The following is a 55,758-nucleotide window of genomic DNA, read 5'->3' on the forward strand; positions in this document are numbered from 1 at the left end:
CTGCGCCCGGATGGCGGGCCGCTGGTGGGCGCCATCCGTGTGCCGGAAGTGCTGGAAAATGTCGACGAGGCCCTCTTCGGCGGCATAACCGGCTCGGTCGATTTCGAGACCAGCGGCGGCGCGCGTGACCAGTTCTGGCGGGCCTATTCCGCACCCCTGCCGATGGAACATGCCGCTGATGGTCAGCGTCTGGCTTTGCTGGTGATCCGTGACGAAACCGACGCCCGCCGCATGGAGCGGATGCGCGCCGATTTCCTGGCCAATGCGTCGCACGAACTGCGCACACCACTGGCCTCGATCACCGGCTTTATCGAGACTCTGCGCGGTCCGGCGCGCGATGACGACCAGGCGCGTGACAGATTTTTGACAATCATGGCCGCCCAGGCCGATCGCATGGGGCGCCTGATCGCTGATCTGCTGTCCTTGTCACGCATCGAAATGAGCGAGCACGTGCCGCCCTCAGGCGAGGCCGACCTGGCTCTGGCCGTGCGCGATGTCGTCGACAGCCTGAGCGTACTGGCCCAGCAGAAGGGCGTCCGCCTGCGTATCGATGCGCCGCGGCCGGGTCTTTTCCCGATCATCGGCGACCGCGACCAGATCCTTCAGGTGGTGCAGAACCTCACCGACAATGCGCTGAAATACGCGCCGCAGGACTCAGAGGTCAGCATCACGGTGTGCTTCGATGTCACCCTGCCGCAGGCGATGTCGCTGAGCGATAAACAGGCCGCCAAACTGGTTCTCCTGCGCCCTGACCGAAATGTGCATGAATATTATGCCCGCGTCACGGTACGCGACGAAGGCCCTGGAATCAAAAGGGAATTCCTGCCGCGTCTGGCCGAGCGCTTCTACCGCGTAGAAGGCCAGAAGAGCGGCGACAAGCTGGGCACCGGCTTAGGCCTGGCCATCGTCAAGCACATCATCAACCGCCATCGCGGCGGGCTGGTGGTCGAAAGCCAGGGGGCGGTCTCGGCAAAGGAAGACGATATTCTGGAACGCGACGGTAATGTGGCCAGCCTGCCGCCGGTGCCACCCCAGACCTTTACCGCCTTCAGTGCCTATTTCCCGCAGACTCGTGCCTTTGGGTCTGTCGAGCCGCCGCGTCTGGTGACTGGCACCTCGACAATTCTTAAAGACGCTGGCTGACTGCCAGAAAACCGTTAAGTATCTTTTTCAAACGCACATTATAAAACTGTCACAAAATACGCCTATTGGGGCTATAGTTCCCGGCATCAGGCGTACTGCGTCGGCTATCAGGAACAAGGAATTCAAAAGGTGTCGTTCAAGATGAATACCCACATCGTCAAGACCTATGGCGACGAACTGGACCAGTTGTCCGCCGAAGTGGTGCTCATGGGCGGCCTGGCCGAGGCCCAGGTGGCCGAGGCCGTCGAAGCCGTGGCCCGCCGCGATGTCGCCCTGGCCCAGAGCGTTGTGGCCCGCGACCACAAGCTCGATGAACTGGAAAAGGATGTCGAGCGCAAGTGCATTCGCCTGATCGCCCTGCGCCAGCCGATGGCCGACGACCTGCGCAAGACGGTGGCCGCCATGAAGCTGGCCACCGCACTGGAGCGCACCGGCGACCTGGCCAAGAACATCGCCAAACGTTCGATCGTGATTTCCGAAGCCGAGCCCATGACGCCGCTCACCCGTTCGATCGAGCGCATGGGCAAGCTGGTTTCGTCGCGCCTGCGCGATGTGCTGGATGCCTACAAGTCCGGCAAGGTCGACCTGGCCCAGAGCGTCTGGTCTTCGGATACCGAGGTGGACGAACACTATAACGCGCTGTTCCGCGAACTGCTCACCTACATGATGGGTGATCCGCGCACCATTTCGGCCTGCACGCACCTGCTCTTCATGGCCAAGAACCTGGAGCGCATCGGCGACTACGCCACCAACATGGCCGAACACATCAATTACGAGCTGACCGGCGAGGACTATGTCGAATCCCGCCCGAAGGCCAGTAATCTGGATCAGTAACCCGTAACCGCCGCAGAGACGCATGAAGCCCTACATCATAGTTGCCGAAGACGAAGACGCCCTCAGCACCCTCCTCAGCTATAACCTGGAGAAGGAAGGGTATGATGTCGGGGTTGCCACCGATGGCGACGAAGCCCTGGTGATGGTTAAGGAACGTGCTCCGGACCTGCTGGTTTGCGACTGGATGATGCCCAAGGTTTCGGGCATCGAGGTCTGCCGCCGCCTGCGCCAGCAGGCTTCGACCCGCAATCTGCCGATCGTTATGCTGACGGCGCGCTCGGAAGAAACCGACCGTATCCGCGGTCTCGATACCGGCGCCGATGACTATGTGGTCAAGCCGTTTTCGATGGTGGAGCTGATGGCGCGCATTCGCGCCGTGCTGCGCCGTATTCGTCCGGCGCTTTCCGAAGATCGCGTCGAGTTCGGTGAAATCTCGGTCGATCGCCTGTCGCACCGCGTCCAGCGCGCCGGCCGGGATATCCATCTGGGGCCGACGGAATACAAGCTGCTCGATTACCTGATGCAGTATCCGCGCCGCGTCTTTTCGCGCGAACAACTGCTGGATGCTGTCTGGGGCAATGATGTTTATGTTGAGGCCCGTACGGTCGATGTCCATGTAGGCCGCCTGCGTAAGGCGCTCAATAATGGCGACCAGTTCGATCCGATCCGGACGGTGAGGTCCGCCGGCTATTCACTGGACATGCAGAACTGATAAGACGTTCTGGTGGTCTGCAAGTCGCCGTCTGCCTGCGATACGGTGCTCACGTACTCAAGTACGCTCCGCTCCGTTTCTCGTCAGCCAATGCCTTTCGACTCACCAAAACGTCTTATCTAAGCACGCTTATACTGTGTGGTCGATCTCCACACCGGGGGTTGGCCGGGGCGGTGCCTCGCTCAGCTCAAACAGGATTTCTTTGTATCGGTAATCAATACTGACCGATGCAAATTGACGCAGATAGTCCATGCCGATCAGAAGGGCCGGACGATCTTCCTTAATTTTCCAGATCGAAAAATCGGGTACATCCGCTATGACAAGGGTGCCGTCGGTAAAGGACAAATCGCGCATACGAATGCGATATATATGAATAAGCTCTCCGGTAATGGTGCCGCCGGTAACACCCGTCAGCACTACGTTGGCAAAGCTCTCAAGGCTGTGGTTGCGGCTGATTAGCTTGTTGTACAGTGCCTGACTACCGACTGAAACTTCTGCGCCCGTATCGATGAAGGCAATTGCGCCCACGCTGTTTACCATGCAATCAAAAACACGCAGGCGCCCATTATTACCCCTAGCACGCACATTGGCTTCATCCGCGCCCTCAGCCGATAGATGGCCCAGTGGTTGCTCGATGTTCAGGACGCGACGCCCGAAGTCGAACGTAACGCGCGTACCATTTATGGCATCCAGGCCCAGATAACCATCCGCGAACAGGTTACTGCGCGGCAGGATGGGCAGGTTCAGTCCGTCGCGCCGAAAGGGTCCGAATGAAAGGGTGTCCACATGCACGGTCGGCACCCTGACCCGCCCACCTATGCCTTCGAGTATCACCGATCCGCCTTGCAACAGGCCAAGAGCCGTAGCGACATTTTCGGCAATGACCGAACGCTCGGCACCCGTGTCGACGACAAAACGATATGGGCCCATGCCATTAATACTGACCTCAATCGTCAGGTGTTGATTGACGTCTGTCCGGGCGGCCAGGCTTGCGCTGTCCTGGTCGGCTTCCGGCTTTTGCTGGGAGACGTTGGCTGTGATGGTCTGGGTCCAGCCGGGGCTGCCGGGCAGGAGGGAAGCGGCCAGGGCCAGGCCACCCGTTGTGAAAGTCCGGCGTGAAAAAGGGTCAGGCATGGCTGTTTATCCGTACACCGGGGGTTGGCAGGGGCGGGGCTTCACTCAGTTCGAAGCGGATGGATTTCTGGCGATAATCGATCGTCACCGCCGCGAACTGACGCAGGAAATTCATGCCGATCAGCAGACCGGGGCGGTTATGCACATTCCAGGCGTCGAAGCTCGGCACGTCGGCGATCGCCAGCCTGGAATCGGTGAAGGACAGGTCTTCCAGCTTGATGAGCGAGACCGGGATGACCTCGCTGAGAATTTCGCCGCCGGTCACGCCTTTGAGAATGAGTGGCCCCAGACTGTGCAGGCCGCCGCGCAGGGCCAGCGCCGCCTTCAGCGCCCGATTACCGACCGAAATCTGGGCGCCTGTATCGATGAAGGCCGTGGCCCGGACGCCATCAACCACGCAATCGGAAACGCGCAGGCGGCCTGAGGATCCGCTGGCCCACAGGCGCGTGGAAGTACCCGGCGGGGGATGACGGCGGCTCGGGTCGCGCGGCTGCTCTATTTTCAGAGTTTTGCCGGCGAAATCAAAGGTAACGCGGCTGTCGCTGATGGCATCGAGGCCAAGATAGCCATCGGCCAGCAGATACTGGCGCGGCAGGATAGGCAGGGTCAGGTTTTTGTGCCGGAACGGCCCGAAGGCCAGGCTGTCGACCTGAACCGTCTGGGCCGGGATGCGCCGGGAAAAACCATCTACCAGAACCGAGGCGACCGGCGCCAGACCCAGTGCCTGGGCGACATTGTCGGCCACAACCGAGCTTTCCGCGCCGGTATCGACAACGAAATGATACGGCCCCTGGTCATTGATCATCACCTCGATGCTCAGGTGGTCGGCGTCATCCGTCCGGGCGGTCAGGGTGGCGGCGTCATGATCCTCAGGAGGAATATCTTTGGATGGCGTAGTGACCTGCTGGGAAAGCGCCGGGTGCGCGATAGAGAGGCCCAAAGCCGCTGCCGCACCGCTCATGATATGACGGCGCGACGCACAGGTTTGCGCCCGCGCGGCGATCCGGCTGTTTGGCCGGTTGTCTGGTAGTCCGCTCACGATGTTTCCCCCCCGGACCTGTTATCTCCGGCCGGTGGGATCACAGTAACATCGTTCTTTAAAAGCGCAATCGCCGCTTTGAGAGGATTACAGCCCGACGAAAAACGTCTTCGAGCAGTATTCGCAGGTGATATGCACCTTGCCATCCGCTTCCAGCATTTCCGATTGCTCTTCGTCGGTAAAGGACTGTACCAGCCCCTCAACGCGTTCCTGCGTACAGCGGCAAAGCTTGTGAATCTGCTTGGCCGCGCTCAGGCGCACACCGTCCTCATGGAAAAGGCGGAACAGCAGGCGGTCGGCCGGCAGGTCGAAATCGGTCAGTTCTTCCTCGCCCAAGGTTTCGAACAGGGCACGTATATGCTGGAACGAGTCCTTCGTGTCGCCGCGGGTCGCGTCGCCGGCAATGGCCTGGATCATGGCGCCGGCGGCGCGCCAGTTCGGACCGTCCTCTCCGGCAAACTCGGTGCAGGCCAGCTTGATCTGGGTCGGCACCTGCTCCGACTGGCGAAAATAGGTCTCGGCGCACAGGGCCAGGCTTTCGCCTTCGATCGGCGTGATGCCCTGGTAGCGTTCGCCGTGGTTTTCCGGGTCGAGCGTCATGATGAAGGTGCCCTTACCGAGCAGGGCCTGGGCGCCCAGGCTCTGGAAGCTGCCTTCATTGGCCGCCACCAGCGCCACCAGCTCTTCCGGGTCGAAACGGCAGAAGCCGCGCAGGCCGCCCTTGGTGTCGTAATCGGCCACGACATAGCGCACCACGCCGTCGCCCTGCGCCTGGAGGATCAGCCGGCCCTCGAATTTCAGCGACGCACCCACCAGCACGGCCAGAACGCAGGCTTCGCCCAGCAGATTGGCGATCTGCGGCGGATAGTCATGCGCCTTCAGTATCTGGTCGAGCGTCTCTCCCAGACGGACCAGCCGCCCATGCACGGGATGGGCTTCGATAACGAAGCGGGCGGAATAGTCTTCGGTGGGATCGAGGATGTCGGGCATATATTCGCGCAGAAAAGAAGAGGTTTTGGTTACAGATTTTACGGGTTTGGCAGCTTTATCGGTCATTCGTCTACAGTTTTAAAGAATTAAGCCGCCACATGCCATAATAAATGGCGAAGGCGGTTGTGCGGGGGGCACTTTTGTCTTATTTGCGGCGCATCTTTTGAAGTGGGCGGACGGCCCCTGGCGCCGGATCAGCCCTTAAATGGGCGTGACCGCTATGAATGCAAGCTTTCCTCAACCGAACCTGGCCACTGTCGTTCTCGACTTTGACTCGACCTTCACCTCGGTCGAGGCGCTGGATGTTCTAGCCGAGCTGCTGTCCGCCGCTGATCCCGCGCGCCATGCCGATGTCGCCCAGATCAAGACCCTGACCGACCAGGCCATGTCCGGCGAGATCAGCTTCGCCGAGGCGCTGAACCGTCGCGTCCAGTTGCTCAAGCCGACGCGTGACGATATCGCCGCTCTGATCGAGGTGCTGAAGACCAAGGTCAGCGCTTCGGTGATCCGCAACAAGGCGGTGTTCACTGAGAACCCCGGCAAGTTCCGCATCATCTCCGGCGGCTTCCATGATTTCATCGACGCCGTGGTCGCCGATTACGGCATCGAGCCGGAATACGTCCTGGCCAATCGCCTGATCTGGAACGAAGAGGGCGTGGCTGTGGGCGTCGACCAGGCCAATCCCCTGTCGCAGGATGGCGGCAAGGTCACGGCCCTGTCGGGTCTCGGCGTCGCCGGCGCGGTCGCCATGGTCGGCGACGGCTGGACCGATTTCGAGGTCTATAAGGGCGGCGCCGCCGAACGCTTCTATGCCTTCACCGAAAACGTGGTGCGCCCGAAGGTGGTGGCCGCCGTCAATGGCGATACCAGCCTGACCGCCGCCTCGTTCGATGAGGTGCTGCACGCCGAAGGCTATCAGGGCCGCTATTCCTTCCCGCGCTCCAAGCTGAAGGTGCTGTTGCTGGAAAATATCCACCCCGACGCCGTCCGCGCCTTCCGTGAGGAAGGCTATGATGTCACTACCGTCAAGGGCGCGCTCGATGAAGACGATCTGATCCAGGCCCTGCAGGGCGTCCATATCCTCGGCCTGCGTTCCAAGACCAATCTGACCGCCAAGGCCGTGGAAGCCGCCGACAAACTGATGGCGGTGGCCGCCTTTTGCATCGGCACCAACCAGATCGATCTCAAGGCGTGCTCGCAAAAGGGCATCGCCGTTTTCAACGCCCCCTATTCCAACACCCGATCGGTGGTGGAAATGGTCATCGGCCTGATCGTCATGCTGACCCGCAATATTCCCGATAAGTCGATCGCCATGCACAAGGGCAAGTGGGACAAGTCGGCCACCGGCGCCCATGAGGTGCGCGGCAAGACGCTCGGCATTATCGGCTACGGCGCCATCGGCTCGCAACTGTCGATCCTGGCGGAAGCCTTCGGGATGCGCGTCATCTATTTCGACCTCGCCGAAAAGCTGACCCTCGGCAATGCCAAACGCTACCGCTCGCTCGATGCCCTGCTCGCTGAGGCCGATGTCATATCGCTGCACGTCGATGGCCGGGCCGACAACAAGAACCTGTTCGGCGCCGCTCAGTTCAACCGCATGAAGGACGGCGCCCTGTTCATCAACCTGTCGCGCGGCCATGTCGTCGATATCGACGCCCTGTCGAATGCTCTGAAATCCGGCAAGATCTACGGCGCGGCCATCGATGTCTTCCCGCAGGAGCCGCGCACCAACGACGATCCGTTTGAATCGTCGCTGATGGGCCTCAAAAACCTGATCCTGACCCCGCATATCGGCGGCAGCACGGAAGAAGCGCAGGAAGCCATCGCTGAATTTGCTTCCGAACGCCTCCTGGGCTTCCTCAATCGCGGTGATACCACCTTCTCGGTCAACATGCCGCATGTGGCCCTGTCGGAAGTCTCCGGCCGTCACCGCTTCCTGCACCTGCACAGGAACGTGCCGGGCGTGATGGCGGCGATCAACGCCATCACGGCCAAGTACGATCTGAACGTTCTGGCCCAGCACCTGAAGACCAACGAAACCCTGGGCTATGTCATTGTCGATGTCGACAAGGGTTATCCGAAGGAAGCGTTGGAGGATCTCAAGGCCGTAAACGGCACCCTGAAATTCCGCTCCCTGGTCTAAGCGCGTATCGCTGGGCTGCAAATTGCCGTCTTTCTGTGCGCCCTTGCTCGTGTACAAGCGTACACGTCACTTCGGGTGCTCGAAAGCCAATAATTTTCGCCGCAGCGCTTCGGCTTAGACGGGCCAGCGCTACAAGAATTTGATGGTCGGTTCTGGTTTCTTAATTTCGAACTAGTCGAAATAGAGCACATCGTCATCCGGATCTTCGTCCGGCGTGGCGGCGGGCTGGCTCAGGCGTTTCCATGCCTCGAAAACTTCCGGCGGCACCTTGGCCGGCCGCTTGCCGTCATCCGGCATTTTCTGGATGAAGTTGAATTTCAGCCCCATGCGGTTGGCCATCGACCAGGCGGGCGATCCGCGCTTGACCATGGCGGTATCAAGATCGATCAGCCAGATTTCAGCCGGGATATGATCCAGGTTTTCCATGGCGACACGGGCGCCGCTGGCGCTCTGGTCAAGAATGCGGCAATTGATCACCTGCCGGCTGGAGAGAAACAGCATGGCGCCGCGATCGTCGCACTGGGTCCGGGGTTCGGACCGGCGGTCGGCATATTGATCCGGCGTGATCACCTCTACCGACGGCCGCGCCGGTGCAGGCGGTGCAGCAGTGACGGGCGGGGCGGGACGGCGGATAGGCGGGGTCATGATCAACCTGAAAGCAGAAATGGGCAAAGTGGCATGTGACGGGCACATGGTGCATACGCATACGCGGTACTAAAGGATCACTGGTCACTCACCCGGCCGCCTTTGACGCGGCGGCTTACGGGTTTTTTGCGTATATGCACGCTGCTGGCCAATACTATAGGCGCCTTTGGTTTATAAAAAATGAGTGAGTGCGCAAAAGGGATGCCGGCGGTGCAATAGATTGTGGATATTTGTTTTGCGGCGCAAATGAGTGTCGTAAATTGCAACCCTTGACATTGCATTTGTAAACGGGCATTTAGCGTTTTCGCTTTTGCGAAATAATTTTAATACGTTTTCCGTTTCAGTGGAAGCGTTGCCCATATACCGGGCGCTGGCCGCGTGAGGTATGCTTCTTTACAGGGAAGTACATACCGCCAGTGATTCAAGATCATCCTGTGATGATCTGACATCTATAAAAATGACCGAAGTCCGTGACACGCGAACGCTTCGACCCTCACCCCCCGATCTGTGATGTCACAGATGCGGGAAAGGGCCGTTGCGAAGGCGTGTGCTTTCGTGATGCCCGAAGCATATGAAAGACACACGTGACCAAACTGTTCTCCGACCTCGGCCTCTCCTCCACGCTGCTGATCCAGCTTGAAAAAGCCGGCTATACCACGCCGACCCCGATCCAGGCCCAGGCCATCCCTGTCCTGCTGAACGGCCATGACCTGCTGGGCATCGCCCAGACAGGCACCGGCAAGACGGCGGCCTTCGCCCTGCCGATCCTGCAAAAGATCCTCTCGGACCGCAAGATGCCGGCGCCGAAGCAGACGCGCGTGCTCGTCCTGTCGCCGACCCGTGAACTGGCCTCGCAGATCGCCGAGAGCTTCCAGCAATATTCGCGCGGCACCGGCCTGCAAATCGCCACCATCTATGGCGGCTCGAAATATGGCCCGCAATACAAGGCTCTGAACGGCGGCCTCGATATCCTCGTCGCCACGCCAGGCCGTCTGGTCGATCACATCGAACAGAAGACAATTGACCTCTCCACGGTCGAATTCTTCGTGCTCGATGAAGCCGACCAGATGCTTGACCTGGGCTTCGTCAAGCCGATCCGCCAGATTGCCTCGCGCATCAAGGGCAAGCGTCAGAACCTGTTCTTCTCGGCCACCATGCCGAAGGAAATCGGCATCCTGGCTTCTGAGTTGCTGAACGAACCGAAGAAGGTCGAGATCACGCCGGAAGCCACCACGGCCGAGCGCGTCGAGCAGACCGTCCTCTTCATCGAGGCCGTGCGCAAGCGCGCCCTGCTGACCGAACTCTACGCCGAAGACAAGCTGTCGCGTACGCTCGTTTTCACCCGTACCAAACGTTCGGCCGACAAGGTCGCCGCCTATCTCCAGGCCGGGGGTATCGAATCCGCCGCCATCCACGGCGACAAATCGCAGGGCCAGCGCGAACGCGCTCTGCAAGCCTTCAAGGCCGGCAAACTCCGGGCCCTGGTCGCCACCGATATCGCCGCGCGTGGTATTGACGTCGATAACGTCTCGCACGTCATCAATTACGAACTGCCGAACGTATCAGAGGCCTATGTCCACCGTATCGGCCGTACCGCCCGTGCCGGCAAGAGCGGTATCTCGATCAGCTTCTGTTCGGATGACGAACGCAAGATGCTGAAGGATATCGAACGGATGACACGCCAGCGCATTCCGTCGTTCGATCGCCGCAAGGACCAGGCGCTGAAGCTGCTCGACGAGGCCATGCTGGCTTCGGGTGTGGCCGAAAAGCCGACCACGCCGGAGCGTATCCCCGTCAAGCGTGAAGCCCGTCACATCGATCCGCACGCCGAGAACGTTCATAAGCGCAGTCGTAATCGTCCGGGTAAATCCAATGCCGAAGGTTCGGACCGCGGCGAGCGTTCGTTTGCCGATCGCAAGTTCGGCAAGAAGCCGGGCGGTAAAAAGGATTTCGGCCCGCGCCCGGCGGCCTATGATCCGATGGCTGCCGAGCGTCCGGCGCCGGTCAATACCGATGCCTTCTTCGAGAAGCGCGCCGAAAAGAAGCCATTCGGCAAGAAGAAGCCGTTTGACCGTAACGCCCCGCGCGGGGGCCAATACGGTGAACGCGCCGAACGCAGCTATGATCGTCCGCGTTCGGAGCATGTCCATGCCGAACGCCCGCGCGAATACACCCCGCGTGACGATCGTGGCCCCCAGTCTTCGTTTGCCGATCGCCCCGTCCAGGAACGCAACAAGGCCCGTCCGTCCAGCCGCAAGGACAATGCCAAGGCGGGCGCCTCCAAGGGCGCCTTCAAGCCGGTCAACCCGCATTACAGCGAGGCGCCGAAGGCTCGAACGGAAGGCGCCCAGTTCAAGCGCCGTTCGCGTTCGTAAACCGAGGCCAAACCTCTGAATCGCCAGGAGCCGCGTGTGACCTTTGCACGCGGCTCTTGTGCTATTTTCACGGTTGTGTGAAGACAGCTTTTCCCGTTTAATAGAGGTGTGCCGAACAACGGTGCCAGTTGCCTGAGGATGCCGATCGATGCCCGCCCTTTCGAGGATTGCCAAAGCCGCGACCAAAGCTGCCAGACAACCGATCGGCCTGATCACCTGCCTGATAGCGGCGCTCACCCTCTCTGCCGGCCTGATGATGACCGGCTGCACCCCCAGGGACAATGAAGCCGCCGCCCCTCTGGCCATTGTCGCCAAAACGGTCGATGATCATTCCTATGCCCGCCCGCAGGAGGCGCGCGTCAGCCATGTCGATCTCGACCTGACCGCCGATTTCAACCAGAAGATTCTCAAGGGCACGGCGACACTGACGCTCGTCACCGAGGCCAATGCCAAGCAGGTCATCCTCGATACCCGCGCGCTCGACATCCAGTCTGTCACCGATGCCTCCGGCGCCCCGCTGAAATTTACCCTTGGCAAGGGCAATGATATGATGGGCAAGCCGCTGACCATCGAACTGCCGCAAGGGGCGCAGAAGATCGTCGTCCATTATGCCACGACGAAGGACGGCACTGCCCTGCAGTGGCTCTCGCCCGAACAGACGGCCGGCAAGAAGCTGCCCTTCGTCTTCAGCCAGGGTGAAGAAATCCACACCCGCACCTGGATTCCGACCCAGGACAGCCCGGCCATCCGCCAGACCTACAGCGCGCGCATTGTCGTGCCGTCCAATCTGGTGGCGGTGATGAGCGCCGATCGCCTGACGCCGGAGGGCGAAAAGGTGCCCGGTCATGCGGCCCAGCGCGCTTTCCGCTTCGATATGAAGAAGCCGATCGCCCCCTACCTGATCGCCATAGCCATCGGCGATATCGGTTTCAAGGCCGAGGGCTCGCGCACCGGCGTCTATGCCGAAAAGGCGACGCTGGCCGCCGCCGCCAGTGAATTCAGCGACATGCAGTCCATGCTGGAAGCCGCCGAAAAGCTCTACGGCCCCTATCAGTGGGGCCGCTATGACGTGCTGGTCCTGCCGCCCTCCTTCCCCTTCGGCGGCATGGAAAACCCGACCCTGACCTTCGCCACCCCCACCGTCATCGCCGGCGACAAGTCGCTGGTTTCACTGGTAGCGCACGAACTGGCGCATAGCTGGTCTGGTAACCTGGTGACCAACGCCACCTGGGAGGATTTCTGGCTCAATGAAGGCTTCACGGTCTATTTCGAGGGCCGGATCATGGAAGAGGTTTACGGCAAGGATCGCGCCGACATGCTGCGCGTCCTCGGCTGGCAGGATTTGCAGGGCACGCTGAAAGACCTGACCGAACCGGGCAGCAAGACGGCCAATCCCGATTTCACCCGCCTGCATCCGGACCTCAAGGGCATTAATCCGGACGATTATTTCAGCGACGTGCCCTATGAAAAGGGCGCCGCCTTCCTGCGGATGCTGGAAGCCCATTTCGGTCGCAAGAAGCTGGACGCCTATCTCAAGGGTTATTTCCAGCGCTATGCCTTCCAGAGCATGACGACGGACGCCTTCGTCATCGACCTGCGCACCCACCTGCTGCACAATGACGCCGACCTGGAAAAGAGCCTGAAGATCCATCAGTGGCTTTATGACAAGGGGATGCCGGATAATGCCGTGGCCCCGACCTCGGCCCTGCTGGACGAGGTGTCGGCCCAGGTGCTGGCCTTTACCGAAGGTACGCCCGCTAAGGATCTGAAGGTCGCGGATTACAGCTCGCCGCAATGGCAGTATTTCCTGACGCACCTGCCCGATACCCTGACGGTCGAACAGATGGCACAGCTTGACGATGCCTATGGCTTCTCGAAGACGCACAATTCCGAAATCCTGTTTGCCTGGCTACAACTGGCGATCCAGCATCATTACCAGCCTGCGATGCCGGCACTGGAAAGCTTCCTGACCGGGCAGGGCCGCCGCAAGTTCGTGGTGCCGCTGTTCAGGAGCCTGATGGCGCAGGAAGGCTGGGGCGTCGATATGGCCAAGGCCGTTTATGCGAAGGCGCGTCCCGGCTATCATGACGTCACCCGCCATACGGTCGATGACATCGTAAAGTAGTGCTGGCTACCAGGGCTTGAAATGCTTGCTCAGCTTCAGGCCCTGCTTCTGGTAATTCGAGCCCAGTTGGCCGTAGAGCTTGTCCGGTCGTGCGGTCAGGGGTTCATAGACCAGCCGCGCCACGGTCTGGCCGTCTTCCAGCAGGAAGGGCGTCTCGTGGCAACGCACTTCCAGCACGCCTTTCGAGCCTGTACCGGCCGCTTCCGCCGTGCCGAAACCGGGATCGAAAAAGCCGGCATAATGCACACGAAACTCGCCGACGCCCGGATCGATCGGCAGCATTTCCGCCGCTTCCATGGCCGGGATTTCGACATCGGTCTTCGAGGCCAGGATATAGAACTCGCCCGGATCGAGCAGCAGTTCGCCGCCGGCATAATAAAGCGGTTCCCAGAACTTCTTCGGATCGTGGCCGTCAATATGATCGAGATCGATAATGCCGGCGTGGCGGCGGGCACGAAAACCGACCAGCTCACCCGTCAGGTCGACGCCGCAATCGGATGTCCGCAATTTCGGCGACACGCCACGCTTGAGGCGCAACTGGTTCAGGCGCGTACCGGAACGGGCCAGTACTGAAAAGGTCTGCGGCGCAATCTCGATATAGAGCGGCCCGCAATAGCCCTCGGCCACGTCATCGAAGGCCACGCCGTAATCGGTCAGCAGGCGCACGAAGACATCGACCCGACCGGTGGAGGATTTCGGATTGGCGCGCGCCGAAATGCCCTTCGGCAGGTTCAGGCTTTCCTTCAGCTCGGCGATATAGACGCAGCCCGATTCAAACACGGCGCCGCGCGTCAGGTCCATTTCGTGCATCTGCACGTCGCGCAGACGCCCGGCCACCGTGCGGGCGCGCGGCAGATAGGAGGCGCGGACCCGCCAGGCGCGATCGCCCAGGCGCAGATCGATGCTGGCCGGCTGGATCTGGTTGTCATCGAATGGCGACGTGCTCGTCACCGCGCCCTGTTCGGCAAGCGCCGCCAGGCTCTGCATCGGCAATATGCCTTGCGCTTCGGGCTGTTCGGCGGGAACGGGTTTCAGGGACATCAGAGCGCTATTCTCTTTTCATGATCGGGCGCACCATTTAAGAGAGCTTATCGGAGTGAGCAAGCTTTAAACATGTTTTACCAGCACACCAGCCACGATATCACCGTCCGCGTCGAGGTCGAATATGTGCCGCCCGAGGCCCACAGGCGCGGGGCGGACATGCGTCACGTCTGGGCCTATCACATCAGCCTGATGAATGGCGGCAATCAAACCGTACAGCTCAAAACCCGTCACTGGACGATAATGGATGCGCGCGGCCATGTCGAATATGTCAATGGTCCCGGCGTGGTCGGCGAAACGCCGGTGCTGAAGCCCGGCGAGACGTTCAGCTATTCTTCCGGCTGTCCGTTAAGCACCGCCTCCGGTTCCATGAGCGGTTACTATATGTTTGAGAATGAAGACGGCCGGCCCCTGAAGGTCATTATCCCGACCTTCTCGCTCGACCTGCCGAACGCCAGACGCACTCTGAACTAGATACAAAAAGCCCCGCGGTTCAAAACCACGGGGCTTTTAATTTCAAAGATCGGGCCTTTTACAGGTAACGACGCAGGTTGCGCGATAAGTCCGCGCCGTTGTCGCGTTTCTTGGCCTTTTGCGACGGCTGGTAGGCGACGCGGCCGTGCTCGACGCAATAGGGCGTGCCGTCATCCGAACGGCGGCCGCAGAAGGAGAAGCTGTCCGAGGACGGATCGCCGATCGGCCACTTGCACATCTTGGCGCCAAGCGTCAGCACCGTGGCGGTGCCGGGTTCTTCGACATAGGGTGTAACGGGCTGGCTGATTACCGGGCGGGCCAGAACCGGCTCGCTACGGCGGACGGGGGTCTGTGCGGCCGGACGCTCGGCATGTGATGTGGTCGAGGCGGCGGGGCGCGGCGGGCGGGCGGGTTTGTATAGCGGGCGCGTCGGCTGCGAGGGCGCGGCGCGGCCGGAGAGGCCGAGGCGATGCACCTTGCCGATGACGGCATTGCGCGTGACGCCGCCAAGCTGCTTGGCGATCTGGCTGGCGGAATGACCTTCCTGCCAGAGCTTTTTCAGGGTCTCAACGCGTTCGTCGGTCCAGCTCATTACTCTCACTCTCCCATGCTTATCTATAATCACTTGCGGTTCAAAAGTAATGAAACCACAAGATATAGATATTCCCGAAGGGACTTGCTCCCCAGTCATCAACAGATGGTAAACGAAATGTTAAAAACCGCAATATATGGTGTGAGGGGAATTTCATCTGTCCACAACATATCTATATGTAGTGTTCAAGTGATCCACACATGTGGATAGTTATGCCTCGATCTTCCGATCAGCGGTTTATGACGCATTTTGCGGGAGAAACGGGCGTTCACGCGCCGTGAATCAGAACGGCGGCCCCTTATTGAGCCGCCGTTCCGTATCACTTAAATGGGGAATCCCGCGCGTTTTACAAGGCAGGCTCACCGAGAGTCGACATGTCGATGGTGAAGCGATAACGCACGTCTTGTTTCAGCATTCGCTCATAGGCGGTGTTGATATCCTTGATGTCGATGACCTCGACATCCGAGGTAATGCCGTGCTCGGCGCAGAAATCGAGCATTTCCTGGGTCTCGGCGATGCCGCCGATGCCTGATCCGGCGAAGCGGCGACGTTTCATCAGCAGCGGGAAGGCAGCGATGGCCTGCGGATTTTCCGGCGCGCCAACGAGGCAAAGTGTGGCGTCACGCTTGAGCAGGTTGAGATAGGCATTGATGTCGTGATCGGCGGAGACGCAATCGAGGATGAAATCGAACGACTGCGCGTGTGCGGTCATTTCGGCCTCATTCTTCGAGATAACAACCTCATGGGCGCCCAGTCGCTTGCCGTCCTCCACCTTGGACGGCGAGGTGGTGAAGAGCACGACATGCGCCCCCAGGGCACGGGCAAACTTGACCCCCATGTGGCCGAGACCGCCCAGGCCGACAATGCCGACCTTCATGCCGGGCCCGACCCTCCAGTGGCGCAGCGGCGACCAGGTGGTGATGCCGGCGCAGAGCAGCGGCGCTGTGGCGGCCAGGTCCAGTTTTTCCGACACTTTCAGCACAAAGCCTTCATAGACGGTAATCGATTTGGAATACCCGCCGGCGGTCGGCTTGCCGGTCTGCGGTTCGATGCCGCCATAGGTCTGGATATTGCCAACATCACAATATTGCTCCAGTCCCTCGCGGCAGTTCGGGCAGGTGCGGCAGGAATCGACCATACAGCCGACGCCCACCAGGTCGCCGACCTTGAATTTTGTCACATCCGAACCGACCTGCGAAACGCGCCCGACGATTTCATGACCGACGACCACCGGATAGGTCGTGAAATGCCATTCGTTACGCGCCATGTGCAGGTCGGAGTGGCAGACGCCGCAATAAAGAATGTCGATGACCACATCTTCCGGCGTCGGGTCGCGGCGTTCAATGGTCAATGGGCCAAGAGGCTTGTCGGCCGCGGGCGCGGCATAGGCTTCGCATCGAAACATGGGATTATCCTGTCATAAAAGGGGAAAGCCCTTCTCAGGTAGGCCGATGCGCCTGCAATACAAGACAGTGTCACCATCTATTCACGGAAGAATCCGCTCTTTACGGATGAAGTGTCTGCAAGGTGACGAGCAGCAGGCGCAGGCGGTCTTCCGGCCACTTCGTCAACTGTGCGAACAGGCGCGGATGGCGGCCATGCAAGGCCTGTGCATCCCGCAGCCAATCCTGGCCTGGTACGGCCGCGTGCCACTCGCCGCGCGGCATCAGATCGCCGGCGTCGCACGCCAGCGCGCGGCTTATTTCGTAGAGACGCGATGCGCTGACCCGGTTAGCGCCGCGTTCGTACTTCTGGATTTGCTGAAAGGTCACATTCACGGCGGCCGCCAGCGCTTCCTGTGAAATACGCAGGCTGCGTCGTCGCCGGCGAATATTGTCGCCGACCGTCACATCAATGATATGCGGCCCCTTGCGCCTGATATCGCCCACAATTCACCACGGCATAAAATCAACCCATAAGTTGAAATTATCACCCTAATCAATCAGCGTCAATCACCGCGCAAAACAATCCGGTGAAGCCCTGCCACCTGTGAATGCAGAACCTGCTCCGTGCTTTCCGGATTGACCCGCCTGAAATAGAGAAAGCCGTCGCGCTCGCGTTCATACAGGCGAACCTGCCGGGTGCCGTCTCTCATTTCGATAAAACAGCCCTCCAGGCGTTTGGGGGGGCGGCCGCGCTGGAAGAAGACCTTTTCACCCGGCTCGCACCACGGCGCCATGCTTTCATCGGAGACGATATGGCTTTCCAGTTCAGCCGGAAATCCTTGCCACCATGCGGTGTTGCGCTGAAAACGCGCCGCGAACGGGTCTTCTGACACCGAATAGAGTTCGCGGTCGAGATCGGCCTCGCTGGCGCCGACCGCCCGCAGATAAAGCGCCACCCGTTCCTCCGGCCATGCGGCCGCGGCGTTTTCCCACCGGCTCATAGCCTGGGCGGAAACCCCGACATCGGCCTGCAGTTCGGCCAGTGATTTGCCGGCGCGCTGGCGCAGAAGCTTCATGGCGGCGGCGAAGGCGGGGTCTTTGGCGGTGTGTCGTCTCATGCCGCTATCATCAATGAGACACACGCAAACGCTACAGATAAAAAATCACCCTTATAAACCTATATCAACCTGTCAGACCTCAGGCAATAAGCTCGGGGTTGCGCCCGTTGCTGATCAGCTTCTCTTTGGCCGGCGGCTCCGCCGTCAGCGCCTGAAGGCCGGCAACCAGCAGGCGCAGGTTTTCCTCCGGCAAGGCCATCAGGGTCTCGAAGAGGCGCGGATGCAGAACGTGCAGCGCGCGGGCATCTGACATCCATTTCATGGCTTTTTCATCCCCGTACCAGTCCGGCGGAGGCATCAGGTCTGCCGGATGGCACTTCAGCACCCGGCAGATGTCAAACAGGCATGACGCACTAACCCGGTTGGCGCCGCGTTCATATTTCTGCACCTGCTGGAAGGTGACGGCGATCGCCTCGGCCAGCGCTTCCTGTGAAATCTTGAGCGCCCGGCGTCGCTGGCGGATATTGGCCCCTACCGCGACATCGACAATATGCGGCGTGGTCCGGCTGGGTTTGGGCATGGTGGCTCCGTGGTTCTCCCTGACACGCGGGCGTGATTGCGCTAACAACGAAAGCACGAACCCTTAACACAACCCTGAGAAAGCGCAAGCGTGCAAAAAATACAATCTATAGGCGTTTTAAACTTCCGCTGCGCAACCCGCTAAACCGATAAATTTCCACGTGATTTGCGTTTGATCAAATGAGTGAGGACGGGTGCGGGCTATACACGCGCCATGTTCGACCCGATCACACCTGAAAGTCCGGTTGCGGATTCGCGTGCGTCCGCCAACCCGATGACATGGCTGGCGCCGGACATGGCCGATCAGGCGGATCAGACGTGGCAAGGGTGGCTGTCGCATTTCACCTTCGGCCTGACGCCGGCGGGACTGGCCGAAACCGGCTTCGCCTGGCTGTCGCACCTGACCCTTTGCCCCGGCCGGCTGGCCGAGCTGGCCGTGTTACCACTGACGCATCTTCATGATCCGTTTGCCGAGGGGCCGCGCGATTCCCGTTTCCGCTCCGAACTGTGGAAACAGTGGCCGTGGCGGCAATATGTGCAGAACTTTCATCTGGCCCAAGCCTTCTGGGACCGGGCGACGCTGGATATTCCAGGCCTGGCGCCCGCCCATGCCCGCAGCATCAATTTTGTGGCGCACCAGGTGCTTAACGCCCTGTCGCCGGCCAATTTCTGGCTGACTAATCCCGAGATCCAGAAGGCCGTCCGGCAATCCGGCGGACAAAACCTGGTGCAGGGCCTGATTCATTTCTACGAGGATTGGCAGCGCAGGGTGACTGGCCAGCGTCCGAAGGGCATGGACGCCTTCATCCCCGGCCGTACCGTGGCGGTGACGCCGGGGCGGGTTGTATTCCGCAACGATCTGATCGAACTGATCCAGTACGCGCCGCAGACTGCGGATGTCCATGCCGCGCCGGTCCTGATCCTGCCGGCGTGGATCATGAAATATTACATTCTCGACCTGTCGCCGCACAATTCACTTGTCAAATGGCTGGTTGGGCAAGGCCACACCGTTTTCATGGTGTCATGGAAAAACCCCGGCAGCGTCGACCGCGACAAAGGCATGGACGACTATATGCGTGACGGCGCCCTGGCCGCGCTCGATGCCGTGTCCGATATCGTGCCGGGCCAGAAGGTCAACCTGGCGGGCTATTGTCTGGGCGGCACCCTGGCCCTGATCCTCGCCGCCTGGCTGGCGGTGAAGCGGGATGACCGGCTGCAAAGCCTGTCGCTTTTCGCCGCCCAGGGCGATTTCACCGAGGCCGGGGAACTCAGCGTGTTCGTTACGGATTCCGAAGTCGCCTACCTCAAAAACATGATGCGCGCCCAGGGCTATCTCGATACCCGCCAGATGGCCGGCGCCTTCCAGATGCTGCGCTCCAGCGAAAGCCTGTGGTCGCACATCGTCCGCGATTACTGGCTGGGCCAGCGGGCGGAGATGTTCGACCTTCTGGCCTGGAACGCCGACGCCACGCGGATGCCTTACCGGATGCACAGCGAATACCTGGAGAAGCTTTTCCTGCAGAATGCCTTCATCAACGGCCATTACCGGGTGCTGGGCGAAACCGTGGCGCCCGAAAACATCACCCTGCCAGTCTTCGCGGTCGGCACAGAAAGCGACCACGTCGCCCCGTGGCGCTCGGTCTACAAGGTTCATCAGTTCACGGCGGGCGATGTCACCTTCGCCCTGACCAATGGCGGGCATAATGCCGGCATTGTCAGCGAACCCGGCCGCACCGACCGCCACTACTGCCTGGCCGAACACAAGGCGGGTACGCCGCTGCAATCCCCTGATGACTGGCGGGCCGGCGCGCCGTGCCATACGGGCTCCTGGTGGCTGGCCTGGGACGACTGGCTTTCCAGGCAGGACAAGGCGGCAAGGCAATCGGCGCCGGTGGCCTTCGGCAATGCCCGTTTCCCGCCCCTCGAAGCCGCGCCCGGCCTCTATGTCCATCAGCCCTGAGACCTGTCATGAACGTCCCTGTCCACCCTGCCGATCATTACAGCCACATCCTGGAGAGCGCCAAGGTGCTGCCGCGCATCACAGTGGCGGTCATTCATCCGGTCGATGCCCACGCCTTGGAAGCAGCGGCCGACGCCCAGGCGGAAGGGCTGATCATGCCGATCCTGATCGGCCCGAAAGAGCGTATCCGCAAGGCGGCGGAGGATAACGGCATCGACATAGCCGGCTGGACGGTGATGGACGTAGAGCACAGCCATGCCGCCGCTGAAACCGGTGTGGCCATGGCGGCGCGCGGCGAGGTCGATGCCCTGATGAAAGGCGCGCTGCACACAGACGAACTGCTGACGGCCGTAGTGGCGAAAGAGGCCGGCCTGCGCACCGAACGGCGCATGTCGCACGCCTATATTCTCGACATTCCCATGTATCACAAGCCTCTGATCGTCACCGACGCGGCGATCAATGTCGCCCCCGACCTCGAAGAAAAGGCCGATATCTGCCGCAACGCCATCAGCCTGTGGCACAGCCTGTTTGGTGATGAGCGCCCGCCCAAGGTCGCGCTTCTGTCGGCGGTGGAAACCGTGATCAGCGCCATGCCCTCGACCATCGATGCCGCCGCCCTGTGCAAGATGGCCGACCGCGGCCAGATTACCGGGGCGATCCTCGACGGCCCGCTGGCCTTCGACAACATCATCAGCCGCGAGGCCGCCGATGACAAGGGACTGGTCTCGCCTGTGGCGGGCGATGCCGATATCATCGTCGTGCCCAATATTGAGGCCGGCAATGCCCTGGCCAAGGAGCTGATCTATTTGGGCCACGCCCAGGCCGCCGGCATCGGGCTCGGCGCACGGGTGCCGGTCATCCTGACCAGCCGGGCGGACTCGTTGCGGACGCGGCGACTGTCCTGCGTTGTGGCACAGTATCTGGTCGAGGCCCGACGGAAAGGTCGCCTGAAATGACCGACGCCCTGCTCGTTCTCAATGCCGGCTCATCCAGCCTGAAATTCCGCCTGTTCGGCCTGACGCCGGACCTGCCGGTGATTGCCGGCGGCAAGGTCAGTGATATCGGCGGCCGGCCGGTGTTTCAGGCGGCGGCCTCCGGTGAAGCGCCGCGCGCCCTGCCGCCTCATATAGATGCCGGCAAGGCCCTGGCCTTCGTACTGGACTGGCTGAAACAGGCGGCCGGACAGGCTCGCTTGCGGGCCTGCGCTCACCGGATCGTGCACGGTGGGCCAGATTTCCTCCACGCCACCGAACTGGACCGTGCGGCGGTCGATGACCTGCGCCGCTTCAACAGCCTGGCCCCGCAGCATCAGGTGCATAACCTGGCGGCCATCGAAGCCCTGTGGGCGCAGGATCCGCGCTTGCGTCAGTTCGGCTGTTTCGATACCGCCTTTCACGCCCATATCGATCCGCTTCATTATCAGTTCGCCCTGCCGAAAAGCCTGCGTGACAAGGGTGTCCGCCGCTACGGCTTCCATGGGCTGTCCTATGCCTGGATCGCCCACCGCCTGGCCTATGATCATCCGGCATTGGCGAAAGGCCGGGTGGTGGTGGCCCATTTGGGCAACGGGGCCAGCCTGTGCGCCCTGAAAGCCGGCCGCAGTATCGATACCACCATGGGCCTGACGGCGCTTGATGGTTTGCCGATGGGCACGCGCTGCGGCGCCCTCGATCCAGGCGCGGTGCTCTACATGCAGCAGGGGCTTGGCCTGTCGCTGGAAGACATCAGCGATGTGCTCTATAACCAGTCCGGCCTGCTCGGCCTGTCGGGCGTCAGCAATGATGTCAAAACCCTGCTTGAAAGTCCGTTGCCGGCTGCGGCCCTGGCGCTCGATTATTTTGCCCTGAAAACGGCCCAGCAGATCGCCGCCATGACCGTGAGTCTGGGCGGTCTCGATGGCCTCGTCTTTACCGGCGGCATCGGCGAAAACGCCGCGCCGGTGCGTGAAAAAATCCTCCACCATCTCGCCTTCCTGCCCCCGTTTGAAACCCACATCATCGCCGCCAATGAGGAGCGCCAGATGGCGCTGGAAATCATGACGGCCTTTTATCAGGAGACTGTCTCATGACCGACGCTCTCAAGGGTCTGGTGATCGGCATTGCCAACGAAGACTCCATCGCCTGGGCCTGCGCCAGGGCCTTTCACGACCGGGGCGCGCACCTGATCGTGACCTGCCAGAACGAACAGACGCGTGGTGCCGTCGAAGACCTGGCCGCCCGCATCGGCGCCGAACCGGTTTTGCCGCTTGATGTCACCAGCGAAGCCCAGATGGACGCCGTTTTTGCGGCCATCGCCGATAAATGGGGGCGGTTCGACTTTCTGCTCCATTCCATCGCCTACGCCCCGCCGGCGGATCTTCTGGGCGAACTCACCAATGCTTCGGGCAGCGGCTTTGCCATAGCCATGGATGTCTCGTGCCACTCACTGATCCGGCTGGCGAAACGGGCGCGGCCCCTGATGAAAAATGGCGGCGCCATCCTGACCATGAGCTATTACGGCGCGGAAAAGGTCATGCCGCATTATAACCTGATGGGTCCGGTCAAGGCCGCGCTGGAATCCAGTGTGCGTTACCTGGCCTGGGAGTTGGGCCCCAGCGATATCCGCGTCAATGCCCTGTCGCCCGGACCGGTGCGCAGCCGGGTGTCGCCGCATCCTGGCCGCTTTGACGAGATCATGCAGGAGGATGTATTCCGGACGCCCCTGCACCGCGCCATCACCCTCGAACAGATCGGTGATGTGGCGGCCTTCATGGTGTCGCCCCTGGCCTCCGGCATCAATGGCCAGGTCATCCACGTCGATAATGGCTTTACGGCGATTGGTTAATAAATGACGGGTGGTTTTGATCGGGGTCAAAACCACCCTGCGATTGTCATGCGACCATGCCGCCTTCCCGGACAGACAGAACAGGAGAGCCCTCATGCCCGCTGATACCATTGCCCCCTCACGACCTGCCCCTTCGCAGACTACCGCCCCTGACGCCGTTGCCGCTCAAGCTGCGGCCTCACAGACCACCGCGCCGCAAAAGCCCCGCCCCCAGCCGAATGGCGGAGCCAGGCCCCGGCCGGACGGCCTCGACCGCTCGGAGGAAGGCGCCGCCACCTTCGTCCAGGCCAGTGATGGCCTGAAACGGATCAGTGCCGCCTGCATGACCGTCGGGTCCGACAACATGGCCGCCCTGACCGAGGCCGGCGCCCTGGCCGGACGCCTGATGACCGATATGACCAAAAGCTATATCGACGCCGTCAGCTATGCCGCCGTCACCTATGCCGGCCTGGGCCGCGATTGCCTCACCTGCCGCACACCGGCCGATGTCGTCGAATTCCAGAAAAAGGCGCTCGAAGGCTTCACCGAAACCTATGAAGCCTCCAGCAAGGTTTACAGCAATCTGTTTGAAGCCTTCTCGACCGCTTTCGAACCGCTTATGGCGCGGGCGGCGGACGGTCCGGAACGGATGTTCCGCGCCTTTGCTGATTGAAACCGGGCCGATTGAACACCTCAGCAATAACCCAGCAAAAAGCCGGATCGTTTTTACGATCCGGCTTTTCCGTTTTCACCTACAGCAGGCAGATCATCTGCTGCCGCCCGTCGCGGCTGCGGCAGCCGGTGTAGAGGAAGCCGGCTGCGACAAGCCAGTCGGCCAACTGGTTGTCCGCCCCGCTGTGTTCCGCATGGATGACAAAGCAGATATCATGGTCGCGCAGCCAGCCCAGCAGGCCGTCGATCACCTCCGGCACATAAGGGGCAAATATCCGGTCACGGCGGCAGGCGATATCGAGATGCGGGCCGAAATAACAATCAAAATCCGAAGACACCGGCGCCGGATTCAGAGACACAAATCCCAGCGGATCGCCGCGGTTGGTGAAGACGGCCCACATCCAGCCGGTGTCATCACCCCCGTGCCCATCGGCAGGCCGGTAGACGCCCGGAAGGGGTGCGCCATACGCCTGTCCGGCCTGGATCAGTTCCAGCCGCGCATTTTCCGTCTGGATCGAGATGGGCAACGGTCTGAAGCCCCCCCTTGCCGGCAGGCTTTCCGGGCTCAGACCGTCCAGGCTCTGAAGGGGGGCAGGGGACTGCGGATAGCGTATTTCATGGGAGGCAACACGGGCATTCATGTCTATTTCCTCTGGATTTTCTTCCGGATGAACGGGCTGGTTTCTTTAGTCTGTGGCGTGATCGCAAATATATTCCTGTTCGGGCGTCAGTGCGCAGGGTGTTCTGTCTGACTTTCCTTCAGATGTTTTGAATGTCTTTTCCTGCGGCACGGCTTCTGGTTTGCGGCATGTGACAGTCAGCTCGCAATCAATGCCGCCGACCTCGCGTTCGAATTCCACCTGTCCGGCCTGTCTGGGGTGTGGCTTTTTCATTATGTCCTCCCGATCGGATTGTTAGGATTTTATAAACCTTTCCGGATCGGGCGCGTTTGATCGCAATCAATGAGTACAACGATGCGCACGGAAATTTGAGAGCCTCACTTAGGAACGCAAAGGTAGGGCTGCGTATTATTTCGCTATTTAAGCGAACCTTATTGGGTTAATATAGGACTGCATCAGGATCGTCCCCAATAGACGAGGCGCATGAATGAGTAAGCAGACCGACATGCTGAAAACCCTGCCACTGTTCTGTGATTTGCCAGAACAGCAGGTCCTGCTGCTGGCGTCACACAGCCACATCCGCAAATGCGAACGCGGCACGTTTCTTTTCCTGCACGGCGACGAGATACGCAATTTCAAGATCCTTTGCCGCGGCACGGTGCAGCTTTTCCGCGAGACACCGGACGGTCACGAAGTGACCAGCGACATTCTCATCGCCGGGGATTGCATCAATGCCGAGGAGGTGATTGCCCTCCAGACCACCCACCTGACCAGCGCCCGGATTGTGGATGATGCCCAGGTGCTGGAAGTGCCGATCCGCTGGATGCGCGAACACCTGGCGGATTTCGACCGGCTAGCGCCGCGCCTGTTGCAGAGCCTCTCCGAGCGACTGCATGGCGCGCGCATGGAGGCCGAACACCGCTCCACCATGTCGGCCACACAGATGGTGGCCTGTTATCTCCAGGGCCTGTGCGTGCTCTATGATTTCGACCCGAACGGGTTCGAACTGCCCTATTCCAAGACGCTGATCGCCTCGCGCCTGCGCATGGAACTGGCCACCTTTTCGCGCACGCTCCAGAAGCTGAAGGAGGTGGGCATTTCGGTGAACGGAAACCATGTGGCCTTCACCAATCTGAACCAGGCCGGCCATTTCGTCTGCGACAACTGTTCGATGGCGGAGGATTGCGCCACGCACCGGGCCCTGTCGCAAATGGCTCAGCCGGACAACCTCAGGATAACCAGCTAAAGACTTCCGGCGGGAAGCGGTTGACCGTCGGCAGGGGCCCCTCCGGCGTGCCCAGCACGATGGCCGCGACCGCCAGCGCCGCTTTCGGTACGTCCAGGCGACGTTTCCATTCCGCCCCGTTGAGCGCATCCACCGCCGGGGCGATCAGGCATGTGCCCAGCCCCATGCCGCAGGCGGCCAACATCAGGTTTTCCGCCGCCATCCAGCATTCCGGTACATGCCGCGCCTCGCCGGAGAGGTCATAGATGACCATAAGCAGGTGCCCGCCGTGGAAGAAGTCGAGATCACCCGCCTCCGCCCGGTGGGGGGTCATGGCCTGGCCCTCAACCGCATTATAGAGCCGCCCGGTCCATTCCGACAGGTCGCACAGAACCTGGCGATCGCCAATGATCGAAAACCCTAGGGCGGCGCTGTCCTGGGCCAGTGTGGGCGCCTGGACTGCGGCGTAAAGCAGCGCGTGGATCGCCGTTTCCGGCACGGGTGCGGCCGTGAAGCGCTGGACGGCGCGCCGGCTGTAGATGGCATCCATGATGGTCATGGTGCGTCGTCCCGGCGCGAAAGCCGGGCGCGGCGGGATATCGTTGGCCGCCAACGGACTGCCTTTTGGCTCTGACATGGCGTTCATATCCATGCTCCCTCAGTGCGACAGGAGAAGGGGAATACGCGAATGTTGCAGGACATGCCGGGTCGCGCCGCCCAGCAGCGCTTCCCCCACATGTCCGCGGCCGTAGGCGCCCATCACCAGCAAGCCGGCACCCAGCCCGGCGCTTTTTTCCAGCAGCCGGGGCCCCACCCCGCCGCCTTGCGGCATATGCAGGCATTCGGGAAATATGCCGTGGCTTTCCAGATAGCCCATGACATCCGCCTGATGGCCCTGGGCCGGATATTTGCCGTCTTCCTCGGCCATGAGCACATAGACATCCTTCGCCCGCAGCAGGAAGGGCAGGGCGTCGCGCATGGCCCTGCCGGCGGAGAGGCTGCCGTCCCAGGCCAGCGCCACCGTGTCGGGGAAGCCCGTATCGGCCAAGCCCGCGTGTGAAAGCACCGCGCCGGGGGTGCGCGGTAGCAGCAGGAGGGGGCGGCCGGTCTGGTAGAGGCCGGCGCGGATCGTTTCCTGGTCGCCATCGGCCTGATTGTTAAAGCCGGCCACGATCAGATCGACGGTCCGGCCTTCGGCGTTCAGGCATTCGGCGGGGGAGCCGATGCGCGTGCGAAACACCACCGCATCACGGCCTTTGGCACTAGGGGGGATGTCCTCGACCTCCAGCCCCAGGCCGTTTTTCTCCGCCCATTCACGTGACAGGCGCAGCGCCTCGTCGTGCAGTTCACGGGCGTCCCGTTCCAGCACCTCGACTGCCGTGCCGCCACCGTAGGCGGCAAAACCGTAGCCACCGATGCCGAGGGTTTCCGCCGCCAGTATGGGCGGCGCGGCGATATGCAGGATGCGCAGGCGGGCACGGCATTCCTGGCGGATGGCGAAGGCCGTGCCCAGGGCGTTGAGGTCATGGCGCTCGCCGCTGAATACGCAGAGGATGGATTTGATCGACATGTCTGGCCTCCGAAGCGGTCCTCCTTGCGGGAGGTATATTTTACGAGACCATAGGGTGCGCCGCATCAATTGACTTTGATCGCAGTCAAATACCATGACGGCCCGCGATCCTAGAGTGTCGGGACATCCGATCAGGAGGCTGTCCCATGCCGATCAAATCGATACTTTGCGCCTATGGCGGTGTCGCCTTTGAGCAGAACGCCCTCGATACCACCCTGTCCCTGGCCGGCTTCTTCCAGGCCGAAGCGCGGTTCCTGCACATATCCGTGCCGCTCAATGTCTATCCCGAGCTCTATGGCATCACGCTTTATGGCCAGGCGGTATCCGGGGATGTCGGCGTGCTGGACTCCATCGCCGAAGCCAATGAAGAGCAGAGGAAAATCGCTCAGACGGCAGTCATCAGCGCTGCGAGGGCGCACGGTGTCGCCTTCAGCCGCAAGGACTGCCTGGGCACGACGACCGGCACCGCCATGGCCGTCTTCTGCCCGGTGACCGCCCGCCTGAAAGACTGCCTGCCGCAAGCCGGGCGCCTGGCCGACCTGATCGTCATTCCCCGCGAGCGGGCGAATGCGGTGACGGATCTCGAAGCCGTGCTGTGCGGCCTGTTCGATACCGGGCGGCCGGTCCTGGTCGTTCCCTTCACCGATACGGCATCTGCCGTGCCAACCGCAAAGAGCCCGTTTGTGACCGGAAAGGCAGCCATCGCCTGGGACGGCAGCCTGCCGGCGGCGCGCGCCCTTTATAATGCCCTGCCCTTCCTGCGCCGGGCCAAACAGATCGAGGTCATCTGCGTCCGCCACGCCCATGCCGACGCTGAAGCGGACTATCATGGCGACCTGTCGCACTGGCTGGACCTGCACGAACTGCCGGCCCATATCCATCGCATTGACCGCGAGGCGACCACCGTGGGCGCCGCCATCCTTGACCGGGCCGAAACCTTTGAAGCGGAATGGCTGGTCATGGGCGCCTATGGCCACAGCCATGTCGGGGAAATGATTCTGGGCGGCGCCACCAACTATGTCCTGAAACACAGCCGGATGCCGCTCCTGCTGTCACACTGAGTCAGAGCGCTTTACCGCCCAGGTTGCGCACCCGCGCCAGGTGCCTTTCCCGCGTCGCCTGGCCCTGTTCGACCATGCCGAGATAGGTGGCGCGCACCGGACTGAAGCCGCAAAATGACAGCAGGCTGCGGAACGCCTTGCCGCCGTGCGCCCGGAAAACGATCTCGTAAAAAGCCTGCGGCATACCCATGGTCTGGATCAGCCTTGCCGACCGCCCGCGCAGCAGCGCTGCCTGCATCGGATTTTTGGCCTTCACATTATAGGCGAAGCCGGGCGTGAAGGCGCGCTCGCAGAAGCCTTTCACAAGCGCCGGTATGCCGAATTGCCACATCGGATAGATGAAGACCACATGCTGGGCCCAGGTAATCTGCGCCTGCACCGCCGCGATATCGGGCTCCGCCGGCTGAACACCTTGATAGCCCTCGTGCAGGATCGGATCGAACGCCAAGTCGGCGAGGCGCACCGTATGGACCACATGACCGGCCTCGATCGCCCCATCGTGATAAGCCTGCGCCAGGGCCGAGCTGAAGCTGCTGCGCTGCCGGGCCGGGTTGCCGTTGATGATAAGGATGCGCCGGCCTGTGCTGTCGCCACCCCCGGACATCACGGCTTCTCGTGCAGCGTCTTGAGATAGGCGATGACGCCGGCCCGTTGTTTCGCATTTGGAATCATGTAGGGCATCCCCGTTCCGGGACGGACATGGCTGGGATTGGTCAGGAATTTGTTGAGTGCGGCAGGTGTCCAGGTATCGCCACGGTCATAGGCGTCCCGCAGGGCCGGCGTGTAGAGAAAACCTTCGACCGAACCGACGCGGCGGCCCACCACGCCGAAAAGAGCGGGGCCAATATCATTGACCATGTGCTGGCTGTTATCGTGGCACAGGCTGCACTTGCTGGCATAGATCTGTGCCCCCAAAGCCACCTGAGTGGTCTTGCCGAAAGCGGGTGTGGTCACGCAAATCACGGCCAAAGCTGCAAGTGTCAGAAATCGGGTCATGGTATCCTCCGGTCATACCTCGCCATCCATAACAGGAAATTCGCCAGGCGGTTTGACGCCGGTCAAATCAGCGGCGCTGCGGCCTCTCTATGGTATGGGGGTAATCACCGGAGGCATTGCCATGGACAGGGTAAGGAACAAGGTCGTCATCGTCACCGGCGGCGCCAAGGGCATAGGCCGGTCGGCCTGTCACCTACTGGCGCGCGAAGGCGCCAGGGTCGCTGTCGTCGACATGGACCCGGCCGGCGAAGCAGTGGCCGCCGAAATCCGCGCCGGCGGCGGCGAGGCCTGGTTCTGGCCGCTCAATACCCTGAACGAGGCTGATGTCGCCCGCGTCTTCGCCGAGGCGGCGCATCGCTTCGGCGGCATCGACGCCCTGGTCAATAATGCCGGCATCGCCGGGGTCAACAAGCCGACCCACGAATTGAGCGAGGCCGAGTGGGACGCGGTGATGGATGTCAATGTCAAGGGTGTCTTCTTCTGCACCAAGCACGCCATCCCTTACCTGCGCACGGCCGGCGGTGGTTCGATCATCAACCTGTCCTCGATTTACGGCCTGATCGGCGCGCCCGACAATCCGCCCTATCATGCCTCCAAGGGGGCGGTCCGGCTGATGACCAAGACCGACGCCATGCTGTATGCGGGCGATCATATCCGCGTCAATTCCATCCATCCCGGCTATATCTGGACGCCGATGGTCGAGGCCGTGGCGGCGCAGGACCCGGAAGGCATCGATCATTTCAAGGCCGCCATCAGCCAGTTGCACCCGCTTGGCGTCCTGGGCGAACCGGATGATATCGGCTGGGCGATTGTCTACCTGGTGTCTGACGAGGCCAAATTCCTCACCGGCTCGGAGCTGGTGATAGATGGCGGCTATACGGCGCGGTGACATCTGATTATGCGCGCCATGCAGATTTCACGGACCGGTCCCCTGCATGAGCGGTCGCTGGAGCCGGTGGATATCCCCGTTCCGGCGCCCGGTCCCGGCGAGGTGCGCCTGCGCGTCCTGGTCTGCGGCGTCTGCCATACCGAACTGGATGAGATCGAGGGCCGAGCCATACCGCCGCACCTGCCGGTCATTCCGGGCCATCAGGTGATCGGCCGCATCGATGCCGTTGGCGAGGGTGTCGAGGGCCTGTCCGTCGGTGATCGGGTCGGGGTCGCCTGGATATTCCACGCTTGTGGCCAGTGCCGCCATTGCCTTGATGGCGAGGAAAACCTGTGCGCCGGTTTCCGGGCCACCGGCCGCGACGTCAATGGCGGCTATGCCGAGAAAATGATTGTCTCTGCCGATTTCGTCCATGCCATCCCGGAATCCTTCAGCGATGCCGAGGCCGCCCCTTTGCTTTGCGCCGGCGCCGTCGGTTTCCGTGCCCTGCGGCTGACGGGCCTGCTGGATGGCGAACAGGATGGGGCGACGCTTGGTTTCAGCGGCTTCGGCGCATCGGCGCATCTGGTGTTGCAACTGGCCCGCCAGCGCCTGCCCGCCTGCCGCTTTTATGTCTTTGCCCGCAGTGCTGATGAACGCGCCTTCGCCTTGAACCTCGGCGCCGACTGGGCCGGCGGCTTCGATGAGGCGCCGCCGCGGCTGCTGGATGCCATAATCGACACCACGCCCGCCTGGCGGCCCATCGTCTCCGTCCTGCGCCACCTCGTGCCCGGCGGCCGGCTGGTCATCAATGCCATCCGCAAGGAAGACACCGACAAGGCGGCCCTGCTGGAGCTCGACTATGCCCGCGACCTGTGGCTGGAGAAACAGGTCCGCACCGTCGCCAATGTCACCCGCGAAGATGTCCGCGAATGCCTGCTGTGGGCAGCCGAGGCCGATCTCCATCCGCAGGTGGAAGTCTACGACCTGGCGGAGGCCAATCAGGCTCTGCTCGATCTCAGGTCGAAGCCGGTGCGTGGTGCGAAGGTTTTGCGCGTCGCCAGCGATACCACCGCCCCGTCAGCCATTTAAGCCCTTCCAGGCCCGCCAGCATGAGCACCCCGGCGGAAAGGGCCAGGGCAGTCATCGGCCAGGACGGGGCGTCAAAGCGGAACAGGTGGCGGGCGAAAGGCAGGGCGAGGCCGAGCGTCAGCACCACCGCCACGGCGAGGAAAACCAGCACCAGGGCGCGATTGGGCCGGCGTATCGCTTCCAGGATGGACGCGGCGCGCGAACGATTGACCAGCACCAGGCTGAGGATGACCGCCACCAGCGCCATGAAGGTCACGGCGCGCACGGCGTCCACCGAAAGCCCGGCCCGGAGGGCGAAGCCCAGCATCAGGACGACCGCGCCCAGAGCGAGCCCGCCCTGGATGACGCCGCGGCTGATAAAGGCCAGGGAAAACATCGGCCGCTCCGGATCACGCGGCGGCCGGCGCATGATGTCGTCCTCCTCGGTCTCCGCCTCGAAGACGAGGGTGCAGACCGGATCGATGATCATTTCGAGGAAGGCGATATGGACCGGCCCCAGCAGGATCGGCAGGCCAAACACCAGGGGCAGCAGGGCCAGCCCGGCGATCGGCACATGCACGGCCAGGATGAAGGTCACCGCCTTGTGCAGGTTGTCATAGATGCGCCGCCCCAGGCGGATGGCCTTGACGATCGAACCGAAATCATCGTCGAGCAACACGATCGCTGAGGCTTCGCGCGCCACGTCCGTGCCGCGCTGGCCCATGGCAATGCCGATATGCGCCGCCTTGAGCGTGGGGGCATCATTGACGCCGTCACCGGTCATGGCCACCACCTCGCCTTTTGCCTTGAGGGCCTCGACGATACGCAGTTTCTGCTGCGGCATGATGCGCGCGAAGACGGTGGTGGCCTCGATGCGGCGGGCGAGGTCTGCGTCATCCATCGTCGCCAGTTCATCGCCGGTCATTATCTCATTGGCGTCGATCCCGGCCTGGGTGGCGATGGCGCGCGCCGTTACCGGATAATCGCCGGTGATCATGACGACGCGGATTCCGGCCGTCCGGCATTCGGCTACCGCCGCCGGCACGGCCGCCCTCAGGGTATCGGCCAGGCCGACCAGGCCCAGAAATTCAAACGCGAAGCCGTGCTGGTCCTCGGGCAATGCGGGCCGGGCCGCCGTCGCTCGCGCCACCCCCAGCACCCGCAAGCCTTCCGCCGCCATGGCGTCGGCATCGCCCGCGAGCCGGGCGCGGCTTGCCGCATCGAGCCCGCACAGCCCGGCGATGGCCTCCGGCGCCCCCTTGCCCGCCACCACCAGCTCGTCGTCATCCGCCGTCTGCCAGACATTGGACATGGCCAGCAGGTCGGGATGCAGGCCGAAGGCCCGGACCAGTTGCCACTGATGGACGGCTCCGTCGGGCTGAAAGGCGTGCAGGGCCTTTTCCATCGGGTCGAACGGCTCGCGCGCGCTGGCCAGGATGCTGAACCGCGCCAGATCGTGGAAAGCATCCGGCAGGGCCTCGTCGGACGCCCGGTAAACCTGGCCGTCGGGCCGGCGCAGTTCGGCCACCCGCATGATATTTTCTGTCAGGGTGCCGGTCTTGTCGGTGCAGAGCACCGTGGCCGCGCCAAGGGTCTCAATCGCCGCCGCCCGCCGGGTCAGCACCCTGGCGCGGGAGATGCGCCATGCCCCCATGGCCATGAAGATGGTGACGACGACCGGAAATTCCTCCGGCAGCATCGACATGCCGACGGCGATCCCCGCCAGCAGCGCCTCCAGCCAGGTGCCGCGATAAAGACCATAAAGGATCATCACCAGCAGGCTGATAACCCCGCCGCCGATGGCGAAGACACGGACCAGCCGGCCCATTTCGCGCTTGAGGCGCGGCGGCTCGGTGATCAGTTCGCCGAGGCTCTGGCCGATGCGTCCGATCTGGCTGCGCGGCCCGGTGGCGATTACCTCGGCGAGGCCCGAACCGCGCACCACCATCGTGCCGGAAAAGACGTAAGGGCGGTCATCGCCGCCCGGCAACGCCGCCTCTTCCGCCACGGTGACAGCCGCCACCTTGCGAACCGGCACCGACTCGCCGGTCAGCAGGGATTCGTCGGTTTGCAGGCTTTGGCACTCGATCACGCGGCCATCGGCCGGCACCCGGTCGCCTTCGCTGAGCACCAGCAGGTCGCCGGCCACCACCTCGCGCCCGGCGATACGCTCGCGCTGACCATCGCGGATGACCAGGGCGCGCGGACTGGTGAGGTCGCGCAGGGCCTCCAGCACCCGCTCGGTGCGCGCCTCCTGCACCACGGTGATCACCACTGAAAACAGGGCGAGAACCATCAGTATGACGGCTTCGCTCAGGTCACCGAGGACGAGATAGATTACCCCGCCTGCGATCAGCAGGGCCAGCATGGGCTCGCGGATTACCTCCAGCGCGATCCGCAACGGGGTGCGCTTCGCCTGGCGCGGCAGTTCGTTGGCGCCGTCACGGGCAAGACGAACGCTGGCCTCTTCCGCACTCAGGCCGGTTGAAAGGCTCTGCGAGGGTCCGGACATGATCTCTCCTTCCGTGTGTACGACCGGGAGACGCCCGCCTTGATCACGATCCAGACATTGGCGTGAATTCCGTCGGTGGTGTTTGACAGCGGTCAAATGGCGGCCGCCGGGCGGCGATTAAACTGCGCGCCGAGGCCGCATGTAGCGCCCGCATCTCAGTCAACAGGAGCTAATCATGAAAGACGATCAGTTGCATCAGGATGTTCTGGATGAACTTGATTTTGAACCGAGCATCAATGCCGCCCATATCGGTGTCGCTGTCGATGACGGCATAGTCACCCTGACCGGCGAGGTCGGCAGCTTTGCCGAAAAATATAATGCCGAGCGCGCCGTCCGCCGCGTCAAGGGCGTGCATGGCATAGTCGAGCACATCAAGGTGGTATTCCCGTCCGACAAGGTGACGGGCGACGCCGAAATCGCCGAGCGCGTCCTGGCCAGCCTGAAATGGAGCGCCCTGGTGCCGGCTGACCGTGTCACCGTGAAGGTCGAAAATGGCTGGGTGGCGCTCAATGGCGAGCTCGACTGGCAGTTCCAGAAGTCGGCGGCCGAGGCAGCCGTGCGCCGCCTGTCGGGTATCAAGGGTATCAGCAACCTGATCAAGCTGCCGCCGCAGGTGGCCGGCACCAATGTCAAGCAGCGCATCGAGGACGCCCTGAAACGCAATGCCGAGGTCGAGGCCCAGCGCATCCAGGTCGGGGTCAACGGTTCAAAGGTGATCCTGAACGGCAGCGTCGATACCTGGCATGAACGCAATGTCGCCGAAAGCGCTGCCTGGGCTGTGCCGGGCGTCACCATGGTCGAAGATCACCTGCGTATTGCCTGAATCTTGAAAGGAAATTGTCATGTCTACTCAATCTCTTACCCCCGCCCGCAAGGAAGCCGTTTCGGTCGTCCGGGGCGATAATCCGATCCGCGGCCTGCAGAACGACGTCAACCGCCTGTTCAATGACTTCTTCGGCGACCTGTCCTTTCCCTCATGGGATAACTTCTTTGGCGACCGTTTCACCAGCGCCCTCTCAATGAAAATGCCGGCGCTCGACCTGCGCGAAAGCGACAAGGCCTATACGCTCGTGGCCGAGGTGCCAGGTATGCAGGCCAAGGATATACAGGTCTCGACCGCCGATGGCTGCATTACGCTGGCCGGAGAAAAGTCTGAATCCCACGAAACCCGCGACAAGGACTATATCCGCCAGGAACGCAGCCACGGCAGCTTCCGGCGCGTGGTTCCCATGCCGGCCGATGCCGATATCGACAATGTCAAGGCCGAGATGAAGAACGGCCTGCTCACCCTGACCATCGCCCGCAAGGCGGAGGACAGCACGAAGTCGCGCAAGGTCGATATCCGTGAACTGGCCTGAGAACTGGCATTAAAGCGTATAAAGATATCCGGCCGGCGCATTTATTTTGTGCCGGCCGGATATTGACCTGAAGGCGGTGAGAGGGTTCCGTCAGGTCATGGCTAAATCCAATGACTAAACCCAATGACTAAACTAAGCGCGGGCGTCCTGTTGTTTAATGAACGCGCCGATGGCCTGCATATGCTGCTGGTGCATCCCGGCGGGCCGTTCTGGGCCCGGCGCGATCTGGGTGCGTGGTCGATCCCGAAAGGGGAGTATACGCCGGATGAAATCCCCGAACAGGCGGCGCGGCGCGAACTGGCGGAAGAGACCGGCCTTAGCCTGACCGCTGATCTGATCTCGCTGGGCGAGGTGCGACAGCCTTCGGGCAAGGTCGTTAGTGCCTTTGCCGCACGGTCCGGTTTCGATCCGGCCGATCTTCGCAGCAACCTGTTCGAGCTGGAATGGCCAAGGCACTCCGGGCACATACGCCACTTCCCCGAAATCGACCGCGCCGAATGGTTTGACGTGGCCGAAGCGCGCCGGCGCATTCTGCCCGGCCAGGCGGTCTTTATCGACCGGCTGCTGGCCGCCCTGGGCCAGCCCGTTTAGCAGGCCGCTTAGGCTACCAGATACTGTTCATAGGCGGCGATGGCATCCGCCGCGTACATCAACGAAGGCCCGCCGCCCATATAGATGGCCATGCCCAAGCATTCCTCGATCTCCGCTCGGGTCGCGCCCAGGCGGACCAGCGCCTCCATGTGGAAGCCGATGCAGCCGTCGCAGCGGGTGGCGATGCCGATGGCCAGGGCGATCAGTTCCTTGGTCTTGCGATCGAGCGCCCCGTCCTTGCCGGCAGCCTGGGCCATGGCGGAAAAGCCGCTCATGGTCTCCGGGATATCCTTGCGCAGGGTCTTGATATTGGCGGAAATGCGTTTGGTGATGTCGGGGTAGGACTTGGTCATGGAATACTCTTTTACTTGAAGCTGACGCCTGGTTTGACGCCCAGTTTCTTGAAGATCATGGCGGCCGGGCAAAAGCCGGTGAAGGCTGCCTGGAACATGTTGGCGCCGGCAAAGGCCGTCAGCCAGTACCAAAGCGGGTTGACGAAATATCCGAGCGCCAGGCTCGCCAGGACGACGAAGCCGGCAAAGGCCATAACGGCTTTATCGAGAGTCATGATCATTCACCTTTCAGCTTGTGGGCGCCCATCATATTGAGCGCCATTTTTTCAAAGAACATTTCGCTTTTCCCGGCCTTGACCTTGCCGATGAAGTAACCCTCGAAGGCTTCCTTGGCGAGGTGGACCCACTTGCCGGAAGCGGCCCAGTTGATATTACGCGGCGGGATCTGCGGCTGGGCGAAAAAGGCCACCCCGCCGTCGCCGAAATCGGCCAGGCAGATGGCGTTCCAGGTCGCTTCGTGCGTCGGCGCCTGCCCGGAGAGTTCCTGCTTCAGATTATGCGCCACGGCCGTGACCATGGATTCGATCATGAAGCCGGTCTTGGGCACACCCACCGGCACGGCGGTCTTGCCCATCGGTGGAATGGCAACGCAGACGCCCAGACTGTAGATATTGGGGAAGGCCGGATTGCGCTGGTGCTTGTCGATGAGGATGAAGCCGCGCGGATTGGTCAGGCCCTCGATGCCGCGCACCGCCTCGACGCCGCGGAAGGCGGGCAGCATCATGGAAAAGCCGAACGGCAGTTCGTGATCGGCCTTGTGCGCGCCATCCTCGGTCAGTTCCTCGACGAATATCTTGCCGGCTTCGACGCGGCTGACCTTGGCGTTGACGATCCACTTGATGTGGCGGTTGCGCATCTCGCTTTCGAGCAGGCCCTTGGTGTCGCCCACGCCGTCGAGGCCGAGGTGGCCGATATAGGGCTCGGAGGTGACGAAGGTCATCGGCACGCGATCACGCACCTTGCGTTTCCTCAGTTCGGTATCGACGATCATGGCGAATTCATAGGCCGGACCGAAGCAGGACGCGCCCTGCACCGCGCCGATAACGATCGGCTGCGGATTGGCGGCCAGTTGATCGAAGACAGTGCCGGCGGCCACGGCATGATCGACCTGGCAGACCGATTGCGTAAAGCCGGTATGCGGCCCCAGTCCCTCGATCTCGTCGAAGGCCAGTTCCGGGCCTGTGGCAATGACCAGATAATCGTAGGTCAGAGCCTCGCCAGTTGTCAGTTGCACGACATTATTCGCCGGATCAATGCGCGCGGCCCCTTCCGGGTGGAAAATGATGCCCTTCTTCTGGAAGACCGGACGCAGGTCGACCTCGATCGCCTCGCGCTTGCGCCAGCCGACGGCGACCCACGGGTTGGACGGCACGAACTGATAACGATGGCCCTTGTTGACCACGATGATCTCGGCCTTGTCGCCGACGGCTTCCCAGATCTCGAAGGCGGCGATGGAGCCGCCAAGCCCCGCGCCCAGAATGACGATGCGTGGTGTCTTACCGGTAGTCATGGTACTCTGTCCTCCTGATTTGGCCTGGCTCCAAGCCTTAGGCTTAAAAAGGCCGGTGAGGTTTGATCGGCGTCAAACCTTACCGTTTCGATTGGTGGCATCTCCAGACCGGGACACCGCGAAAAGTCGGGTGAAGGGCCTTGATTGTATATTTGAATTATCTTATATTCGGATTATCGAAAATACAATACCTTTTTTAGCTCTTCCGGAGACCCGATCATGTTCAGCCTGTTCACCGTCAAAAATCTTACGCCCGCCGAAGTCCGCGAAGGCATGGAAAAGGACGAGATCGTCCTCGTCGATGTCCGCGAGCTGAATGAGCATAATGCCGAGCGCATCAAGGGCGCGGTCAGCGTCCCCTTGTCACGACTGGAAACTGCGAAGCTGCCGGATGCCGAGGGCAAGCGGATCGTCATGCACTGTGCCGGTGGCGTGCGTTCGGCCAGGGCCGTGACAGTGTGCCGCAAGCGCGGCCTGACGGTCGATCATCACCTCGCCGGCGGCATTGCCGCGTGGAAGGCCCACGGCCTGCCGACTATCCGATAATAAGTGTTAAAGGGGTGCATCACATGCCGAGGCCAAATCAAATGCTGCGAGCTGGACTGTCGATCATCGCCATATCCATTGCCATTTCAGGCATGGGGCTGGCCTCATGCGGCCGCAAGGAACCCGCCCCGGCGGTAACCGCCTATAAGGGCCAGACCCTGCGCGTCTCGGCCCAGACCATTGACGATTTCAAGCCGCTGGCTGCCACCTTGACCACGCGCCAGACCGGCGAAGCGACGGCACGCGTGTCCGGCATCCTGACCAGCCTCAAGGTGCGCGAAGGCGACATGGTAAAGCAGGGCCAGGTGATCGGTTTCGTGCAGGACCAGAGGCTGAACCTGCAAACCGGCGCCTATGATCAGGCCGCCGTCGCCGCCGAGGCCCAGGCCAATCTGGCGCGTGCCGCCCTGAAACGCACCCAGACCCTATTCGACAAGGGCATATATGCCCAGGCGAAGCTGGATCAGGACAAGGCGGCCGCCGAAGCCGCCGAAGCCAATGCCCGCGCCGCCCGCGCCCAGACCTCCGCCAGTGGCGAGGCGGCCCGGCAGGGCGCCATCCTGGCCCCGGCCAGCGGCCGCATCATCCATGCTACCGTGCCGGTCGGCTCGGTGGTGATGGCCGGCCAGTCGGTCGCCACGGTAACCGCTGGCGCCCGCGTGGTGCGCATCGAACTGCCGGAAGCCCAGGCGACCGCCCTCAGCCTCGGCCAGAACGTGATGCTGGATGCCAATGGCGTGCGCAGCTCAGGCGTGATCAGTGAAATCTACCCCTCCGTCACCGCGGGCCAGGTGGTGGCCGATGTCACGCCGCAAGGGCTGGATAACGCCGTGATCGGCCAGAAGGTTACCGCCTATGTCGGTGTCGGGCAACGCACGGCGATCGTCCTGCCGCGCACCTATGTGGCCACGCGTTACGGTCTCGACTATGTCCGCCTGGTGCAGAAGAACGGCGCGGCCATGGAAACCACCGTTCAGACGGCTCCGACCGGTGATCCGCAGCGCCTTGAAATCCTGGGCGGCCTGAACAGCGGCGACGCCGTCGCCCCCTATGGCGCTGCTTCGGGAGCCAGCCGATGAGCGACGCAAAGCTGGGCCTTTCCGGCCGCCTGACCAAGGCCACCCTGACCTCGCCGCTGACGCCGCTGTTCCTGATCGTCGCCATTCTGGTGGGCCTGCTCGCCGTCATGTCGATTCCGCGTGAGGAAGAGCCGCAAATCAGCGTGCCGATGATCGATATTTCCGTTGCCTCGCCCGGCCTGAAGGCCGTGGACGCCGAACAACTGGTGGCCAAGCCGCTGGAAGCCATCGTCAAGAGCGTCAATGACGTCGACCACGTCTACAGTTTCATCGACGACGACCGTGTTCTGGTGACGGCGCGCTTCAAGGTCGGCACCGATCCGGACAATGCCGCCATCCGCATCCGCGAAAAGCTGGACGCCAATATGGACCGCCTGCCGGTCGGCATCGCCGCGCCGCTGGTGCAGACGCGCGGCATCAATGATGTGCCGACCATGATCATCACCCTGTCGCCAAAGCCCGGCAGCGGCGACTCCTTGAGCGATACCGCCCTCTATAACCTGGCGGCGCGCCTGCGCGTCGAACTGGCCAAGGTCGATAATGTCGGCCTGACCTTCATCGTTGGTGGCCGGCCGGAAGAAATCCGCATCGAGCCCGATGCCGCCGCCATGAGCGCGCGCGGCATTTCGCTGGAGACGCTGATGACCGCCGTCAAGGCCGCCAATACCAGCTTTCCGGCGGGCAATATCCGCCAGGCCGGACAGGCGGTGACGGTGGGGGCTGGCCAGACCCTGCAAACCGCCACGGATGTCGGCCTGATCACCCTGCCTTCGGTGACCGGCCAGAATGTCCTTGTCCGCGATGTGGCCACCGTCATTCAGGCGCCGCGCGAAGACCAGTCGCATGTCTTCCGTTATGCCCGGCTGAAAGACGGCACCTGGGGCCAGTCGCCGGCGGTCTCCCTGGCCATCGCCAAGCGCAAGGGCGCCAATGCGGTGGTGCTGTCCCATGCCGTCCATGCCCGTGTCGAGGCCCTGCAGGGCACGCTGATCCCCGCCAATGTGCAGGTTTCGGTCACGCGCGATTACGGCGAAAGCGCCAATGAAAAAGCCAATGAACTGCTGTTTCACTTAGGGCTGGCCACGGTCTCTATTGTCATTCTGATCGGCTTTACCATTGGCTGGCGCGAGGCGGGCGTTACAGCCGTCGTCATCCCCACCACCATCCTGCTCACCATGTTCGCCTCGAACCTGATGGGCTATACGATCAACCGCGTCAGCCTGTTCGCCCTGATCTTTTCGATCGGCATCCTGGTCGATGATGCCATCGTCATGATCGAGAATATCTCGCGCCATTGGGGCATGAATGACGGACGCACCCGCATAGCCGCCACCATCGACGCCGTGGCCGAGGTTGGCAACCCCACCGTGATCGCCACCCTGACCGTCGTGGCTGCCCTCTTGCCCATGCTGTTCGTTTCCGGCCTGATGGGGCCCTACATGGCGCCCATTCCGGTCAATGCCTCGGCGGCGATGATCTTCTCCTTCTTCGTCGCCGTCATCCTGGCGCCGTGGCTGATGATCCGCTTTGCCCGGAAAACATTGAAAGCCGGTGAACACGGTCATTCGCATGATCATGAAGGCTTTATCGGCGCCATTTACCGCCGCGTCGCCGCCGCCATCATCAGGGATAAGAAGAGCGCCGGCCGTTTCCTCGCCTGGGTGGGCATTGCCACCGTGGTTGCCTGTTCCGCCTTCTATTTCAAGGCCGTCACGGTCAAGCTCCTGCCGTTCGATAACAAGTCCGAGTTGCAGGTCATTGCCGACCTGCCGCGCGGCACATCGCTGGAAACCACCCAGCGCATCCTCAATCAGGCGGCGCAGATCACCACGCAACTGAAGGAGGTCGAGGCCATCGATTCCTACGCCGGCACAGCCACGCCCTTCAATTTTAACGGCCTGGTGCGTCACTATTATTTCCGCACCAATCCGGAACAGGGCGATCTGAATGTCCTGCTGGCGCCCAAGGGTGAGCGTTCGCGTGCCAGCCACGCCATCGCGCTCGACCTGCGCCAGCGCCTGAAAGCCATACCCCTGCCGGCCAATGGCGTGCTGAAGGTTGTCGAAGCCCCGCCGGGACCGCCGGTCATGGCCACCCTGCTGGCCGAAGTCTATGGTCCGGATGCCGCCACGCGCCGCGTCGTCGCCGAAAAGGTCAAGGCGATCTACAAGTCCGTCCCCTATATCGTCGATGTCGATGACAGCTACGGCGTGGCCGCGCCTCGCCTCGATATCGTCGCCAACCGCCAGAGGCTGGAAGCGCTGAATGTCTCCGACGGCCAGGTCTATGCTTCCCTGGGCGCCCTGATGAACGGACAGGTGCTCGGCTATTCCAACCGCGGCGATGGCCGTGATCCGCTGGAAATCTCCCTGCGTCTGCCGCAATCGCAGCGCACCTATGATCAGGCCCTGCAATCCATGCCCGTGGCGACCTCGGTGTCAGCTTCCGGTACGCGCCTTGTGTCGCTCGGCGAAGTCACCACCGCGAAACAGGGCCTGACCTCGCCCCATATCTTCCGCCGTGACGGCCGGGATGCCGACATGATTCTAGGCGAAATGGCCGGCCAGTACGAGGCGCCGATCTATGGCATCCTGGCCGTGGACAAGGCCATAAAAAATGCGGATTGGGGAAGCATTATGCGCTCAGAGGCCGCGCAGGCTCCTCGCATAGGCTCGGGCGGGCTTTCGCCCTTGCCAAATTCCAGGGAATTTGGAGTACCGGCCATCCGGCTCAACGGCCAGCCGGCCGATGAAAGCCACGCCACGGTCCTGTGGGACGGCGAATGGGAAATCACCTGGGTCACCTTCCGCGACATGGGCGCCGCCTTCGGCGTGGCCCTGCTGGGCATTTACGTGCTGGTCGTCGGCCAGTTCAAGAGCTTCAAGCTGCCCCTGGTCATTCTGACGCCAGTACCCCTGACCCTGATCGGCATCGTTATCGGCCACATGCTGTTCCGCGCCCCCTTCACCGCCACCTCGATGATCGGTTTCATTGCGCTTGCCGGCATCATCGTGCGCAATTCGATCCTGCTGGTCGATTTCATCCGTCATGCCGACAAGCTGGACGCGAACGGTAATCCGCGCCGTCTGCAGGATATCCTGCTCGACGCCGGCGCCACGCGCTTCAAGCCAATCCTGCTGACGGCCCTGGCCGCCATGATCGGCGCGGCGGTGATCCTGACCGATCCGATTTTTCAGGGGCTGGCCATTTCCCTGCTGTTCGGACTTTTGTCATCCACGCTTTTGACGGTGCTGGTAATTCCTGCCATCTATGTCGTTATGCGTGGCGATTCCCATAACAGTAAGGCGTAACCCCATGACCAGGCCGGTTTCTCCCATGACCCTGGCGGCGAGCGCCCAGAAGGCCAGCCGTTTACTCAAGATGATGGCCAGTGAACAGCGGCTGATGATCCTCTGCAAGCTCAGTGAAGGCGAACAGAGCGCTGGCGAACTGACCGAGCTTGTCGGCCTGAGCCAGGGCGCCGCCTCTCAGCATCTGCAAAAGATGCGGGCCGAGGGACTGGTCGGCACCCGCCGTGACGCCCAGACCATCTATTATCACCTGGCCGATGAAGGCGCCGGCCAGGTGATCGATCTCCTGTGCCGGATTTATGGCGAGGCCGAAAAGGCTTAAGCGGCGGGATGACAAAAGAACAGGGGGTAGCGGTCATGACACCAGCACCGGCGAAATCAGCGACAGCCGGAGGCGCCCTGGAAGTCCTGCTCGCCTTTCTGTGGCTGGGCCTGACCTCGTTCGGCGGGCCGATCGCCCATCTCGGCTATTTCCGCCGCGCTTTCGTGCAGAAACGAAACTGGCTGAGCGAAGACGAATACGCCGACCTGGTGGCCCTTTGCCAGTTCCTGCCCGGTCCTGCCAGCAGCCAGACGGGCCTGCTGATCGGCCTGCACCGCGCCGGTGCCTGGGGCGCCCTGGCCGCCTGGACGGGTTTCACCCTGCCATCCGCCCTTTTGATGTTCGCCTGTTCCGTTCTTGCCCCCGGTTTGAAGGGTCCGGTGGCCCTCAGTGCGATCCACGGCCTCAAACTGGTCGCCGTGGCGGTCGTTGCCCAGGCGGTCTGGAGCATGGCCGGCAGGCTCTGCCCGGATCGGCGGCGCGCGGCCATTGCCCTGGCCGCCTTTCTGATTATCCTGCTGGTGGCGTCACCGGTGACGCAGCTACTGGCCATTGCCGGGGGTGCGATTTGCGGATTTCTGTTGTGCCGCGATATTCGGGACATATCCACGAGCGCGGTGCATCCACCGGTCCGCCGGCGCACGGGCATCGCCGCCGCCGTGATTTTTATCGGGCTTCTGGCCGGTCTGTCGCTGGCGGCTTCCCTTTACCCCGGACATACGCCGTGGGCGCTGGCCAATATCTTCTATAAAAGCGGCACGCTTGTTTTCGGCGGCGGGCATGTGGTTTTGCCCTTGTTGCGGGATGCACTGGTGCCGGTCGGGTGGATCGGTGATGACGCCTTCCTCGCCGGTTATGGCGCGGCGCAGGCCATGCCGGGGCCGCTCTTTACCTTCGCTGCCTATCTGGGGGGAACAGTGGTCTCACCCTGGAACCCCGCCCTGATAGCGGCGCTGGCGCTTGTCATGCTGTTCCTGCCGGGTGTTTTGCTGGTGGTGGCCGTCTATCCGTTCTGGTCCCGACTGGGGCATAATCTCGTGGCGCGCGCCGTGCTGGCGGGCGTTAATGCGGCGGTGGTCGGCATCCTTGGCGCGGCGCTTTACAATCCGGTCTGGACATCCGCAATTTTCGGTCCGGGCGATGTCGCCATCGCGGTTGCGGGCTTTCTGCTTCTCGAAAAATGGCACACCCCGCCGCTGCTGGTCGTCGGACTATGCATCGGCGCCTCGATGCTCCGGATGTACCTGGGTTTTTGAGGGCCAAGCCTTGACCGTGAGTTGAGCAATGGCGCACCCAAGAGGATTCGAACCTCTGACCTTTGCCTTCGGAGGGCAACGCTCTATCCAGCTGAGCTATGGGTGCCTTTAGCCGGTCCAAGCTACCTAAGCGAAACCGCCCGCGCACTCAACCGCAAAAATGCGATTAGAGCGCAATCCGACAAAGTGGCCGCCACTTTTCGGATAGATTGCGCGATGAAAATGAGAAGCGGGAGTAAAATGACGGTTTTATAAAATCATTTTGCGCCCGCTTCATTTGTGACGCGAACTTTCCCGTCGCACCAGTTCGGGCGCCACGATAATGCCCTGGGTGGTCGTCTCGTCTTCGCCTTCCAGCGTCGCCACCAGCATTTCCAGGCCGCGACGCCCCAGGTCGAACACCCCGACGCGCAGGGTGGTCAGCGGCGGTGAGGTAAAGCGCGCAATGGGGATATCATCGAAACCGACCACGGCGATATCTTCCGGCACACTTACGCCTGCCTCGCGCAGGGCCAGCAGACAGCCCACCGCCATCATGTCATTGGCGGCGAAAATGCCGTCAGGCCGTTCCGCCAGAGTCAGAAAGCTCTTGGCGCCGCTATAGCCGGATTCCTCGGTGAAATCGCCCTCGAACACGGGCGGCGGTTCACCATCGAAAACCGACAGGAAGCCGCGCCGGCGTTCCTCGGCCTCGAAATTGCGTGACGGACCGGAAATCAGGGCCGGCCGGCGGCAGCCCTGTTCGCACAGGTGTCGGGCGGCCGTGACGCCGCCGCCGAAATTATCGACGCTGATACCGCCGCGTCCGGCGCCGATCTGGCTGGCTATGGTCACCACGGGCAGGTTGAGCGGCAGGGCGGAGGCCAGGTCGTGCGACTCGACGAAGGGCGACATGACCAGCAGGCCATCCACGCGGCCGCCCATCGCGCGCATGATGCTGAGCGCCTCATCGGGATTGCCGTGCGAGCCGGAAACCAGCAGATGCAGGCCGCGCGCCCGCGCCGCCACATCGATGCCGCGAATGATCTCGGCAAAGAACTCGCCATAGATATCAGGCAGCAGCACGCCGATGGTATTGGTGCGCGACATCACCAGCGACCGCGCGCCACCATGCGGTACGTAGCGCAGCCGCTTGGCGATCTCCAGCACGCGCTGTTTCACATCGTCGGCGACATTATCGAGGCCATTGATGGCGCGGGACGCCGAGGCGATGGACACATTGGCTTCGCGCGCGATGTCTTTCAGCGTAGCTCCGGCCATAAGGTCTCCTTCACGTCTGATGTAGGTCGATTATGGGACGCTGTAAAGTTTCGGGTGCAGGGACAGTGTCCCTGCTCAAAAAGGAAAGGCCGTCACGCCCTTGATCCATTCATCGATAACCAGCGCCTTGACCGCCGGCGGGGCGGCGCGTTCGCGGCAATTGGGACGTTCGCATAGCCGGCACATCGGCCCGGTCTGGACGGCATTGGGCTGGGCCAGGTCAAGCCCGCGGGCATAGATCAGCTTTTCGGCATATTTCAGCTCGCATCCCAGGCCGATCGCCTGTTCGGCATAAGCGCCATCGGCATAGGCGCGCAAGGAGCGGTCGAGCGTGCGCGACAGGGTGAAGTAGCGCTGGCCATCGGGCGTTTCGATCACCTGGGTGATGATCCGGCCGGGCGTCTGGAAAGCCTGATGAATATTCCAGCGCGGGCAGGCGCCGCCATATCGGGAAAACGGAAAATGTCCGGCGGCGAAGCGCTTGGAGACATTGCCGGCGGAATCGATGCGCATCAGGAAGAAAGGCACGCCGCGACTGCCGGGGCGGGAGAGCGTGGTCAGGCGCTGGGCGGCCTGCTCGTAAGACACCTCGAATGGGGCACGCAGAAGCTCGATGTCATAGGCATTGCTTTCGGCCTCGTTGAGGAAGCGGCCATAGGGCATGAGGGTGGCGGCGGTCAGGGCATTGAGCAGGGCGATCTTGTAGAGTCTTGCCGTGGCCAGGTCGGGCGCCTTTGCCTTTTCGGTCATGGCGTTGATTTCGGCGCCATATTCACTGAGCGCCAGTTGGTAAAGGATGGCGAAGCGCCGCGAGGAGGGGCCAAGCGTTTCCGAAATCATCAGCCGGCGGCGGTGCGGATCAAAACGGCGCTGATAGATCATCATCACCTGGGCCGGCATCAGGCGGATTTCGATGCCGTACTGGTCTTTCAGCCGCGCCTGCGCCGCCTCTTCGAGCGTATGCGGATCGCCGCCCAGAGTATCGAAAAGCTGTTCGCCACGTTCGTCCAGTTCGGGGAAAAAGTTGTGATGGCCCTGAATCTGATCACGCACCCAGTCGGTGGGGGATTGCTCGGTCTCTTCCGGCGCCGCCACCAGGGCATCACGCTTGCGGCGTCTCCGGTTGGCAGGTCGCGGCCGATTCAAATACCGGTTACCGCGATCGCGGCATGGCGGCCTATTCCGAACTGCAACAGCGCGAATTCGCCAACGAAGCCGCCGGCTACACCGCCACCCGCCACCAGCGCGAGGTCGGCACCGGCTATTTCGACAAGGTCGCCGAGACGATCAGCAATGGACAATCCTCCACCACCGCCATGAAGGCTTCAACCGAAACCGCGCAATTTGTTGCAGCGGCTGAATAAGGAGAGTGAACTATGGAAACCAGCAATCGTGACTCGATCATCGCCTACTGCCTGGCGCCCCTAAAGGAAAGCCTGAACCTGGATGCCAACAGCGAGGCCACGCGCGAAACCATGCGCCGCCTCGATCATGCGCTCAAGACCTTCCAGTCGCAGGCGGGTCGCCCGGTCGCGGTGGACTTCTCGAAGATGCCGTCACTGGTCATCAACGAGGCCGCGCACGGTTACGAATAAACCCGGCATAAACAAAAACCATAAGCGCCGGCATAAGCGCCCTCTTCGCTACCCCCGCGAAGAGGGCGCGATTTTGTGTTCTGCTCTTTTCCTGAAGCGGATTGCGTGTCATGTTGCGGTCAGGAAACGTATCGGCGGCCATAAAGAGGGTGATGCCCCGCGCCGCACCACTGACCAGGAAAGACAAGCAAACATGAAGACGCGCCGCGTTCTGATCTCAAATGTTACCGCTATCATTTTGGCTCTGAGCCTGCCCATAACCATCACCATGCCCGCACAGGCCGCAACGGCCACTGTGAGCGATGGATCAGGCGCTTACAAAACCGGCCAATATCATAACCTGTTCGTTGAGCGGCTGGGCCACACCCAGGCCGAAACGCAGCAGAAGATTGAGCAAACCTTCCAGCAGCTTTTCCACGGCGACGGTCAGGAGCAACGCGTCTATTTCGAGACCGGCGCCAATGCCAATGGCACCCTCGCCTACATCACCGACTGGGCCAATAACGATGCGCGCAGCGAAGGCATGAGCTATGGCATGATGATCGCCGTGCAACTGGATAAGAAGCGCGAGTTCGACGCCCTGTGGAACTGGTCGAAGACCTATATGCTGACTACCGACCCGGAAAATCCGTCCTATGGCTATTTCGCCTGGTCGATGGGCACGGATGGCTCACCGCGCGCGGTGGGGGCCGCACCGGATGGCGAGGAATATTATGCCATGGCGCTCTATTTCGCGGCGCACCGCTGGGGCAATGGCCAAGGCATCTATAATTACCAGGCCGAGGCCGACAAGATCCTGAGCGGGATGCGTCATCATCCGGTCAAAACCGCCACCACGCCCTTCCGCATCCACCCAGGTGACGCGCCGTTTATCGAGCCGGATACGCCCTGGCCCAGCCCGAATAACCGCCGGGCCGAGGCCGAAGCGCTGAAAGCGGGCAAGCCGTGGCCGCCCTATCGGCCTATGCGCGCCCCACGTTCGGTGACGGTCGGGCCTATGGTTGATGAAGACCACACCATGATCCGTTTCGTGCCGGAGACCAATGTGCCCGGCACCGACGCTTCCTATCACCTGCCGGCTTTCTATGAATTGTGGGCGCGCTGGGGCCCGGTCGAGGACCGCGCCTTCTGGGGCAAGGCGGCCGATGTCAGTCGTGATTTCTTTGAAAAAGTCGCCGACCCGAAAACCGGCCTGGCGCCCGACCGCAGCACCTTCGACGGCCAGCCGGCCATGGGCTGGGATGGCAAGCCGAGCCAGTTCGCCTATGATAGCTGGCGCACGGCCAGCAACTGGTCGGTCGATTATAGCTGGTGGGGCAAGGATGCGCGGGCGAAGACCCGCAGCAACCATATCCAAGCATTCCTCTATGGCCAGGGCATTCATACCTTCCCCGATCGCTATTCACTGGAGGGCCAGCCGATGTCCGATCGCCATTCCACCGGCATGGTGGCTGCCACGGCGGTCGGCAGCCTGGCGGCAACTCAGGGTGAAGTGTCGGATGCCTTTCTGAAGGAGCTGTGGGACACGCCGGTGCCGGCGGGCGAGCAGCGCTATTTCGATGGGATGCTGTACCTGATGAGCCTGATGCACCTGAGCGGTGAGTTCCGCATTATCGAGCCGTCAGGGCAGAATTAGGTTTTAGAGCGTGTGATACAAGAAAGGAAGATACCCCACCACCACGCCTTCGGCGCGGTCCCCCTCCCCGACAAGCGGGGAGGTGCAAGAAAGAATCGTTCCCCCTCACTTGTTGGGGAGGGGGAACGCACGAGTGAGCGAAGCGAATGAGATGTGGTGGTGGGGTATCTTGCTTAGCCCTCATCCGGATGAAAAGCGTTCCTCACCTTCGTATCAGCGGTGAAGACATAGACCAGCAGCGATACGGCGATACAGGCAGTGACGTACCAGAAGAAGCTCTCTTCCGCGCCCGCCTGTTTCAGCCACAGCGCCACATATTCCGCCGAGCCGCCGAAGAGCGACACCGCCACGGCATAGGGCAGGGCCACGCCCAGCGCCCGGACATGGGCGGGGAACAGTTCGGCCTTCACCACGGCGTTGATAGACGTATATCCGCTGACGATTAGAAGCGCTGCCATCACCAGTCCGAAGGCGGCCCAGAAGCTTTGCACATGGCTAAGCGCCGTCATGATCGGCACGGTAAAGATCACCCCCAGCACACCGAAACCGATCAGCAGGGGACGGCGGCCGATCCGGTCCGACAGGGCGCCAAAAAGCGGCTGGGCCAGCATGTAGAGAAACAGGGTCAGGGCCGACAGGCTGGTCGCCTCGGTCTTGCTCCATCCCGCCGTATTGACCAGGAATTTCTGCATATAGGTGGTGTAGGTATAAAAGGCGACCGTGCCGCCCATGGTCAGGCCGACCACCTGAAGCGCCTGCCACGGATGCTCTTTCAAAAGCGTCAGGGTGCGGTTACGCTCAAACTTCCGGCTTTCCAGAAATGACCCTGTCTCGCTGATATGGCGGCGGATAAACAGGGCCGCCAGGGCCAGCAAGGCGCCGATGACGAACGGAATCCGCCAGCCCCAGGCTTCCAGTTGTTCATGCGTCAGCAGCCATTTTTGCAGCAGGATCAGCACGCCGAGCGCGATCAGTTGCCCCATGATCAGGGTGACATACTGGAAGCTCGACCAGAAGCCCCGGTGGGTCTCGCCGGCCATTTCCGACAAATAAGTGGCGCTGGCGCCATATTCACCGCCGACGCTCAAACCTTGCAGCAACCGCGCCAGCAACAGCAGCGCCGGTGCCGCGATACCGATGGTGGTGTATCCCGGCGTCACCGCAATGATCAGCGATCCGGCGCACATCAGCAGGATCGAGGCCGTCAGTCCTGATTTGCGGCCGAAGCGATCGGCATACCAGCCGAGCAGCCAGCCGCCGATCGGGCGCATGAAGAAGCCGACCGCGAAGATGGCGGCCGTATTGAGCAGTTGTGCCGTTGGACTCGAATTGGGGAAGAAAGCTTTCGAGAAATAGAGGGTAAAGGCCGAATAGGCGTACCAGTCATACCATTCGACCAGATTGCCAATCGATCCGCCGAGGATGGAGCCTAATTTTCCCTGTTTCATGCCATGAGGGTTTCACAGTTCAATTGACGAAACAAGGCGGTTTGTTTTAAGGATCGGCAACGGTTTTTCCGCAAGGTTATTAAGCATCATGAGCGATATCATCCCGCCCCCCGAAGTCATCTATGTCGACAGCCACAAGGTCGCCTGCAATGGCGGTGGCGGCGCACTGGGTCACCCGCTGACCTATTACGAACTGGGCGAAGACGGTACGGCCGAATGCGGCTATTGCGACCGCAAGTTCGTGCATAAAGATCATGCGCACGACTATGTCGATCCGGCACCGCGTCCGGAAGGCGAGCACTAAAAACAATCTCCTCCCCTGTAGCGCAGCGTACGGGGGAGGTGGCGAAGCACATCGCGTAGCGATTGTCTCGCCGGAGGGGGCAATTCACCCCAATTCGGAGTTATTTATGCGTTTTCTGCATACCATGGTGCGGGTCCATGACCTAGAAGCCTCCCTGGCTTTCTGGTGCAAGGGTCTGGGTCTGATAGAGACCCGCCGCATGGAATCCGAAAAGGGCCGCTTTACCCTGCTCTATCTGGCGGCCCCGCTTGATGAGGATCACGCGCGATCCTTCAAGGCGCCGGAACTGGAACTGACCTATAACTGGCCGGACGAGAGCGGCGTGGTCGAGACCTATACCGGCGGCCGCAATTTCGGCCATGTCGCCTATGAGGTCGATGACATCTACGCCGCCTGCCAGCGCTTTGCCGATATGGGCGTGCTGATCAATCGCCCGCCGCGCGACGGCCATATGGCCTTTGTCCGCTCACCGGACGGCATTTCGGTGGAACTGCTGCAAAAGAATGGTTCGCTGGCACCCGCGGAACCCTGGGCATCGATGCCGAATATCGGAAACTGGTGATCAGTTAAAAGCGTAAGGCGTTTCAACACACAGCACATGGGTCGTGGCCAGGCGCACCAGATGCGTCACGGCGAAGTCATGATCGATCTCACCGTTCGAGGCCAGAACCAGTGTATCCGCCAAGCGCTTGTCCATGTTCGGGCCATTCAGGTGGCACAGGTCCAGCCGGCACAGATGGGCCAGATCGGCGACCGCCTCCCGCAAGGTGATGTGGTCCTGCAAAAACGCTTCGAGAATACCGCTGGCCTGAATCTGCAGGCGGGTCTGGTCGTTTTCTTTCATCATGGACATGGGGGTACTCCGGATTACTGGGTCTGGCTGGATTTGAAAAAATTTATCTCGCACTAGCACAACGGATTTCATATCGCACTGCGGCATAACGGCCGTGCCGACATAACTGGTTTCAGAATGTAAATCCTGACGTTACCTGTCGCTTTGAATTGGCATGTGGTGCGGAACGTCCTATGAAGTCAGCCGAACACCTTCCGAACAGAAAACGCATGTCAGATACCGAAAAACAGAAGCGCCTCGTCCTGATCGACGGCTCCGGTTATATTTTCCGCGCCTATCATGGCCTGCCGCCCCTGACACGCAAGTCGGATGGCCTGCCGGTCGGAGCCGTGGCCGGCTTCTGCAACATGCTGTTCAAGCTGATAAAGGAGCACCGCGGCGATGACGCGCCCTCGCACCTGGCGGTCATTTTCGATGCCGGTTCCAAGACCTTCCGCAATGAAATCTACGACCAGTACAAGGCCCACCGTCCGCTGGCGCCGGAAGACCTGATCCCGCAGTTTCCGCTGATCCGCGAGGCCACCCGCGCTTTTGGCCTGCCCGCCATCGAGATGGAAAATTTCGAGGCCGACGACCTGATCTGCACCTATACGCACCTGGCCAAGAAGGACGGCTTCAAGGTCACCATCATTTCCTCCGATAAGGATCTGATGCAACTGGTTGATGACGATGTCAGCCTGATGGACCCGGTCAAGGGCACCCTGGTCGGCCGCGAGGGCGTGATCGAGAAATTTGGCGTGCCGCCCGAACTGGTGGTCGATGCTCAGGCTCTGATAGGGGATTCCGCCGATAACGTCCCCGGCGCCCCGGGCATCGGCGTCAAGACCGCCGCGCAACTGCTGCTCGAATACGGCAATCTCGATGCCGTCCTCGCCCGTGCTGGTGAGATCAAGCAGGAAAAACGTCGCCAGACCCTGATCGACTTCAAAGACCAGATCCTGATGTCGCGCGAACTGGTGACCCTGCGCTGTGATAGCCCCACGCCGGTCGATATCGATACTTTTATCCTGAAAGAACCCGAGCAGGACGTCCTTTTGACCTTCCTCGGCCTTATGGAGTTTAATTCCCTGGCCAAGCGTGTCGGCGGTAATTCCTTAAGCCTGCTGCAAGCCTCCTCGGCACTCGATAAGCTGCCGACCGCGCCGATCCTGCGCCCGCTCTATAGCGCAACGAAACAGGGGTCGGCCGAGGCCGCCATCCAGCCAATCCACCGCGAGACCTATGAATGCGTCCAGTCGATGGAAGCGCTGGAGAAGTGGATTGCCTGCGCCTATGAGGCGCAGGTGATTGCCATCGATACCGAAACCGATGATCTGTCGGCTTCGCACTCCGGTCTGGTGGGTATCTCTCTGGCGGTTGGCGTCAATCAGGCGTGCTATATTCCGCTGGCGCACACCTCAAATGAGGGTTTCGATTTTGGTGATGGCGGCGGAATCGAGCAGATCGATTTTCAGACGGCCATTGCCGCGCTGAAGCCTTTGTTTGAAGACCCGACCATCCTCAAGGTTGGCCAGAACATCAAATACGACCTGTCGGTCCTCCATCGCCACGGCATCGATGTGGCGCCTTATGACGACACCATGCTGATCTCCTATGTGCTCGAAGGCGGGCTGCATGGTCACGGTATGGACGAGCTCTCTGAACTGCATCTCGGCCACACCCCAATACCGTTCAAACAGGTGGCCGGCAGCGGCAAGTCAGCGAAATCGTTCAAATATGTAGCCCTGAAAGAGGCCACCGAATACGCCGCCGAAGACGCCGATGTGACGCTTCGCCTGTGGCATATCCTGAAACCGCGTCTGCAACGCGAAGGTCTGGTCACGGTCTACGAGACCCTCGAACGCCAGATGCCCGCCGTGCTGTCTGAAATGGAGTTGGCCGGCATCCGCATCGATCCGGCCATATTGCAAAGCCTGTCGCATGATTTCGGCACGCGCATGAACGCCATCGAACAGGAGGCGCAAGCCCTTGTCGGCCGGCCGTTCAATATGAACAGTCCCCAGCAACTGGGCCAGATCTTCTACGATGAAATGCAGCTAACCGGCGGCAAGCGCACGGCCTCAGGCCAGTGGGCCACCGACGTCAAGGTGCTGGAAGAAATCGCCGAAGGCAAACCGGGCCTTGAGGCCGGCCAGCCGCTGGCCAGAATGCTGCTCGATTACCGCCAGATGGCCAAGCTCAAAGGCACCTATACCGATGCCCTCACCGGCTATGCCGACAAAAACACCCAGCGCATCCATACCAGCTTCCACCTGGCGGCGACGCCGACCGGGCGCCTCAGTTCCAACGAACCCAACCTACAGAATATCCCGATCCGCACCGCCGAAGGCCGCAAGATTCGCCAGGCGTTTATTGCCAAACCCGGCCACAAGCTGATCAGCGCCGACTACTCCCAGATCGAATTACGCATCCTGGCCCATATCGGCGACATTCCGCAGTTGAAGGAAGCCTTCCAGCGCGGCGACGATATCCATGCCATGACCGCTTCGGAAATGTTCAATGTGCCGATGGAAGAGATGACCTCCGAAATCCGCAGGCGCGCCAAGGCGATCAATTTCGGCATCATCTATGGTATTTCTGCCTTCGGCCTCTCCAACCAACTCGGCATCGAACGCGGCGAGGCCGGCCGCTATATCGAGACCTATTTCGACCGCTTCCCCGGCATCAAGGGCTATATGGACGCCACAAAAGCCTTCGTGAGCGCCAATGGCTTCGTCATGACCCTGATGGGCCGCAAGATCCATATTCCGGAGATCAATGGCAAGGGGGCGCTGAAATCATTCGCCGAACGCGCCGCCATCAATGCGCCGATCCAGGGCACAGCCGCCGATGTCATCCGCCGTGCCATGATGCGGATGCCGCAGGCGCTGCTTGACGCCGGCTTTACCACAAAAATGCTGCTCCAGGTTCACGACGAACTGATCTTCGAGGCGCCTGATTCGGAAGTCGAGGCCGTGATCCCGCTGATCAAACACATCATGTCGGACGCCACCCTGCCGGCCCTTGAAATGAGCGTGCCCCTGATCGTCGAGGCCCACGCCGCCCTGAACTGGGATGAAGCGCATTAAACCGTAGATTTTGTAAGGCTTTGTGATGCAAAGTACGGTTTTTGCAGGATTTTTCAACTCTTACAAAGTGCGACATAGTTTCGCATTCTGTACAATATTTACCCCCTGTTAACCGGCGAATATTCAAAAACAACGTTACGTGCCTGCGCCAAGTGGCTGCCAGGTGTCACGTGTTTCGGGGGCAGAAATGCTTAAGAATTTTACAATCCGTTTCCGCGTCATCGCGGCGATTTCTCTTCTTCTGCTGACGACGATCGGGACAGGAGTATTTTCCTGGCTGAGCCTGGACACGGTGAATGCGCAATCCAACGCCGTCGCCACCAACTGGCTGCCCGCGACACAGGCCATAGGCAGCCTGTCAGAAGATTTCGAACGCTACAGGCTGCTGCAAGGGGTCGCTCTGCTGCGGAGCGGGGAGGACCGTGAGAAAACCCTGGCCAAGGCGCGTAACACGCTTGAAGAAATAGAACAGGATTTAAAGGCATACGATCCGACCATTACGCCTGGTAAAGAAGAGGGACTGGCAAAGGCGATGCACGCGGCCCTTGCGGATTATATTGCCGTGTCCGCAAAATTTGAATCCAGCCTGGCCGCCAATAATACCGAAATGGCCATGGCAATATATATTGGAGATATGCAGCCCATTGTCGACCGCGTGCGTGCAACCGTAACCGCCGATCGGGAATTCCAGGTGGAAATGGGTAATGCCGCGGCTACCGGCAGTATGCGCAAAGGTGCGGAAGCCAAGACCTTCATTATGGTAGCCATCGGTCTGGCGGTGCTGCTGGGCGGCGCTATCGGCGGGTTGATGATTACCGGTATCTCAAACCCTGTCCGCAAGATGACGGACGCCATGCGCACCCTGGCCAATGGCGTTACCACGGCGAAAATCCCCAATATCGGCGAACGCAACGAAATCGGCGACATGGCCTCTGCTGTTGAGGTCTTCAAGGACAATATGATCCGCAACCTGGCGCTTGAAGAAGAAACCCGCCAGGCGCGCGAAGATGCCGAAATTCAGCGCCGGAAAACCATGTACGAACTGGCCGATCAGTTTGAAAGCGCCGTCGGCGGCATTGTCGAAATGGTCTCCTCCGCTGCCACTGAAATGCAGGCCACAGCTTCGCAACTGACATCCTCAGCCCAGGAATCGGCGGCTCAGGCCACTTCGGTTTCCGCCGCCGCCGAAGAAGCCGGCACCAATGTCACTTCAGTCGCCAGCTCGGCCGAAGAACTGGGGGCTTCCGTCTCCGAGATCGGCCGTCAGGTCGAGCACTCCTCTGTCATGGCGCGTGAAGCGGTGCGCGAGGCCGACTCCACCGCCGCCATCGTTCAGGAACTGTCCGAAGCCGCCGATCGCATCAATGGCATTGTCGACATGATTGCCGGCATTGCCTCTCAAACCAATCTGCTGGCGCTGAATGCCACCATCGAGTCGGCCCGAGCCGGCGAGGCCGGTAAGGGCTTTGCGGTCGTCGCCGCCGAGGTCAAGCAACTGGCCCAGCAGACCGGTAAGGCGACGTCCGAGATCAGTCAGCATATCGGCAGCATCCAGTCGACGACAAAGCGCGCGGTCGAGGCCATCGAGAATATCACCGGCACGATCCGCGACATCAACGACTCGTCATCCACCATTGCCGCC

Annotated in this window: 54 protein-coding genes, 1 tRNA gene and 1 pseudogene (2 of these 56 cut by a window edge); 31 read left to right on the forward strand and 25 right to left on the reverse strand. The window is 61.5% G+C overall.

What is annotated here, in order from left to right; genetic code table 11:
• The 3 genes from BLO49_RS14430 to phoB all read left to right on the forward strand — a co-directional run.
• On the forward strand, positions 1-1,143 hold the 3' portion of the coding sequence (locus BLO49_RS14430) for a sensor histidine kinase (protein WP_090649931.1). Its footprint begins 357 nt before the window's first position; only the last 1,143 of its 1,500 coding nucleotides appear in the window; its start codon lies off the left edge, out of view; it ends in the stop codon at positions 1,141-1,143.
• Positions 1,144-1,284: 141 nt separating this feature from the next.
• Positions 1,285-1,977, forward strand: coding sequence for a phosphate signaling complex protein PhoU (gene phoU, locus BLO49_RS14435; RefSeq protein WP_090649932.1), 693 nt, complete (start codon positions 1,285-1,287; stop codon positions 1,975-1,977).
• 22 nt (positions 1,978-1,999) lie between these two features.
• On the forward strand, positions 2,000-2,689 hold the full coding sequence (gene phoB / locus BLO49_RS14440) for a phosphate regulon transcriptional regulator PhoB (protein ID WP_090649933.1): 690 nt from the start codon (positions 2,000-2,002) through the stop codon (positions 2,687-2,689).
• A 129-nt stretch (positions 2,690-2,818) separates the two neighbouring features.
• Here the strand turns inward: phoB and BLO49_RS14445 are convergent, their stop codons facing one another.
• From BLO49_RS14445 to BLO49_RS14455, 3 genes are all read right to left on the reverse strand, one after another.
• The gene (locus BLO49_RS14445; protein ID WP_090649935.1) at positions 2,819-3,823 is read right to left on the reverse strand and encodes a retropepsin-like aspartic protease; all 1,005 of its coding nucleotides are present in this window, start codon (positions 3,821-3,823) and stop codon (positions 2,819-2,821) included.
• Positions 3,816-4,862, reverse strand: coding sequence for an aspartyl protease family protein (locus BLO49_RS14450; protein ID WP_139159699.1), 1,047 nt, complete (start codon positions 4,860-4,862; stop codon positions 3,816-3,818). Before BLO49_RS14450 ends, BLO49_RS14445 begins: the two co-directional genes overlap by 8 nt.
• A gap of 87 nt (positions 4,863-4,949) precedes the next feature.
• Entirely contained in the window at positions 4,950-5,852 is a 903-nt protein-coding gene (locus tag BLO49_RS14455) for an Hsp33 family molecular chaperone HslO (RefSeq protein WP_170828355.1), read from the reverse strand.
• Between the two features lie 220 nt (positions 5,853-6,072).
• On the opposite strand from BLO49_RS14455, the gene serA reads away from it, so the two are divergent.
• The gene (gene serA / locus BLO49_RS14460; RefSeq protein ID WP_090650159.1) at positions 6,073-7,995 is read left to right on the forward strand and encodes a phosphoglycerate dehydrogenase; all 1,923 of its coding nucleotides are present in this window, start codon (positions 6,073-6,075) and stop codon (positions 7,993-7,995) included.
• 171 nt (positions 7,996-8,166) lie between these two features.
• Here serA and BLO49_RS14465 read toward each other — a convergent pair whose 3' ends face one another.
• Positions 8,167-8,640 (reverse strand): hypothetical protein, encoded by a 474-nt coding sequence (locus BLO49_RS14465; RefSeq protein ID WP_245679053.1) that lies wholly within the window; start codon positions 8,638-8,640, stop codon positions 8,167-8,169.
• A 584-nt stretch (positions 8,641-9,224) separates the two neighbouring features.
• Between BLO49_RS14465 and BLO49_RS14470 the strand changes: the two genes are divergently transcribed.
• Both BLO49_RS14470 and BLO49_RS14475 read left to right on the forward strand, forming a co-directional pair.
• Positions 9,225-11,015, forward strand: a complete 1,791-nt coding sequence (locus BLO49_RS14470) for a DEAD/DEAH box helicase (protein WP_090649940.1) — start codon at positions 9,225-9,227, stop codon at positions 11,013-11,015.
• A 148-nt stretch (positions 11,016-11,163) separates the two neighbouring features.
• A complete protein-coding gene (locus BLO49_RS14475; RefSeq protein WP_090649941.1) occupies positions 11,164-13,140 on the forward strand; it encodes a M1 family metallopeptidase in 1,977 nt (658 codons plus the stop codon).
• 6 nt (positions 13,141-13,146) lie between these two features.
• Here BLO49_RS14475 and BLO49_RS14480 read toward each other — a convergent pair whose 3' ends face one another.
• Positions 13,147-14,181: a 2'-deoxycytidine 5'-triphosphate deaminase gene (locus BLO49_RS14480; RefSeq protein ID WP_090649943.1), complete on the reverse strand. Its 1,035-nt coding sequence runs from the start codon at positions 14,179-14,181 to the stop codon at positions 13,147-13,149.
• 72 nt (positions 14,182-14,253) lie between these two features.
• On the opposite strand from BLO49_RS14480, the gene apaG reads away from it, so the two are divergent.
• Positions 14,254-14,655, forward strand: a complete 402-nt coding sequence (gene apaG, locus BLO49_RS14485) for a Co2+/Mg2+ efflux protein ApaG (RefSeq protein WP_090649945.1) — start codon at positions 14,254-14,256, stop codon at positions 14,653-14,655.
• Positions 14,656-14,713: 58 nt separating this feature from the next.
• Here apaG and gcrA read toward each other — a convergent pair whose 3' ends face one another.
• From gcrA to BLO49_RS14510, 5 genes are all read right to left on the reverse strand, one after another.
• The gene (gcrA, locus tag BLO49_RS14490; RefSeq protein WP_090649947.1) at positions 14,714-15,247 is read right to left on the reverse strand and encodes a cell cycle sigma 70 cofactor GcrA; all 534 of its coding nucleotides are present in this window, start codon (positions 15,245-15,247) and stop codon (positions 14,714-14,716) included.
• Positions 15,248-15,593: 346 nt separating this feature from the next.
• Positions 15,594-16,652 (reverse strand): NAD(P)-dependent alcohol dehydrogenase, encoded by a 1,059-nt coding sequence (locus BLO49_RS14495; protein ID WP_090649949.1) that lies wholly within the window; start codon positions 16,650-16,652, stop codon positions 15,594-15,596.
• Between the two features lie 100 nt (positions 16,653-16,752).
• Positions 16,753-17,136, reverse strand: a complete 384-nt coding sequence (locus tag BLO49_RS14500; RefSeq protein ID WP_245679054.1) for a helix-turn-helix domain-containing protein — start codon at positions 17,134-17,136, stop codon at positions 16,753-16,755.
• 59 nt (positions 17,137-17,195) lie between these two features.
• Entirely contained in the window at positions 17,196-17,750 is a 555-nt protein-coding gene (locus BLO49_RS14505; RefSeq protein ID WP_139159700.1) for a helix-turn-helix domain-containing protein, read from the reverse strand.
• Between the two features lie 79 nt (positions 17,751-17,829).
• On the reverse strand, positions 17,830-18,270 hold the full coding sequence (locus BLO49_RS14510; protein ID WP_090649954.1) for a helix-turn-helix domain-containing protein: 441 nt from the start codon (positions 18,268-18,270) through the stop codon (positions 17,830-17,832).
• A 183-nt stretch (positions 18,271-18,453) separates the two neighbouring features.
• Between BLO49_RS14510 and BLO49_RS14515 the strand changes: the two genes are divergently transcribed.
• The 5 genes from BLO49_RS14515 to BLO49_RS14535 all read left to right on the forward strand — a co-directional run bounded on the left by BLO49_RS14515 (position 18,454) and on the right by BLO49_RS14535 (position 23,704).
• On the forward strand, positions 18,454-20,229 hold the full coding sequence (locus BLO49_RS14515) for a PHA/PHB synthase family protein (RefSeq protein ID WP_220083754.1): 1,776 nt from the start codon (positions 18,454-18,456) through the stop codon (positions 20,227-20,229).
• 8 nt (positions 20,230-20,237) lie between these two features.
• Positions 20,238-21,185 carry a bifunctional enoyl-CoA hydratase/phosphate acetyltransferase gene (locus BLO49_RS14520; RefSeq protein ID WP_090649957.1) on the forward strand — a complete coding sequence of 316 codons (948 nt, stop codon included), beginning with the start codon at positions 20,238-20,240 and terminating at the stop codon, positions 21,183-21,185.
• On the forward strand, positions 21,182-22,297 hold the full coding sequence (locus BLO49_RS14525) for an acetate/propionate family kinase (protein WP_090649958.1): 1,116 nt from the start codon (positions 21,182-21,184) through the stop codon (positions 22,295-22,297). Before BLO49_RS14520 ends, BLO49_RS14525 begins: the two co-directional genes overlap by 4 nt.
• Positions 22,294-23,052 carry an enoyl-ACP reductase FabI gene (fabI, locus tag BLO49_RS14530; RefSeq protein ID WP_090649960.1) on the forward strand — a complete coding sequence of 253 codons (759 nt, stop codon included), beginning with the start codon at positions 22,294-22,296 and terminating at the stop codon, positions 23,050-23,052. The genes BLO49_RS14525 and fabI overlap by 4 nt, the downstream gene beginning before the upstream one ends.
• A gap of 94 nt (positions 23,053-23,146) precedes the next feature.
• The gene (locus BLO49_RS14535; protein WP_090649961.1) at positions 23,147-23,704 is read left to right on the forward strand and encodes a phasin family protein; all 558 of its coding nucleotides are present in this window, start codon (positions 23,147-23,149) and stop codon (positions 23,702-23,704) included.
• A gap of 79 nt (positions 23,705-23,783) precedes the next feature.
• Here the strand turns inward: BLO49_RS14535 and BLO49_RS14540 are convergent, their stop codons facing one another.
• On the reverse strand, positions 23,784-24,344 hold the full coding sequence (locus BLO49_RS14540) for a hypothetical protein (RefSeq protein WP_090649963.1): 561 nt from the start codon (positions 24,342-24,344) through the stop codon (positions 23,784-23,786).
• 45 nt (positions 24,345-24,389) lie between these two features.
• The gene (locus BLO49_RS18215; protein ID WP_139159701.1) at positions 24,390-24,596 is read right to left on the reverse strand and encodes a hypothetical protein; all 207 of its coding nucleotides are present in this window, start codon (positions 24,594-24,596) and stop codon (positions 24,390-24,392) included.
• Between the two features lie 214 nt (positions 24,597-24,810).
• Here BLO49_RS18215 and BLO49_RS14545 point away from each other — a divergent pair, with 214 nt between their 5' ends.
• The gene (locus BLO49_RS14545; RefSeq protein WP_090649964.1) at positions 24,811-25,569 is read left to right on the forward strand and encodes a Crp/Fnr family transcriptional regulator; all 759 of its coding nucleotides are present in this window, start codon (positions 24,811-24,813) and stop codon (positions 25,567-25,569) included.
• Here BLO49_RS14545 and BLO49_RS14550 read toward each other — a convergent pair.
• Positions 25,553-26,194: a nitroreductase family protein gene (locus BLO49_RS14550; RefSeq protein ID WP_170828346.1), complete on the reverse strand. Its 642-nt coding sequence runs from the start codon at positions 26,192-26,194 to the stop codon at positions 25,553-25,555. The genes BLO49_RS14545 and BLO49_RS14550 overlap by 17 nt on opposite strands.
• A 12-nt stretch (positions 26,195-26,206) precedes the next feature.
• Positions 26,207-27,118, reverse strand: coding sequence for a universal stress protein (locus BLO49_RS14555; RefSeq protein WP_090649967.1), 912 nt, complete (start codon positions 27,116-27,118; stop codon positions 26,207-26,209).
• Between the two features lie 146 nt (positions 27,119-27,264).
• Between BLO49_RS14555 and BLO49_RS14560 the strand changes: the two genes are divergently transcribed.
• On the forward strand, positions 27,265-28,179 hold the full coding sequence (locus tag BLO49_RS14560; RefSeq protein WP_090649968.1) for a universal stress protein: 915 nt from the start codon (positions 27,265-27,267) through the stop codon (positions 28,177-28,179).
• Position 28,180: 1 nt separating this feature from the next.
• On the opposite strand, the gene BLO49_RS14565 is transcribed toward BLO49_RS14560, so the two are convergent.
• Both BLO49_RS14565 and BLO49_RS14570 read right to left on the reverse strand, forming a co-directional pair.
• Complete coding sequence (locus tag BLO49_RS14565; protein WP_090649970.1) at positions 28,181-28,783, reverse strand: NAD(P)H-dependent oxidoreductase; 603 nt, start codon at positions 28,781-28,783, stop codon at positions 28,181-28,183.
• Complete coding sequence (locus BLO49_RS14570) at positions 28,783-29,175, reverse strand: c-type cytochrome (RefSeq protein ID WP_090649972.1); 393 nt, start codon at positions 29,173-29,175, stop codon at positions 28,783-28,785. The genes BLO49_RS14565 and BLO49_RS14570 overlap by 1 nt, the downstream gene beginning before the upstream one ends.
• Before the next feature lie 121 nt (positions 29,176-29,296).
• Here BLO49_RS14570 and BLO49_RS14575 point away from each other — a divergent pair, with 121 nt between their 5' ends.
• Together BLO49_RS14575 and BLO49_RS14580 are read left to right on the forward strand one after the other, a co-directional pair.
• Positions 29,297-30,064 (forward strand): SDR family NAD(P)-dependent oxidoreductase, encoded by a 768-nt coding sequence (locus BLO49_RS14575; protein WP_090649973.1) that lies wholly within the window; start codon positions 29,297-29,299, stop codon positions 30,062-30,064.
• 18 nt (positions 30,065-30,082) lie between these two features.
• Positions 30,083-31,135 carry a zinc-dependent alcohol dehydrogenase family protein gene (locus BLO49_RS14580; RefSeq protein ID WP_220083755.1) on the forward strand — a complete coding sequence of 351 codons (1,053 nt, stop codon included), beginning with the start codon at positions 30,083-30,085 and terminating at the stop codon, positions 31,133-31,135.
• On the opposite strand, the gene BLO49_RS14585 is transcribed toward BLO49_RS14580, so the two are convergent.
• The gene (locus tag BLO49_RS14585) at positions 31,062-33,626 is read right to left on the reverse strand and encodes a cation-translocating P-type ATPase (protein WP_090649976.1); all 2,565 of its coding nucleotides are present in this window, start codon (positions 33,624-33,626) and stop codon (positions 31,062-31,064) included. The genes BLO49_RS14580 and BLO49_RS14585 overlap by 74 nt on opposite strands.
• Positions 33,627-33,801: 175 nt before the next feature.
• Between BLO49_RS14585 and BLO49_RS14590 the strand changes: the two genes are divergently transcribed.
• From BLO49_RS14590 to BLO49_RS14600, 3 genes are all read left to right on the forward strand, one after another.
• Positions 33,802-34,449 (forward strand): BON domain-containing protein, encoded by a 648-nt coding sequence (locus BLO49_RS14590; RefSeq protein ID WP_090649977.1) that lies wholly within the window; start codon positions 33,802-33,804, stop codon positions 34,447-34,449.
• Between the two features lie 19 nt (positions 34,450-34,468).
• Positions 34,469-34,984 (forward strand): Hsp20/alpha crystallin family protein, encoded by a 516-nt coding sequence (locus BLO49_RS14595; protein ID WP_090649979.1) that lies wholly within the window; start codon positions 34,469-34,471, stop codon positions 34,982-34,984.
• A 123-nt stretch (positions 34,985-35,107) separates the two neighbouring features.
• On the forward strand, positions 35,108-35,575 hold the full coding sequence (locus BLO49_RS14600) for an NUDIX hydrolase (RefSeq protein WP_090649981.1): 468 nt from the start codon (positions 35,108-35,110) through the stop codon (positions 35,573-35,575).
• Between the two features lie 8 nt (positions 35,576-35,583).
• On the opposite strand, the gene BLO49_RS14605 is transcribed toward BLO49_RS14600, so the two are convergent.
• From BLO49_RS14605 to BLO49_RS14615, 3 genes are read right to left on the reverse strand one after another with little or no spacing between them, the layout of a single operon-like run.
• Positions 35,584-35,928: a carboxymuconolactone decarboxylase family protein gene (locus BLO49_RS14605; protein WP_090649983.1), complete on the reverse strand. Its 345-nt coding sequence runs from the start codon at positions 35,926-35,928 to the stop codon at positions 35,584-35,586.
• 11 nt (positions 35,929-35,939) lie between these two features.
• Positions 35,940-36,143, reverse strand: coding sequence for a YgaP family membrane protein (locus BLO49_RS14610; RefSeq protein WP_090650162.1), 204 nt, complete (start codon positions 36,141-36,143; stop codon positions 35,940-35,942).
• A 2-nt stretch (positions 36,144-36,145) separates the two neighbouring features.
• Positions 36,146-37,438 (reverse strand): NAD(P)/FAD-dependent oxidoreductase, encoded by a 1,293-nt coding sequence (locus BLO49_RS14615; RefSeq protein ID WP_090649984.1) that lies wholly within the window; start codon positions 37,436-37,438, stop codon positions 36,146-36,148.
• 219 nt (positions 37,439-37,657) lie between these two features.
• Between BLO49_RS14615 and BLO49_RS14620 the strand changes: the two genes are divergently transcribed.
• From BLO49_RS14620 to chrA, 5 genes are read left to right on the forward strand one after another with little or no spacing between them, the layout of a single operon-like run.
• A complete protein-coding gene (locus BLO49_RS14620; RefSeq protein ID WP_090649986.1) occupies positions 37,658-37,984 on the forward strand; it encodes a rhodanese-like domain-containing protein in 327 nt (108 codons plus the stop codon).
• A gap of 41 nt (positions 37,985-38,025) precedes the next feature.
• Positions 38,026-39,063: an efflux RND transporter periplasmic adaptor subunit gene (locus tag BLO49_RS14625; RefSeq protein WP_090649987.1), complete on the forward strand. Its 1,038-nt coding sequence runs from the start codon at positions 38,026-38,028 to the stop codon at positions 39,061-39,063.
• A complete protein-coding gene (locus tag BLO49_RS14630) occupies positions 39,060-42,374 on the forward strand; it encodes an efflux RND transporter permease subunit (RefSeq protein ID WP_090649989.1) in 3,315 nt (1,104 codons plus the stop codon). Before BLO49_RS14625 ends, BLO49_RS14630 begins: the two co-directional genes overlap by 4 nt.
• 4 nt (positions 42,375-42,378) lie before the next feature.
• Positions 42,379-42,696 (forward strand): ArsR/SmtB family transcription factor, encoded by a 318-nt coding sequence (locus BLO49_RS14635; RefSeq protein ID WP_090649990.1) that lies wholly within the window; start codon positions 42,379-42,381, stop codon positions 42,694-42,696.
• Positions 42,697-42,731: 35 nt separating this feature from the next.
• Positions 42,732-43,952: a chromate efflux transporter gene (chrA, locus tag BLO49_RS14640; protein WP_090649992.1), complete on the forward strand. Its 1,221-nt coding sequence runs from the start codon at positions 42,732-42,734 to the stop codon at positions 43,950-43,952.
• Between the two features lie 29 nt (positions 43,953-43,981).
• Here chrA and BLO49_RS14645 read toward each other — a convergent pair.
• The 3 genes from BLO49_RS14645 to BLO49_RS14655 all read right to left on the reverse strand — a co-directional run bounded on the left by BLO49_RS14645 (position 43,982) and on the right by BLO49_RS14655 (position 46,358).
• Positions 43,982-44,058, reverse strand: a tRNA-Arg gene (locus tag BLO49_RS14645).
• Between the two features lie 167 nt (positions 44,059-44,225).
• Entirely contained in the window at positions 44,226-45,212 is a 987-nt protein-coding gene (locus tag BLO49_RS14650; RefSeq protein ID WP_090649994.1) for a LacI family DNA-binding transcriptional regulator, read from the reverse strand.
• A gap of 75 nt (positions 45,213-45,287) precedes the next feature.
• Positions 45,288-46,358 carry a helix-turn-helix domain-containing protein gene (locus BLO49_RS14655; protein ID WP_245679055.1) on the reverse strand — a complete coding sequence of 357 codons (1,071 nt, stop codon included), beginning with the start codon at positions 46,356-46,358 and terminating at the stop codon, positions 45,288-45,290.
• 2 nt (positions 46,359-46,360) lie between these two features.
• Between BLO49_RS14655 and BLO49_RS14660 the strand changes: the two are divergent.
• The 3 genes and pseudogenes from BLO49_RS14660 to BLO49_RS18435 form a co-directional block, all read left to right on the forward strand.
• A pseudogene (locus BLO49_RS14660) lies at positions 46,361-46,576 on the forward strand (isocitrate lyase); the annotation flags it as partial.
• A gap of 12 nt (positions 46,577-46,588) precedes the next feature.
• Positions 46,589-46,807, forward strand: a complete 219-nt coding sequence (locus BLO49_RS14665; RefSeq protein ID WP_090649996.1) for a hypothetical protein — start codon at positions 46,589-46,591, stop codon at positions 46,805-46,807.
• 193 nt (positions 46,808-47,000) lie between these two features.
• A complete protein-coding gene (locus BLO49_RS18435) occupies positions 47,001-48,443 on the forward strand; it encodes a family 8 glycosyl hydrolase (protein WP_170828347.1) in 1,443 nt (480 codons plus the stop codon).
• A 173-nt stretch (positions 48,444-48,616) separates the two neighbouring features.
• On the opposite strand, the gene BLO49_RS14675 is transcribed toward BLO49_RS18435, so the two are convergent.
• On the reverse strand, positions 48,617-49,891 hold the full coding sequence (locus BLO49_RS14675) for an MFS transporter (protein ID WP_090649998.1): 1,275 nt from the start codon (positions 49,889-49,891) through the stop codon (positions 48,617-48,619).
• 88 nt (positions 49,892-49,979) lie between these two features.
• On the opposite strand from BLO49_RS14675, the gene BLO49_RS14680 reads away from it, so the two are divergent.
• Positions 49,980-50,195 (forward strand): zinc-finger domain-containing protein, encoded by a 216-nt coding sequence (locus tag BLO49_RS14680; RefSeq protein ID WP_090649999.1) that lies wholly within the window; start codon positions 49,980-49,982, stop codon positions 50,193-50,195.
• 106 nt (positions 50,196-50,301) lie between these two features.
• Positions 50,302-50,757, forward strand: coding sequence for a VOC family protein (locus BLO49_RS14685; RefSeq protein ID WP_090650001.1), 456 nt, complete (start codon positions 50,302-50,304; stop codon positions 50,755-50,757).
• On the opposite strand, the gene BLO49_RS14690 is transcribed toward BLO49_RS14685, so the two are convergent.
• The gene (locus tag BLO49_RS14690) at positions 50,758-51,048 is read right to left on the reverse strand and encodes a hypothetical protein (RefSeq protein WP_090650003.1); all 291 of its coding nucleotides are present in this window, start codon (positions 51,046-51,048) and stop codon (positions 50,758-50,760) included.
• 209 nt (positions 51,049-51,257) lie between these two features.
• Here BLO49_RS14690 and polA point away from each other — a divergent pair, with 209 nt between their 5' ends.
• Entirely contained in the window at positions 51,258-54,116 is a 2,859-nt protein-coding gene (gene polA, locus BLO49_RS14695; RefSeq protein WP_090650163.1) for a DNA polymerase I, read from the forward strand.
• A gap of 187 nt (positions 54,117-54,303) precedes the next feature.
• A protein-coding gene (locus BLO49_RS14700; RefSeq protein WP_090650005.1) for a methyl-accepting chemotaxis protein crosses the window boundary here: on the forward strand, positions 54,304-55,758 show its 5' portion. It continues 228 nt past the right edge of the window; only the first 1,455 of its 1,683 coding nucleotides appear in the window; the start codon lies at positions 54,304-54,306; its stop codon lies off the right edge, out of view.

It is taken from the genome of Asticcacaulis taihuensis (genome assembly GCF_900100255.1).
GTDB classification, from domain to species: Bacteria; Pseudomonadota; Alphaproteobacteria; order Caulobacterales; family Caulobacteraceae; genus Asticcacaulis; species Asticcacaulis taihuensis.

Excerpts from the sequence above, each read along its gene's own strand:
- phoU (WP_090649932.1), top strand. The coding sequence starts at position 1,285 with ATGAATACCCACATCGTCAAGACCTATGGCGACGAACTGGACCAGTTG.
- phoB (WP_090649933.1), top strand. The coding sequence starts at position 2,000 with ATGAAGCCCTACATCATAGTTGCCGAAGACGAAGACGCCCTCAGCACC.
- BLO49_RS14445 (WP_090649935.1), bottom strand. The coding sequence starts at position 3,823 with ATGCCTGACCCTTTTTCACGCCGGACTTTCACAACGGGTGGCCTGGCC.
- BLO49_RS14455 (WP_170828355.1), bottom strand. The coding sequence starts at position 5,852 with ATGCCCGACATCCTCGATCCCACCGAAGACTATTCCGCCCGCTTCGTT.
- serA (WP_090650159.1), top strand. The coding sequence starts at position 6,073 with ATGAATGCAAGCTTTCCTCAACCGAACCTGGCCACTGTCGTTCTCGAC.
- BLO49_RS14465 (WP_245679053.1), bottom strand. The coding sequence starts at position 8,640 with ATGACCCCGCCTATCCGCCGTCCCGCCCCGCCCGTCACTGCTGCACCG.
- BLO49_RS14475 (WP_090649941.1), top strand. The coding sequence starts at position 11,164 with ATGCCCGCCCTTTCGAGGATTGCCAAAGCCGCGACCAAAGCTGCCAGA.
- BLO49_RS14480 (WP_090649943.1), bottom strand. The coding sequence starts at position 14,181 with ATGTCCCTGAAACCCGTTCCCGCCGAACAGCCCGAAGCGCAAGGCATA.
- apaG (WP_090649945.1), top strand. The coding sequence starts at position 14,254 with ATGTTTTACCAGCACACCAGCCACGATATCACCGTCCGCGTCGAGGTC.
- gcrA (WP_090649947.1), bottom strand. The coding sequence starts at position 15,247 with ATGAGCTGGACCGACGAACGCGTTGAGACCCTGAAAAAGCTCTGGCAG.
- BLO49_RS14495 (WP_090649949.1), bottom strand. The coding sequence starts at position 16,652 with ATGTTTCGATGCGAAGCCTATGCCGCGCCCGCGGCCGACAAGCCTCTT.
- BLO49_RS14505 (WP_139159700.1), bottom strand. The coding sequence starts at position 17,750 with ATGAGACGACACACCGCCAAAGACCCCGCCTTCGCCGCCGCCATGAAG.
- BLO49_RS14510 (WP_090649954.1), bottom strand. The coding sequence starts at position 18,270 with ATGCCCAAACCCAGCCGGACCACGCCGCATATTGTCGATGTCGCGGTA.
- BLO49_RS14520 (WP_090649957.1), top strand. The coding sequence starts at position 20,238 with ATGAACGTCCCTGTCCACCCTGCCGATCATTACAGCCACATCCTGGAG.
- BLO49_RS14525 (WP_090649958.1), top strand. The coding sequence starts at position 21,182 with ATGACCGACGCCCTGCTCGTTCTCAATGCCGGCTCATCCAGCCTGAAA.
- fabI (WP_090649960.1), top strand. The coding sequence starts at position 22,294 with ATGACCGACGCTCTCAAGGGTCTGGTGATCGGCATTGCCAACGAAGAC.
- BLO49_RS14535 (WP_090649961.1), top strand. The coding sequence starts at position 23,147 with ATGCCCGCTGATACCATTGCCCCCTCACGACCTGCCCCTTCGCAGACT.
- BLO49_RS14540 (WP_090649963.1), bottom strand. The coding sequence starts at position 24,344 with ATGAATGCCCGTGTTGCCTCCCATGAAATACGCTATCCGCAGTCCCCT.
- BLO49_RS18215 (WP_139159701.1), bottom strand. The coding sequence starts at position 24,596 with ATGAAAAAGCCACACCCCAGACAGGCCGGACAGGTGGAATTCGAACGC.
- BLO49_RS14545 (WP_090649964.1), top strand. The coding sequence starts at position 24,811 with ATGAGTAAGCAGACCGACATGCTGAAAACCCTGCCACTGTTCTGTGAT.
- BLO49_RS14550 (WP_170828346.1), bottom strand. The coding sequence starts at position 26,194 with ATGAACGCCATGTCAGAGCCAAAAGGCAGTCCGTTGGCGGCCAACGAT.
- BLO49_RS14555 (WP_090649967.1), bottom strand. The coding sequence starts at position 27,118 with ATGTCGATCAAATCCATCCTCTGCGTATTCAGCGGCGAGCGCCATGAC.
- BLO49_RS14560 (WP_090649968.1), top strand. The coding sequence starts at position 27,265 with ATGCCGATCAAATCGATACTTTGCGCCTATGGCGGTGTCGCCTTTGAG.
- BLO49_RS14565 (WP_090649970.1), bottom strand. The coding sequence starts at position 28,783 with ATGTCCGGGGGTGGCGACAGCACAGGCCGGCGCATCCTTATCATCAAC.
- BLO49_RS14570 (WP_090649972.1), bottom strand. The coding sequence starts at position 29,175 with ATGACCCGATTTCTGACACTTGCAGCTTTGGCCGTGATTTGCGTGACC.
- BLO49_RS14575 (WP_090649973.1), top strand. The coding sequence starts at position 29,297 with ATGGACAGGGTAAGGAACAAGGTCGTCATCGTCACCGGCGGCGCCAAG.
- BLO49_RS14580 (WP_220083755.1), top strand. The coding sequence starts at position 30,083 with ATGCAGATTTCACGGACCGGTCCCCTGCATGAGCGGTCGCTGGAGCCG.
- BLO49_RS14585 (WP_090649976.1), bottom strand. The coding sequence starts at position 33,626 with ATGTCCGGACCCTCGCAGAGCCTTTCAACCGGCCTGAGTGCGGAAGAG.
- BLO49_RS14590 (WP_090649977.1), top strand. The coding sequence starts at position 33,802 with ATGAAAGACGATCAGTTGCATCAGGATGTTCTGGATGAACTTGATTTT.
- BLO49_RS14595 (WP_090649979.1), top strand. The coding sequence starts at position 34,469 with ATGTCTACTCAATCTCTTACCCCCGCCCGCAAGGAAGCCGTTTCGGTC.
- BLO49_RS14600 (WP_090649981.1), top strand. The coding sequence starts at position 35,108 with ATGACTAAACTAAGCGCGGGCGTCCTGTTGTTTAATGAACGCGCCGAT.
- BLO49_RS14605 (WP_090649983.1), bottom strand. The coding sequence starts at position 35,928 with ATGACCAAGTCCTACCCCGACATCACCAAACGCATTTCCGCCAATATC.
- BLO49_RS14610 (WP_090650162.1), bottom strand. The coding sequence starts at position 36,143 with ATGACTCTCGATAAAGCCGTTATGGCCTTTGCCGGCTTCGTCGTCCTG.
- BLO49_RS14615 (WP_090649984.1), bottom strand. The coding sequence starts at position 37,438 with ATGACTACCGGTAAGACACCACGCATCGTCATTCTGGGCGCGGGGCTT.
- BLO49_RS14620 (WP_090649986.1), top strand. The coding sequence starts at position 37,658 with ATGTTCAGCCTGTTCACCGTCAAAAATCTTACGCCCGCCGAAGTCCGC.
- BLO49_RS14625 (WP_090649987.1), top strand. The coding sequence starts at position 38,026 with ATGCTGCGAGCTGGACTGTCGATCATCGCCATATCCATTGCCATTTCA.
- BLO49_RS14630 (WP_090649989.1), top strand. The coding sequence starts at position 39,060 with ATGAGCGACGCAAAGCTGGGCCTTTCCGGCCGCCTGACCAAGGCCACC.
- BLO49_RS14635 (WP_090649990.1), top strand. The coding sequence starts at position 42,379 with ATGACCAGGCCGGTTTCTCCCATGACCCTGGCGGCGAGCGCCCAGAAG.
- chrA (WP_090649992.1), top strand. The coding sequence starts at position 42,732 with ATGACACCAGCACCGGCGAAATCAGCGACAGCCGGAGGCGCCCTGGAA.
- BLO49_RS14650 (WP_090649994.1), bottom strand. The coding sequence starts at position 45,212 with ATGGCCGGAGCTACGCTGAAAGACATCGCGCGCGAAGCCAATGTGTCC.
- BLO49_RS14665 (WP_090649996.1), top strand. The coding sequence starts at position 46,589 with ATGGAAACCAGCAATCGTGACTCGATCATCGCCTACTGCCTGGCGCCC.
- BLO49_RS18435 (WP_170828347.1), top strand. The coding sequence starts at position 47,001 with ATGAAGACGCGCCGCGTTCTGATCTCAAATGTTACCGCTATCATTTTG.
- BLO49_RS14675 (WP_090649998.1), bottom strand. The coding sequence starts at position 49,891 with ATGAAACAGGGAAAATTAGGCTCCATCCTCGGCGGATCGATTGGCAAT.
- BLO49_RS14680 (WP_090649999.1), top strand. The coding sequence starts at position 49,980 with ATGAGCGATATCATCCCGCCCCCCGAAGTCATCTATGTCGACAGCCAC.
- BLO49_RS14685 (WP_090650001.1), top strand. The coding sequence starts at position 50,302 with ATGCGTTTTCTGCATACCATGGTGCGGGTCCATGACCTAGAAGCCTCC.
- BLO49_RS14690 (WP_090650003.1), bottom strand. The coding sequence starts at position 51,048 with ATGTCCATGATGAAAGAAAACGACCAGACCCGCCTGCAGATTCAGGCC.
- polA (WP_090650163.1), top strand. The coding sequence starts at position 51,258 with ATGTCAGATACCGAAAAACAGAAGCGCCTCGTCCTGATCGACGGCTCC.